Origin of the sequence: Acinetobacter sp. YH12064 (assembly GCF_013419735.1) — a bacterium.
GTDB classification, from domain to species: domain Bacteria; phylum Pseudomonadota; class Gammaproteobacteria; order Pseudomonadales; family Moraxellaceae; genus Acinetobacter; species Acinetobacter amyesii.
Genome location: NZ_VOZP01000012.1, coordinates 115,344 through 162,015, shown reverse-complemented (window position 1 = coordinate 162,015; position 46,672 = coordinate 115,344). Strand labels below are relative to the sequence as shown.

Annotated in this window: 36 protein-coding genes and 2 pseudogenes (1 of these 38 running past the window's edge); 13 read left to right on the top strand and 25 right to left on the bottom strand. The window is 41.2% G+C overall.

Annotation, left to right across the window (positions count from 1 at the left end):
• Positions 1-78: 78 nt before the first annotated feature.
• A pseudogene (gene thyA / locus FTU13_RS12890) lies at positions 79-684 on the bottom strand (thymidylate synthase); the annotation flags it as partial.
• A 560-nt stretch (positions 685-1,244) separates the two neighbouring features.
• Between thyA and FTU13_RS12885 the strand changes: the two are divergent.
• Positions 1,245-1,757 carry a peptidoglycan amidohydrolase family protein gene (locus FTU13_RS12885; protein WP_180093301.1) on the top strand — a complete coding sequence of 171 codons (513 nt, stop codon included), beginning with the start codon at positions 1,245-1,247 and terminating at the stop codon, positions 1,755-1,757.
• 22 nt (positions 1,758-1,779) lie between these two features.
• Here the strand turns inward: FTU13_RS12885 and FTU13_RS12880 are convergent, their stop codons facing one another.
• From FTU13_RS12880 to lgt, 3 genes are all read right to left on the bottom strand, one after another.
• Positions 1,780-2,148 carry a hypothetical protein gene (locus FTU13_RS12880; RefSeq protein ID WP_180093303.1) on the bottom strand — a complete coding sequence of 123 codons (369 nt, stop codon included), beginning with the start codon at positions 2,146-2,148 and terminating at the stop codon, positions 1,780-1,782.
• Positions 2,149-2,541, bottom strand: a complete 393-nt coding sequence (locus FTU13_RS12875) for a hypothetical protein (RefSeq protein WP_180128397.1) — start codon at positions 2,539-2,541, stop codon at positions 2,149-2,151. It abuts the gene before it with no gap.
• Positions 2,542-2,697: 156 nt separating this feature from the next.
• Positions 2,698-3,510 (bottom strand): prolipoprotein diacylglyceryl transferase, encoded by an 813-nt coding sequence (gene lgt, locus FTU13_RS12870; protein ID WP_180128399.1) that lies wholly within the window; start codon positions 3,508-3,510, stop codon positions 2,698-2,700.
• 93 nt (positions 3,511-3,603) lie between these two features.
• Between lgt and FTU13_RS12865 the strand changes: the two genes are divergently transcribed.
• The gene (locus FTU13_RS12865) at positions 3,604-4,383 is read left to right on the top strand and encodes an NRDE family protein (RefSeq protein ID WP_180128401.1); all 780 of its coding nucleotides are present in this window, start codon (positions 3,604-3,606) and stop codon (positions 4,381-4,383) included.
• Positions 4,384-4,425: 42 nt separating this feature from the next.
• Here the strand turns inward: FTU13_RS12865 and FTU13_RS12860 are convergent, their stop codons facing one another.
• The 4 genes from FTU13_RS12860 to tatA all read right to left on the bottom strand — a co-directional run bounded on the left by FTU13_RS12860 (position 4,426) and on the right by tatA (position 8,339).
• Positions 4,426-6,642, bottom strand: coding sequence for a PhoX family phosphatase (locus FTU13_RS12860; protein WP_180128403.1), 2,217 nt, complete (start codon positions 6,640-6,642; stop codon positions 4,426-4,428).
• Between the two features lie 220 nt (positions 6,643-6,862).
• A complete protein-coding gene (gene tatC, locus FTU13_RS12855; protein ID WP_180128405.1) occupies positions 6,863-7,633 on the bottom strand; it encodes a twin-arginine translocase subunit TatC in 771 nt (256 codons plus the stop codon).
• A gap of 79 nt (positions 7,634-7,712) precedes the next feature.
• Complete coding sequence (gene tatB / locus FTU13_RS12850) at positions 7,713-8,105, bottom strand: Sec-independent protein translocase protein TatB (RefSeq protein ID WP_180128407.1); 393 nt, start codon at positions 8,103-8,105, stop codon at positions 7,713-7,715.
• A gap of 12 nt (positions 8,106-8,117) precedes the next feature.
• A complete protein-coding gene (tatA, locus tag FTU13_RS12845; protein ID WP_078189673.1) occupies positions 8,118-8,339 on the bottom strand; it encodes a Sec-independent protein translocase subunit TatA in 222 nt (73 codons plus the stop codon).
• Positions 8,340-8,480: 141 nt separating this feature from the next.
• On the opposite strand from tatA, the gene FTU13_RS12840 reads away from it, so the two are divergent.
• Positions 8,481-9,362 carry a permease gene (locus FTU13_RS12840; RefSeq protein ID WP_180128491.1) on the top strand — a complete coding sequence of 294 codons (882 nt, stop codon included), beginning with the start codon at positions 8,481-8,483 and terminating at the stop codon, positions 9,360-9,362.
• A 36-nt stretch (positions 9,363-9,398) separates the two neighbouring features.
• Here the strand turns inward: FTU13_RS12840 and FTU13_RS12835 are convergent, their stop codons facing one another.
• The 10 genes from FTU13_RS12835 to FTU13_RS12790 form a co-directional block, all read right to left on the bottom strand.
• On the bottom strand, positions 9,399-9,692 hold the full coding sequence (locus FTU13_RS12835) for a hypothetical protein (RefSeq protein ID WP_180128409.1): 294 nt from the start codon (positions 9,690-9,692) through the stop codon (positions 9,399-9,401).
• Between the two features lie 65 nt (positions 9,693-9,757).
• Positions 9,758-10,381, bottom strand: coding sequence for an RdgB/HAM1 family non-canonical purine NTP pyrophosphatase (rdgB, locus tag FTU13_RS12830; protein ID WP_180055642.1), 624 nt, complete (start codon positions 10,379-10,381; stop codon positions 9,758-9,760).
• Positions 10,382-10,484: 103 nt separating this feature from the next.
• Positions 10,485-11,075 (bottom strand): tetratricopeptide repeat protein, encoded by a 591-nt coding sequence (locus FTU13_RS12825; RefSeq protein ID WP_078189669.1) that lies wholly within the window; start codon positions 11,073-11,075, stop codon positions 10,485-10,487.
• Complete coding sequence (gene metW / locus FTU13_RS12820) at positions 11,072-11,665, bottom strand: methionine biosynthesis protein MetW (RefSeq protein WP_067763682.1); 594 nt, start codon at positions 11,663-11,665, stop codon at positions 11,072-11,074. Before metW ends, FTU13_RS12825 begins: the two co-directional genes overlap by 4 nt.
• Entirely contained in the window at positions 11,665-12,825 is a 1,161-nt protein-coding gene (locus FTU13_RS12815; RefSeq protein WP_078192713.1) for a homoserine O-acetyltransferase, read from the bottom strand. The genes metW and FTU13_RS12815 overlap by 1 nt, the downstream gene beginning before the upstream one ends.
• A 104-nt stretch (positions 12,826-12,929) precedes the next feature.
• Positions 12,930-14,627 (bottom strand): 2-isopropylmalate synthase, encoded by a 1,698-nt coding sequence (gene leuA, locus FTU13_RS12810; RefSeq protein ID WP_078192712.1) that lies wholly within the window; start codon positions 14,625-14,627, stop codon positions 12,930-12,932.
• A gap of 263 nt (positions 14,628-14,890) precedes the next feature.
• A complete protein-coding gene (locus FTU13_RS12805) occupies positions 14,891-15,997 on the bottom strand; it encodes an alpha-hydroxy acid oxidase (RefSeq protein ID WP_180128492.1) in 1,107 nt (368 codons plus the stop codon).
• A 33-nt stretch (positions 15,998-16,030) separates the two neighbouring features.
• Entirely contained in the window at positions 16,031-16,714 is a 684-nt protein-coding gene (locus tag FTU13_RS12800; RefSeq protein ID WP_180161118.1) for a Fe2+-dependent dioxygenase, read from the bottom strand.
• 111 nt (positions 16,715-16,825) lie between these two features.
• Positions 16,826-19,078, bottom strand: coding sequence for a TonB-dependent siderophore receptor (locus FTU13_RS12795; RefSeq protein ID WP_180128411.1), 2,253 nt, complete (start codon positions 19,076-19,078; stop codon positions 16,826-16,828).
• Positions 19,079-19,392: 314 nt separating this feature from the next.
• On the bottom strand, positions 19,393-21,567 hold the full coding sequence (locus FTU13_RS12790; RefSeq protein WP_180128413.1) for a TonB-dependent receptor domain-containing protein: 2,175 nt from the start codon (positions 21,565-21,567) through the stop codon (positions 19,393-19,395).
• A 272-nt stretch (positions 21,568-21,839) separates the two neighbouring features.
• Between FTU13_RS12790 and tig the strand changes: the two genes are divergently transcribed.
• From tig to FTU13_RS12770, 4 genes are all read left to right on the top strand, one after another.
• Positions 21,840-23,171, top strand: coding sequence for a trigger factor (gene tig, locus FTU13_RS12785; RefSeq protein WP_180084696.1), 1,332 nt, complete (start codon positions 21,840-21,842; stop codon positions 23,169-23,171).
• Between the two features lie 194 nt (positions 23,172-23,365).
• Positions 23,366-23,971, top strand: coding sequence for an ATP-dependent Clp endopeptidase proteolytic subunit ClpP (gene clpP / locus FTU13_RS12780; protein ID WP_078192707.1), 606 nt, complete (start codon positions 23,366-23,368; stop codon positions 23,969-23,971).
• A 29-nt stretch (positions 23,972-24,000) separates the two neighbouring features.
• Positions 24,001-25,311: an ATP-dependent protease ATP-binding subunit ClpX gene (gene clpX / locus FTU13_RS12775; protein ID WP_111884049.1), complete on the top strand. Its 1,311-nt coding sequence runs from the start codon at positions 24,001-24,003 to the stop codon at positions 25,309-25,311.
• A 163-nt stretch (positions 25,312-25,474) separates the two neighbouring features.
• Complete coding sequence (locus tag FTU13_RS12770) at positions 25,475-26,188, top strand: DUF2846 domain-containing protein (protein ID WP_180026011.1); 714 nt, start codon at positions 25,475-25,477, stop codon at positions 26,186-26,188.
• Positions 26,189-26,318: 130 nt separating this feature from the next.
• Here the strand turns inward: FTU13_RS12770 and FTU13_RS12765 are convergent, their stop codons facing one another.
• Entirely contained in the window at positions 26,319-27,845 is a 1,527-nt protein-coding gene (locus tag FTU13_RS12765; protein WP_078189659.1) for a fumarate hydratase, read from the bottom strand.
• Between the two features lie 656 nt (positions 27,846-28,501).
• Here FTU13_RS12765 and FTU13_RS12760 point away from each other — a divergent pair.
• The 3 genes and pseudogenes from FTU13_RS12760 (at position 28,502) to FTU13_RS12750 (ending at position 32,115) form a co-directional block, all read left to right on the top strand.
• Positions 28,502-28,986 (top strand): annotated as a pseudogene (locus tag FTU13_RS12760) (GNAT family N-acetyltransferase).
• A 233-nt stretch (positions 28,987-29,219) separates the two neighbouring features.
• Positions 29,220-30,440 (top strand): OprD family outer membrane porin, encoded by a 1,221-nt coding sequence (locus FTU13_RS12755; RefSeq protein WP_180034916.1) that lies wholly within the window; start codon positions 29,220-29,222, stop codon positions 30,438-30,440.
• 49 nt (positions 30,441-30,489) lie between these two features.
• A complete protein-coding gene (locus FTU13_RS12750) occupies positions 30,490-32,115 on the top strand; it encodes an alkaline phosphatase (RefSeq protein WP_180128418.1) in 1,626 nt (541 codons plus the stop codon).
• A gap of 147 nt (positions 32,116-32,262) precedes the next feature.
• Here the strand turns inward: FTU13_RS12750 and FTU13_RS12745 are convergent, their stop codons facing one another.
• The 4 genes from FTU13_RS12745 to FTU13_RS12730 form a co-directional block, all read right to left on the bottom strand.
• Positions 32,263-32,937: a phosphatase PAP2 family protein gene (locus FTU13_RS12745; protein ID WP_180128420.1), complete on the bottom strand. Its 675-nt coding sequence runs from the start codon at positions 32,935-32,937 to the stop codon at positions 32,263-32,265.
• Positions 32,938-33,197: 260 nt separating this feature from the next.
• Positions 33,198-35,339, bottom strand: a complete 2,142-nt coding sequence (gene pta, locus FTU13_RS12740; RefSeq protein WP_180128422.1) for a phosphate acetyltransferase — start codon at positions 35,337-35,339, stop codon at positions 33,198-33,200.
• Positions 35,340-35,398: 59 nt separating this feature from the next.
• Positions 35,399-36,616 (bottom strand): acetate/propionate family kinase, encoded by a 1,218-nt coding sequence (locus FTU13_RS12735; RefSeq protein WP_111884043.1) that lies wholly within the window; start codon positions 36,614-36,616, stop codon positions 35,399-35,401.
• Between the two features lie 469 nt (positions 36,617-37,085).
• Positions 37,086-38,351, bottom strand: a complete 1,266-nt coding sequence (locus FTU13_RS12730) for a glutamate-5-semialdehyde dehydrogenase (RefSeq protein WP_111884042.1) — start codon at positions 38,349-38,351, stop codon at positions 37,086-37,088.
• Between the two features lie 303 nt (positions 38,352-38,654).
• Here FTU13_RS12730 and FTU13_RS12725 point away from each other — a divergent pair, with 303 nt between their 5' ends.
• The gene (locus FTU13_RS12725; protein ID WP_180128424.1) at positions 38,655-39,983 is read left to right on the top strand and encodes an alpha/beta fold hydrolase; all 1,329 of its coding nucleotides are present in this window, start codon (positions 38,655-38,657) and stop codon (positions 39,981-39,983) included.
• Between the two features lie 27 nt (positions 39,984-40,010).
• Here FTU13_RS12725 and FTU13_RS12720 read toward each other — a convergent pair whose 3' ends face one another.
• Entirely contained in the window at positions 40,011-40,880 is an 870-nt protein-coding gene (locus FTU13_RS12720) for a class I SAM-dependent methyltransferase (protein ID WP_180128426.1), read from the bottom strand.
• A gap of 128 nt (positions 40,881-41,008) precedes the next feature.
• Positions 41,009-42,031: a beta-N-acetylhexosaminidase gene (gene nagZ / locus FTU13_RS12715; RefSeq protein WP_180128428.1), complete on the bottom strand. Its 1,023-nt coding sequence runs from the start codon at positions 42,029-42,031 to the stop codon at positions 41,009-41,011.
• Positions 42,032-42,231: 200 nt separating this feature from the next.
• Here nagZ and FTU13_RS12710 point away from each other — a divergent pair, with 200 nt between their 5' ends.
• Both FTU13_RS12710 and FTU13_RS12705 read left to right on the top strand, forming a co-directional pair.
• Positions 42,232-44,442: a carboxy terminal-processing peptidase gene (locus FTU13_RS12710; protein WP_180077859.1), complete on the top strand. Its 2,211-nt coding sequence runs from the start codon at positions 42,232-42,234 to the stop codon at positions 44,440-44,442.
• A 437-nt stretch (positions 44,443-44,879) separates the two neighbouring features.
• Positions 44,880-46,672: the 5' portion of an EAL domain-containing protein gene (locus tag FTU13_RS12705; protein ID WP_180128430.1), read on the top strand. Its footprint extends 274 nt past the window's final position; only the first 1,793 of its 2,067 coding nucleotides appear in the window; its start codon is at positions 44,880-44,882; its stop codon lies off the right edge, out of view.

The following is a 46,672-nucleotide window of genomic DNA, read 5'->3' as shown; positions in this document are numbered from 1 at the left end:
TACACAAACTAAGTTATATAACATACTGTGCATAATTCAATCGTTACTATGAACGTAGATCAGTAATGGATTTTAAGCAGTTAAAATTCCATACTGTGAATTATTGTTTAGGGGGGATAAAAGGAAAACGTCAGCACTACGTTGATATAATTGGCAGGATAATTTTCCGTTTTGGACAAAAAATTGGAATAAGGTATGGCATGGTGGCAATGCAACATTACCTGCCTCATTTGGGTTCCAACCCGACACGATTAGACGACGAGAGTTAGGATTAGTTTTGATTTCATTGACCAACCATTTAATTTGGTCAAAACCATCTTGTTCATATAGGCCATCGGCTTTTTTGGTTGCACCGAAATTACGCCATTGATGACCGTAAACAGGACCTAATTCGCCGGCAGGACGACCAAAGCGTGCAGTTTGTTCTGCGGTAGACCATTCATCCCAAATCGACACTTTATTGTCTTGCAAATATTGAACATTGGTATCGCCTTTAAGGAACCACAACAGTTCAATCACGATAGAGCGGAAATGAACTTTCTTGGTGGTGAGTAAAGGGAAACCTTGAGAAAGATCGAAGCGCATTTGATGACCAAATACAGAACGTGTTCCCGTACCCGTACGGTCGCCCTTGTCGCCGCCGTTGTCGAGAATGTGTTGTAAAAGGTCTAAATACTGGCGCATGTCTCTCTCATAATTTGCTAAATTTCTTGTGGCACATATTAGCTTGTTTTGCGTGTGGAAGAAACTGTGATGGGCGCTTGAATATAGTCAGGTTTAAAAAATCCAAAACATACGGTGTTTATTGGGTGATGACCAAATTTTGCAGGCAACAAGAGCTGAGTTGTCTGGGCTGAAGACGCCTATTAATAACAATTACATCAAGTGTTAACGAGACAATATGTCTGTTAAATCAAGCATGAGCTTAGAAGACTTAAGCTCTATTGTTTACATATTAAGCGATGTTACATTCACAGCGTTGAAAAAAATACAGATAAGTTTGATTAAAAAATACACGTGATTTTTCTCATTATGAAGAGGTGATTTTAGGCTATTATTTCTGAATAAGAGTTTGATATAAAAAATAAATATATTTGAATTAAAAATAGACGGTCGTATTTAAATGTGAAGATTTGTTTAAGAAATCTTACATTTTTTACATGAAAAAACATGATTTACGCGGTACTATCACCCTCGTTAAAATTTTTGAATGCCTAAATATAGGCGGGAGTGTGGGTTAAAGAATGGCTTATGATCACAATGTAAACTTGAGTGAAGTGCATGCTCCAGTTCAGGCAAATATCATAATTCGTTCTCAGGCGAGTAAAAATACGGGCAAGTCCAATACCACTCAAAAAGCAGCGACTAAAAATGTGGTATCCCGAAATGGTCAGCGTATCGATATCGATCGTTTGACTGGATTTTTACAAGGCATTACCCGCAAAAGCAGTACTCAGAAATGTGCCCGCAGTGTTCGTTTAGCACTTGAGTCCGCAGGGGCACGTTTTAACGGTCACCCCGTTGCCGCAGCAGATTGGGGCAGCACATTACAAAAAATTGGTTATCAAAAAATTAATTTAGCGTTTGATCGACCTAAGAAAGGCGATATCTATATTATCGACCGCAATCAAAGTAGCCGTTATGGTCATATCGCAGCATATTCAGGTAAGGATTGGGTGTCTGATTATCGTCAAGCGGGTTATGCGGTCTATCGAACTCCAAATGTGAAATATAGCTATTATCGCTTAGCGGATTAACAGCCCGTGGCTGAATAAAAGGTTAGTCTTCAAACCTTTTTGCACGCTGACTGTAGATCGAGACGATAAATAATCCAATTGCAGTAAAGCCCACACATTGCAGCGCTAAAATCCAGCGTTGCTCATTGGGTAGAAAATAAATTAAGCACACTAAACATAAAATTGGCAAACCAGCCAAACCGCATTTTAATGACGGAGACAGTGTTTTTAGTTTGTCTTGTCTGAGCTTATAAAGCAGATCAATCATCATACCAATGGCTAAACTGAAGCCCGCAAAGCGGGGATCTAGTTGTTTTTGTTCAGCGCATAGAAAAATAAGCACACAGGTACTGATACAAATGATGAGCTTGATTTGTCGGTTACAGCGCTCAGAGTACCAAAACGTCAGCATTTAAACCTTACCTTCGGGTGAAGTTTTCTCGTTTTTATTCAGCAGTGAAATCGGGGAGAGCAGGCAGATTGCCAAAGCCATAAAGCCAATGCCTTGAGCACCCGGAATCAAAATTTCACCCTTATTCATGTTGATAAAAACCAGTGCCAACAGCAGTGCAATCGGAATCCACGTCAATAAACGATAGAGTAAACCAGTTGGGTTTTTTGCTGCAAAATGAATCTTGCAATAACGACAAATCAGGAAAATCACGCCTGTACCCATGAACATGAGAATGGCTTGAAGTGTTAAGGGTTCCATCCAATACAGAACACCGGTCAGTACGACCATCGCAATAAAAAACAGGATTTTTTTAAGTACAGAAACGCTGGGGTTAAACCAAAATTCAAGCATGGATCGATAGTTTTAAAATAAGCTGAATAAACTTTAGCACAGATCAGTTGTCTAATTCAGTCACTTCATGTGCAGTAAATGCGTATGAAGGAGTAAATTTCAGCGCATAAAAAAGCGAGGCTTAAACCTCGCTTGCTTAAAGACATTTAGAAAATATTAGTGATTCTTTTGTGGACCCCAGTCATAGATTTTTTTCTGGTAGGCATACCACATCATCCATAGTCCAATCAGAATCATCGGAACTGTCAGGAACTGACCTTTACTCATCCATCCGATGAACAGTTGACCATTGTCCGGCTCACGGAAGAATTCAACGGTGAAGCGTGCGATTCCATATCCGATGAGGAACAGGGCTGAAACGGCATAACGTGGGCGAGGTTTTGAACTAAACCACCACAGCACAATAAACAGAATTAAACCTTCACAGAGGGCTTGATAGAGTTGCGACGGATGGCGCACCAACTGAAGTGGATCGGTCGGGAAGATCATGCCGAAAGCAAAATTAGGGTCGGTCACTGCACGACCATATAGCTCGCCACCAATAAAGTTCCCAATACGACCAAACATTAAGCCTGTTGGAACGCAGGGTGCGATAAAGTCGAGGGTCTGGAACCAAGTCATTTTATATTTCTTGCACCACACTAACATGGCAATCATGACCCCAAGGAAACCGCCATGGAAGCTCATGCCGCCTGTCCAAACTTGGAATAGCCACAATGGGTTGGCAAGGAACTGATCGAAACCATAAAAGAAGACATAGCCAAAGCGTCCACCAATCACGACACCCAATGCACCGTAGAAAATCAGGTCTGAGACCATTTCTGCGTTCCAGCCGTCACGTTGTTTTGCGCGGTAGCTTGCCAAGCCCCATGCAAATAAAAAGGCCAATAAATACATCAGACCATACCAGTGAACTTGTAGTGGCCCCAGTGATATCGCCACAGGGTCGATATTTGGATATGTCAGCATTGCTGTTCCTTGTCATTATGTTTTGCACAGATTTTAGCTGAATGTGCTGAAAAATGTTGTACATTCAATGTGTAAAGATATTGAGAGTTGAATATGTGCATTGTGGCTTTTGCTTGGCAGGTCTTGGATGACATGCCACTCTGCCTGATTTCGAATCGTGATGAGTTTTATCATCGACCGACGGCAGGCCTAAAGCAATGGGTAGATAGTCCGATTATTGCAGGGCAGGACTTACAGTCTGGTGGAACATGGATGGGGATAACCGCTCAAGGGCGTTGGGCGATTGTGACCAATTTTCGTGATGGTCGTGATCAGACTGCATATTCCACTTCACGTGGCGCTTTGATTCAGCAATTTTTAGAATCTGAGCAAACGCCCATTCGGTTTGCGCAAGCACTGGAACAAATCCAATGTAATTATGCCGGCTTTAATTTATTCGTTGGCGATGCCACTCAAGCCGTTTATATGAGTAATCGCGGTGAAGGGCCACAAGTCTTAGCCAAAGGGGTGTATGTCACATCTAATGGTTTAATGACTGAACATTGGGAAAAGACCCGACATTTACGCAAACGTTTCACGCAAGAATTTTTGCCGATGCTACAAAGCCAGCAACCACAGGCGGATATAGACGCCGCTGCGTGGGATATTTTGGAAGATGAACGTAAAATCATTCCAGCATTGTTACCCAATACTGGGATTCAGGCGGAAATGGAACATTTGTTGTCTTCAACCTTTATTCAAAGTCCAGTGTATGGCACCCGCTGTTCAAATTTATTATGTATGCGGGATTCACAGTGGCATTGGCAGGAAAAACAGCAGCAGGGTGAGCAACAAGGACAGATCACCCAGATAGAAGTGCATTTAAAGCCATAAAAAAAAGCCGACGATTCGTCGGCTTATTTTTTTAGAGGTGTCTTATGCGGTTTTTTGTGTTGGCTGAGCTTGTTCTACCGCTTCGCCAGCAATCACACCACCATCTTTACGGGTGATGACAACGGTTGCAGAACGTGGACGTGAGGTCGCTGCTGCATTGGTTTGTGATGCAGGCCAGTGGCTGGTCGGTTCAGCATAGGATGCTGAATCTTCGCCGGGATGTTGCACATTGATAAAAATCGCTTTGTAGTCAGGTGTCATCGTCACACCTGTGATTTCACACTCTTTTGGTCCTGTCAGGAAGCGACGTAAGTTTTCATCATTCAGTTTTGCACCCACAATGGTTTCTTGACCCGATGATGTCGTGGCTTTTGTGCCATCACCGACTTGACCCGGAAGCGCAGCAAGCATCATACAGTTGGTGGTATCGGTATAAGCACCGTCATCGGTTTGAATCCATAACACACCACGTGGGTCGAACCACATCCCATCGGGTGAAGACAAGTCATTGTTGTCATTTAGACCAGATAAGTTAATGTTGCTCGCCATTTTTGCTTCAGCACCAAACAGGTAAATATCCCAAGTAAAGCTGAGTGCTGTGGTTGTATCACCATCTTCACGGAAACGGATAATATGACCGTTGACGTTGCCTTTACCACCTTCAGGGTCGGTGTAGTTACGTGGGTTGGCTGCATCAAGTGCATGCGTCGTACCACGGTTCGAGTTATTGGTGAGGGTCACATAGACTTCACCATTGTCTGGATGTACAGCAACCCATTCAGGACGGTCCATTTTGGTAGCACCGACAGCATCTGCGGCAAGACGTGCGAAGGTCAGAACATCTGCTTGTGAGCTAAACGGATACACGCTGTTGCTTTGGTTTAAACCATTGACGTTATAGCTCAATTCAATCCATTGACCTTTGCCATCATTGTTAAATTTGGCAACGTATAACTTACCGTTGTTCATGTATTTGTCGCCCGCGGCATAGCCACCGTTGACATCTTTTTTATTCCATTTTTGGTCGGATACAAATTTATAGATGTATTCACCGCGTGAATCATCGCCCATGTAAAACGCGAGGTTGTCATCTTCACGTAAGCGACTTGCACGGCAGTCTTCATGTGCAAAGCGACCCAGTGCTGTACGTTTTACGGGGTTTTCACGACGGTCAAATGGATCGATTTCGACAATCCAACCAAAGGTGTTTGGACCATTACGATAATCTTCTGCTGCCTGAGTACCGGTAACATTCGCCGACCAACGGTCATATAAATCTTGAGACTCATTACTTCCAATCGCTGTTTCCCAACCATAGCGTGAGTTTGCACCCGCTTTTAGGCCATAACGGTTGAGTGCCACAATTTCAGCAGGACTACGTTTGGCATCATCTGCTTTCGCACGAGCGAAGTAACCAATGAAGTTTTCTTCTGTCGTCAGGTAAGTTCCCCATGGGGTATAGCCATTACCGCAGTTGTTGTGTGTACCACGGGTTTGCTGGCCATTGGTTGAAAATTTCGTGCAAACTAAGCTTGAGCCTGCAACTGGGCCTTTAAAGTCCATTACGGTCGATGCTGTGATACGACGGTTAAATGGAGAGTTTTGTACCAGTTTAACGGCTTGAGTCTTGCTGTCTTTTTCAATTTGAATGACAGAAACACCGTGTGCATTGACTTCACGGATGACTTCATCTTCAGGGCGACGACCATCTACTTTGGTTGGGCCCTGCGGGTGTAAGAAGGTTGGATTGATGTATTCATGGTTCATCACCAACAAACCTTGGTCAGACTGTTTGGCATCATAACGTCCAGAGGTGATATTTAAACCAAAGAAGCTCATACCGTCATGGCAGTCACCAGAGCGGAATTGGAAGCTCGGGCCAGAAGGAACATTGTTATCATCCCATGCTGGGTATGCAGGGTTAATCGAGTCACCCATCGCATATAGCACATGCGCTTGATAGCCTTCAGGAACGGTCACGATGTCGTCTAAATTCTTTTTCACTGGTGTGAAATTGAACTTGGTCGGTTTTTGATTTGGATCTGTAACTGGTGGTTTGGTATTGCTATTTGAACCTGAGTCATTGTCATCATTACACCCCGTTAATGAAGATGCCAATGCAAGTGCGACTGCACCACTCGCAGTCTTGGTAATCAAGCTACGACGGCTGATGCGTTGTTCTAAAATGTCACGAAAATGAAGGTTATCCGAAGTGTTGTTATCAAGTTCTTGATCTTCGTTATATGGCATGTTTGTCATGAATTTAAATCCTGGCAAAGGTGTGCTGGGTAAAAGTTGATCACATAAAACTATCGATAAAATATGACAATGCTTTGAAGCTAATGTTGCAAACTGATGAAATAGGCGTTTAGATTTCGCTGCATGAAAATTGCAAAACATTAAATGGGCGCATAAAAAAAGAGGCTATCTCAGCCTCTTAGGTGTAAAACTCACCAAAATTGTCGAAACATCAGTTTGTTTAAGTTGCAGATGTACGTCGTTTTTCAATCAGCTTGCCAAAGAACAAACCCAGCTCAAAGAGCATCCACATGGGAATGGCCAGCATGATCATCGAAAGCGCATCGGGTGGCGTGGCAAACATGGCGACAAAAAAACAGCCGACGATAATAAAACGACGCTTCTCCACCAAGGTTTGAGTAGACACCACCCCGATCAAAATCAAAATTAGCGTGATGATGGGAATTTCAAAGGTCAGCCCAAACACCAAAAAAAGCTTTAAGCAGAAACTTAAATAACTATTGATATCCGTCATCGGGGCGACTGTTTCAGGGGAAACACTCATAAAAAAATGTAGGATGGAGGGCAGAGCAACCCAATAGGCAAATGCAATTCCGACATAGAAGAGGACGATACTGCCGAATAATAAGGGCATCGCCAAATGACGCTCTTTTTCATACAGTGCAGGTTTGATGAAGGCCCAAAGTTGATAAATCACGAAAGGCATCGCGAGCATAAGCGCGACAAAGAAATTCAACTTGAACGGCGCCATAAAGGTGGCGGTCACATCCGTTGCGATCATGGATGAGGTCATCGGCAACTGCGCACGCAGTGGCTCTGACATCAATTGATAGCTTTGATTGGCAAAGGGCAATAAACAAAAGAACAGAATCAAAATGAGCCCTGTAATTTTGATCAAATGCCGACGCAAAATCACCAAATGTTTGGTGATCGGCATTTCTTCCAAATCAGGCACAGTGTTCTGTGAATTGTTCAGTGAAAGATCTGTCATACGGCCACCTGATATTCTGCTAATACATCGGTCGAACTTAATGTGGGAACCTGGTCTGTTTTAATCTCGTGCTTTTTTTTCATTTGGGGGTAGCCACGGCAAAGATCGTGCTCTGACCACGTTCGATGTACTGATAACGTGGGGATAAATTTTTATTGTCAGGTAGGACGGCTTCTTGTTGTTTTAGCGCAGTCTGTTCTATGGGGTGTTGCGTTTGTTGCAATTCATTCATCTGAGCCTGCATACGCGCTTCGAGCTGTTGAATACGTTGCATTTCTTTTTGCATTTCTTCACGAAGTTCGGACATGCGAAGTTCACGGTCAATATCTGTTTGCACGTTACTGATCAGTCGTTTAACTTTCCCGTACCATTTACCTGCAAAGCGAATACCTTCAGGCAGTTTTTCTGGGCCGAGTACGATCAGCGCAATAATGCTGAACACCAGTAATTCGCTAATACCAATATTAAGCATTATGACAACTCCTTAGCTTTGAACTGAGGAATTGGTTTTATTTTGAGCTTCATGCTCTAGCGTGCGAGGCTCATTAAGCTGTGTATTTGCTGCGTCTTCATCACGCATCGATTTTTTGAAATCTTTGACCGCGCCGCCGACATCTTTGCCCAAGTTTTTTAGTTTTGATGTACCAAAGAGTAAAATCACCACAATTGCAAAAATCAGTACATGCCAAATCGATAGTCCAGCCATCTTGTTATCCTCTTGTTGGTCTGCACAACATTTCAGCAGTTGTAGATGACAGTGAAGTGACCAAGATGTTGCAGTTTAAAGACAGCAGCGAAGCTTATGTTCAGTGTTACTATGCTTGGATTGAGCAGTGAGGGTGGTGTAGTGGCGTTTCTTCTTCCGATATTGGGTTTTTTAAGTGGCCTCGGATTGGCATCATTATCAGGAACCGCATCGCTCAAATCGATTTTCTCTAGCTTACTTGCACGCTGTTTTATTCCAGCCGTGATCATCTACAACATGGTGTTCTATCAAGCAGGCAGTTTAGCGCTCATGCTCTTTAGCTTTAGTGTTGCCGTGCTGATGTTTTATTTATTTCGCTGGCTGTTAAAAGATAGTTTACGTGCCTTGTGTGTCAGTTATTTGAACTTGGCTTGGCTGGGTTTTCCTTTTGCATTAGCACTGTTCGGTCCTGAAATTAGTGCAGCGATGGTGGCTCTGTATGTTGGTGGCTCTATCTTTGGCAATATGTGGGCCGTGACAGCCGTCAGTTCAGCCCAACTCCCATGGTCGAGCGTGATTCAAAAAGTGGCGATGTCACCGCCTGTATTTGCCTTGATGATTGCAGGTGTCTGTCGAATAGTTGGACTGCAGCATTTAGAAGAACATCAGATCTTAGATTGGCTCTATCAAGCTGCAAAAATTGGAATGAGTTTCACAGGGATGTGCGTCTTAGGGATGTGGCTGCGCCAAACTAAGGTAAAGTGGCATGATCTGATTAACAGTAGTCGTATTTATGCGATGAAACTCACCGTTGGCGCGGTGATCTGTAGTTTGAGTTATGCCTTTCTTCCGATTCCCCAGATCGAGAAATATATTGGGGTGATGTTCATGCTGTTCTGCTTACCCCCTGCCGCCAATATTGTGGCTTTAGAAACGCATTATCAAGGAACAGGAACTTCGGCACGTTATATTGCTTCAGGCACGATTATGAGCTGCATCGTCGTCAGTTTTTATGGGTTAATTTTGCATCTTTTTTCGCTTTAAAATGAAAAGTGAATTATAGATGCCCGCAAAGGGCGACTACTTGAGCTGTTTTCGAATCTGCCAATCACGCACGAGGGCGTATATCATTGCGATACCTATCAGGCCTGGAAATCCAACCTGACCTTGCGACAGATTAAGCATGATCGACAGCACGATCACCACTGCAAAAATAACGTAAGTGGTACGAAAGCCTGAGGTGAGCGGGTAGGTTAGTTGCGCATGGCAATGAGGGCAGCTTAGTTTTTGAAAACCAAGAAATGAGCGTGTTGGGATTTCAGTTGAAGTGTGATGGCAAGCGTTGCATATGATCTGTATCGGTTGAAGTGCCATAATTATTCTATTTTTATTCAGGGATTGGAGTTAATCTTTGGCATTAAGATTAACTCCAATTTAACTTATTTCAAACTTGCTTTAAATAATTTCATCGCCTGACCACGATGGCTGATTTTATTTTTTTCTTCTTTTGATAATTCAGCACTAGAAACGTTTAGTTCAGGCAGCCAAAACAGTGGGTCATAGCCAAAGCCATTTTCACCACGTGCTGCTTCCATCACTTCACCGCGCCAAACCCCTTGAAAAATTTGTGGGAGTGGGTCTTCTGCATGTTGGACCAAAGCCAAGACACATACAAACATCCCTTCGATTGCTTCACCCTCTTTACGGAGTGGTTTGAGGTCAGCAAGCAACTTGGCATTGTTAGCGGCATCATTTCCATGTTCACCTGCATAGCGCGCAGAGTAAATTCCTGGTGCGCCACCGAGTACAGGAACGCAAATGCCAGAATCATCTGCAATGGCTGGCTTGCCTGAAATTTTCGACGCATGACGCGCTTTAATAATGGCATTTTCAACAAAGCTTAGGCCGTCTTCGATGGCATCCTCAATGTTTAATTGACCTTGAGGAATCACTTCAACAGGCAAATTCAGTTCCGCAAACATTTTTTCAAATTCTGCAATTTTGCCTTTGTTATTACTTGCAAGCACCAAAGTGCCTTGAGATAACCAATCAGTTGAAGCCATGTGAATATTCACCATAAAACAAGATTTGAGGCTATTTTAACAAGATGCTGTGGTTGACAGGCAATAAAAAAGCACCCGAAGGTGCTTTTTAAGATTCAAAAACTTATTGCGCTTGAATCCATTTGTCTGCACGGTCACGTGCTTGACGAATTTGGTCTTGGCTTAAGTTGGCTGCCAAAGCAGTTTTCTTACCTTCAGACAAGCTAATCACTTTGTTGTCGAGCATGCCATCACGGGTAGAAAGCTCATACCATTGGTATGCACCCATGTAGTTTTTCTTTTGCTCTTCCATCATGGCTAAGTTAAAGCTTGCGCGGTTATCACCACGGCTGGCTGCTTTTTCGAAATATTGACGAGCAAGCGCTTCATCTTTTTTAGTCCCAATGCCATCTGCAAGCATACGACCTACATTAAGCTGTGCTGCAGATAAACCTTGATCAGCAGCAGCCTTATACCATGCAAAAGCTTGACGTTCATCTTTGGCAACGTCTTTACCTTGTTGATATTTAGTGCCTAAGTAAAACTGAGCACCGGGCTGACCTGCTTTAGCAGCTTTACTTAAGCTGTGAATATCCATAATTGAATATTGAGCAGCTTGGCTAGAAACTGAAGATGATGGAGCAACATAATCCGCATGGGCTTGTATGCTAAAAAGTCCAATCAGTAGCGTCGTGCTTAATAATAATTTTTTCATAGAGCGCTCACTCGATAAATTGCGACTTCACCAAATAGATTTGGGAGACGTTTACTGAGTAAACTGTCTTGTTGATCCCCATTCACGGCAAGTCGGTTAATAATCCGGATGTTATTCTCAGCACACAGCGCTTCAAAATCACGGAAAGTACATAAATGAATATTGGGCGTGTTATACCACATATAGGGTAACGCGTCTGAAACGGGCATCATTCCTTTTAATGCAAGGAAAGAACGAGTCTTCCAATGTGCAAAGTTTGGAAAGGTAATAATAGCCTGTTTCCCCACACGCACCATGTCTCTTAAGAGAACGTCTGGTGCATCTACAGCTTGCAAGGCTTGTGCCATAACCACATAGTCAAAAGACTGGTCGGCAAAGCGACTTAAACCTAAGTTCAAGTCCTGTTGGATGATATTTAACCCGCGACTGACTGCAATTGCAATCTTTTCTTGATCAATTTCTAAGCCATATGCACGAATATTGTGCTTTTTGCTCATATGTGCAAGCAGTTCACCGTCACCACACCCTAAATCGAGTACGCTTGAATCTGGTTTAATCCAACGTTCAGCCAGTTGATGATCAATACGCATTAGTTGGTCTCCTTCGGTGTTTCTTGCAGGTGTTTTACACCGCCTAGGAATGCACGTAAGCTTTTCACATATAACGGAATCGGGAACAAGAAAGAGTCATGGCCTTGTTCAGCATCAATATCCACATAGCTCACAGGCTTATGATTGCTAATTAATGCATCTACAATTTCTTGCGAACGAGCAGGGGCAAAACGCCAGTCCGTTGTAAACGAAACAACTAAAAATTGACACTTGGTTTTAGACATCGCGGTTTTTAATGATTGCTCATATTCACGTGATGGATCGAAATAATCTAAAGCCTTGGTCATGATCAAATAGGTATTGGCATCAAAGTTACGGCTAAATTGCTCACCTTGATAACGCAAATAACTTTCGACTTGGAATTCGACGTCAAAGCCATACATAAATTTACCTGACTTTAAGTCACGGCCAAATTTTTGTTTCATGGCCTCTTCAGAGAGGTAAGTGATATGACCGACCATACGGGCCAAGATCAAACCACGCTTAGGATAACTGTCATTTTCTAAATAGCGACCATCATGGAAATCTGGGTCAGACAAAATCGACTGACGTGCCACTTCGTTAAAGGCAATGTTTTGCGCAGACAGTTTAGGTGTGCTGGCAATAATCACGCACTTTTGTAAACGATCTGGATAGTCCACAGACCATTGTAGAGCTTGCATGCCCCCTAAAGAGCCGCCAATCACCGCATACCACTGCTGAATCTCTAAACGATCAGACAACATGGCTTGGGTTTTGACCCAGTCACGGACAGTCACTAATGGGAAATCAGGACCATAAGGACGATTGTCATTTTCAGGATTTGGAGAGGTCGGTCCAGTAGAACCGCTACAGCCGCCAATATTATTTAGTGCTACGACAAAGAATTTTGACGTATCAATGGCTTTGCCTGGTCCAATACATGCGTCCCACCAGCCCGGCTTACGGTCATCTTCATGATGATAACCTGCAGCATGGTGATGGCCTGACAGTGCATGACAAATCAAAATTGCATTGGATTTGTCCGCATTCAGTTCGCCATAAGTTTCAACCATGAGCTCAAAACGTGGGAGTATGCGATCGCATTCGAGCTCTAACGGCTCTTCAAAAATAAACTTTTGTGGGGTAACTAAGCCCACTGAGTCAGCTGGAAAAGACACAGGAATAATTCGCCTTAAATCTTTAGTATGAATAATAAAAGGATACCACTTGAGGGTATCCTTCTAAAGTCATTTTATTGCTATTTGATATTTATAGCATTGAATTAGACTGCAGCAGCAATCACTTGTTCAGTACTCAAAACACCTTGTTCAATTAAACGGTTAGTGCTGGCAATAATCGCCTCGATAGATGCAGTCACGATGTTGTCATGCACACCTGCGCCGAATGCAGACTTACCTGTACCTTTCACTTGAAGTTCAATTAAAGCTAATGCTTTGGCATGCGCACCAGAACTGATACTACGTTCTTCATAGTTCAAGACATCAATCGGCAACTGCAATGCATTTAAGATAGCAGAAATTGGGCCGTTGCCTTCACCACGTAATTGCTGGATCTCACCGTTCACTTCGATATCGAGTTCAATGACTTGCTTGCCATTTTCATCATGTAAGCGGTAGTTTTTCGCAGCATAATGCGTATCTTTGGCAGCCACATACGTGTCTTTAAACAATGACCAGATCGCTTGTGCAGAAATCTCAGTACCGTCTTCATCTGTTTTTTGCTGTACGATTTGCGAGAATTCAATTTGAATACGGCGAGGCAACACCACGTTGTAATTTGATTCTAACAAGTACGCAATACCGCCTTTACCAGACTGTGAGTTGACACGAATCACGGCATCATAGTCGCGGCCCAAGTCTTTCGGGTCGATTGGCAAATAAGGCATATCCCACATTTCTTCGTTCTTTTGGAACTCGAAACCTTTTTTAATGGCATCTTGGTGTGAGCCAGAGAACGCGGTGAAGACCAAATCACCAGCATACGGATGACGAGGGTGTACCGGCAAGCCTGTGCATTCTTCAATGATTGAAATGATTTCGTTAATGTTTGAGAAATCTAAGTTTGGCGCAACACCTTGGGTATACATGTTCAATGCAATCGCTGCAACGTCCACGTTACCTGTACGTTCACCGTTACCAAACACACAACCTTCGACGCGGTCAGCACCAGCCATAATGGCCAACTCAGAAGCGGCAATACCACAGCCACGGTCGTTATGACAGTGCACAGAAATAATCACACCGTCACGGCGTTGAATGTTACGGTGCATCCATTCCACTTGGTCTGCATAGACGTTCGGACCTGAAACTTCAACCGTTGCAGGCAAGTTTAAAATCACTTTGTTCTCTGGAGATGCTTCCCAAATTTCAGTGACCGCATCACAGACATCTTTAGCAACTTCTAATTCTGTTGCAGTAAAACACTCTGGACTGTATTGGAATACAAATTCAGTTTCAGGCTGTTTTGCAGCGTATTCTTTGACTTTCGTTGCGGCATTAATCGCTAATTGTTTTGCACCAGCAACATCAACATTCAACACTTTATTGCGGAATGTTGGCGAGTTTGAGTTGTAGATATGCACGATGGCACGTTTTGCACCTTGTAAAGATTCAAATGTACGTTGAATCAAATGATCACGTGCTTGAACCAAAACTTCGATGTACACATCATCGGGAATATGCCCGCCTTCGATCAACAAACGGGTGAAATCAAAGTCGATTTGTGATGCAGAAGGGAAGCCGATTTCAATGTGTTTGAAACCAATTTTCACAAGCATTTGGAACATTTTGAACTTTTGTTCAATGTTCATTGGCTCGAAGATCGCTTGGTTACCGTCACGAAGGTCGGTACTCATCCAGATCGGCGCTTTATTGATTTCGTTATTTGGCCATTGACGGTCTGGTAAGTCTACACGTTGGTACATGCGACGGTATTTTTTGCTTGGATCTGCCAACATCATGTGAAAACTCCTTATAGCACCGTGGATAAATGTCGTGGATAAACGGCAAGGTACTACTTATATAGATTGTGTCTATTCTAACAATTTACAAGTTTAATTTCGGAGTCTTTAGTCGAAAGTCGAAATAAATCTGTAAAGATTCACATGACTTAGCTTTACCGTAAGCTCGTAAATGTATAACTAAATATTAGTCCATATATTCCGGAAATAATTTCCTATTTTTGCGTCAAGATGCCATTACTGGAAAATATTTTTCTATAAAATTAGCTTTTTTGAAAAATATAATCTTTGTTGATCTCATCGACGGTGGCTGTTCCCATCAATGCCATCGTAATCTCAAATTCTTCTTTCAGTATTTTGAGTACATGGGCAACACCTAAAGCGCCCGCTGTAGCTAAACCATAAATGCAGGGACGGCCGACTAATACGGCAGATGCACCCAAGGCTATCGCTTTAAACACATCTGAACCACGACGAATACCACCATCATATAAAACTGGAAAATCCTTAGGCACAACTTTTTTAATCAGTTCTAAGGCGGTGAGAGGGGAAATGCAACCGTCCAGTACGCGCCCACCATGATTCGACACAATAATGCCTTGTACACCGTGTTGCAGGGCAAGTTCAGCATCACGTGGACTGACAATGCCCTTTAAAATAATCGGTAATGAGGTGTTTTGACTGAGCCAAAGGATATCGGCCCATGTCGGTGCGATTTTCATCAGACCGTTAAATACGGGATGGTCGCCATCGTTGAGCTCAGGCAATGGGATATGTGCAGGGGTATGCGGATGTTGCATGCCTTCAGGCAAATGGAAAAACACTCGACGTTCACGGTCACGAATCCCTGTATGCGGGGAATCAATGGTTACTACAATCGCTGTGTAAGCATGTTCTTCTGCCATCTTGACCAGTGATAATGACTTTTCGCGCTCACCTTGCCAATACAATTGGAACCATTTGTAAGGATTGTCCTGCTTTAACTCACGCATATCTGTATTGGTAAACGTACTGAGGATCATATTGCTGCCAAGGACTTCGGCGGCGAGGGCTGTTGCAGCTTCGGCATCAGGATGAAATTGTTGTTGATGACCTATCGGGGCTACAAAAATAGGATGTGGGAAACGTTGCCCTAAGATTTCGATTTGGGTATGACCTTGGGTTAGATCTTTCAGCATACGTGGTAGCAGTTGTATCTGTTCAAACTGAGACAAATTGCCACGGACACTGTGTTCATCCATCGAGCCGCCTTGCAAGTACTGCCACACCATTTGAGAAAGGTGCAGCTCAGCCTGTTTTTCGTAATCTGCAATGGTTTGCAAATGAGCTGGAATCTGAGTGAGTGGCGCTAAAATGTTATGATCAGTCATTGTCAGTTTGTCCATGTCTATTGACCTTGAGCTTTAAATTTCGGCCCATTTGCGGATAAGGTTGTGATACAGACTAGTCAACTTGACGACTTCACTATGTGCATCACCCAATTGCATACGCAAATTTTGAATGCTTTGATCGAGATTAAATAACATGTGACGCTCAGCATCTTCACGGATCATACTTTGCAACCAAAAAAATGAAGCAATACGACAGCCTGCAGTCACAGGAGTAACTTCATGCACACTGGTAGATGGATACAAAATCAAATCTCCGGCAGGGAGTTTCACTTCGTGATAGCCATAGGTGTCTTCAACCACAAGTTCACCACCTTCATATTCTTCAGGTTCACTTAGAAAAATCGTGCAGGACAAATCGGTACGAATTTTTTGATTGCTGTCGGGCATCCAACGAATGGCATTGTCGACATGGAAACCAAACGTTTCACCATTTTCATAGCGGTTAAAATAGGGCGGCAAAATATTGAGGGGGAGAGCCGCTGATGTAAAAAGCGCGTGTTGTGACAATTCATGCAGAATAATGTCACCTAAATGCTGTGTTAATGAATGGTCTATATCTAGCTGTTGGTTGTTTTTTACATTTTTAGACAGTGAGCCCGTAGTTTTTTGACCATTAATCCATTCTACTTTTTGCATTTCTGTGCGGAAGTAGTTGACCTGTTCTTTACTCAATACATTTGGGATATGGTGAATCACGGCCTAACCCTTTGGAACTGTAATATTAATGTTTTGATCATATACAAAAATAGCCTCGAAGCGAGGCTATTTGAGTCAATACCATAAATTATTTATGGTATTTATTTCTTCTTAGTATTTAAAGTTAACAGATAGAACTGCACTGCGGCCTTCTGCTTCAGTGGCATAGTGAGATGCGTAGGCTTTAGTGAAATAACGTTTGTCAGAAAGGTTATTTACATTCAACTGTAAATCCACATTTTTGTTAACGGTATAACGCGCCATAGCATCGTAGCGTACATAAGATGGAGCCCATTTGATGTTTGCAACATCACCATAAACTTTGTCTGAATATACTGCACCACCACCCAAAGTTAATTGCGGCAATATCTTATAGGTAGTCCATAATGTTGCTGCTTGTTTAGGTACATTAGGCATTTGGTTGCCATTATAAATGGCATTATCTGTACAAGTTGCTGTTGAACCTGAACCACGGCATGATTTACCATTTTTTGTTAATTCACTATTAAGATAAGTATAACCTGCCGAAATATCCCATTTATCGGTAATTTGACCATTTAATCCTAATTCAACACCATCAACTTTACTTTCACCTACATTCGCATAAGTTGTTGGGTCAAGTTGTACACGAGTATTTTGTTTTTCAGTACGGAAGATCGCTGCTGTTAAATTCAAACGATCATTTAACAAGTCCCATTTAGTACCCAACTCGTAAGTTTGTGCTTCTTCAGGATCGATCATTTGGTTATTAGCATTTATGGTTTCGCTGTTATCTCCCCAACCAGCATTTAAGCCAACAGGACTGGCAGAGGTAGCATAACTTGCATAAATTGAACCATTTTCAACAGGTTTAAAGGTTATACCTGATTGATATGTAAAGAAGTCTGAATCATTGTTAGCTGTATATGCAGCAGCTGAAGATGTAGCACGAAAGTTTTGTGCAGCTTCAAACTTGTCCCAGCGCACACCAAGATCAAGTAACCATTGTGGTGTGATTTCAATACTATCTAATAAATATACAGAAGTGCTTTCAACCGTGGCATCAAAGTCTTGGCGGGCTTCTAGACGATCTAAAAATGGTTTTTGAGTTGGATTGTTTAGAGAAGTACACCAATTGCTTGAAAGGTCTTTACAGTCGCTGTAAAACCCCGTTGAGGAAACTTTGCCATCTTTACTGTTAATGATGTTATAACCACCTTTGTCAGTTTCTTGCTTGCTATATTCAGCACCGACATTAAAACTGTGATTAATGGCACCTGTAGCGAATTTACCTGTCAATGCTAATTGATTTGTAAAGGTATCGCTATCTGTGATGGCAGAGTTTTGACGATGCCATACTTTGCCATTGGCTACATTGCCTTTGGAGTCATCAGGGTTTGTCCAAACATAATCATTTTTAGATTTGCTGTACATTGCAGTGTTTGTGAGGGTTAAGTTGTCAGTTAAATCATGTTCTAACTTGATTGTTCCTGCTTGGTTTTCTTGTTTTTGGAAGTCACGATCTTTCCAACCATAATAAACGCCTTGTTTTACTTCCGCAGGTTTACCCTGTGGTTTACTTAAACCAGCATCCCAATATGGAACACCTGAATCTGGAGTGTCATCCGATTTTAAATAGTAATAACTTAAAGTTGCACGAGTAGGGGTGTCTAAGCCAAAAGTAATACTAGGGGCAATACCTGCACGTTTGTATTCAGCACCGTCAGCTTGACCTGCTTTCTCATTCATGTGTCCCATAACGGCAACACGTGCAGCAATCCCATTGCCAAAATCTTTATTGCCATCTAGTGTTACACGTGCATAAGCATCTGTACCGCCAGCAACAGTACCTTCTAAGTGGTCGCCTTTTTTAGCCACTTTAGAAATCATGTTGATGCTACCGCCAACAGTACCTGCACCACCCATAGCAGAAGCAGAACCTTTGGTGACTTCAACTTGTTCTATGGCAAACATTTCACGGTTTTGGGAGGTTGAATTACGAATACCATCTAAATACATTGAGCTTTCAGAGCTGTAGCCACGGATAAATGGACGGTCGCCATTTGGGTTGCCGCCTTCACCAGCACCGAGGGTAATACCAGGTACTGTACGTAAAGCATCACTTAAAGTTGTGACTTGCGTGTCTTCAATCAGTTGCTTAGAAATCACTGATACAGATTTTGGTGTATCAAGAAGGGGAGCAACAAATTTAGCATTCGCAGATTTATCAACTTTTAAGCTTGGTGCCTTTTCAGCAACAACTTCTTGGTTAATCGTTGGAAGTTGAGTAACTTGCTCTTGCGCGACTGCATTAACAGCAATGACAGAAAGAGAAGAAGCAATTGCTGAAGAAACAATTTTCTTACGTGTTTTAATGAAGGCCATTTCGAACCCGATTTGGAATAGTGAATTTGTATGCGAATAATAATGATTCTTATTTGTTCTTACATCTTTGTGTAATTGTAAATCACGATAAATAATCATATTGTGATAGTAGTATTTAATGTAATGATATAACAAGTATTAATTAAGACTATGTTTTATTTAAATATTGATAAAATATATTGTTTTTTTATGTTTAATTGAGATTATAAATATAGACATGATTGTGAATTAAATAAGCATAAATCGTAATTGTTAATGCAAAAAAAACCTGCCGAAACAGGTTTTTTAGTTTTGTCTTTTATAAGTACTAAAAGTTAGAAATCATAAGAAATGGATAACCAGTAGTTACGACCAGCTAAGTAAGTTCCAGCCATTGAAGAACCAATGGTCATATAGTCATAGTAAGATGTCTCTACACCTTGGCTATTGATATAAGTTCCATTGCTTGTGAAGTCTTTATCTAATAAGTTATTTATAGAACCATTAATACGAATATTGTCGTTAAGGCTATAACTTGTACCGAGGTTAAATAAATTATACCCCTTCAACTTATTGCCAGTTGCAGCATAAATGATGCCAGCATCACCAGCAGTTTGGACTGTACTATAACGTTTACGATCAGATTTATACTCATGCTGTAACCAAACATCGAGTGAAGGATTAATATGCCAAGTAGATGTCATATTAAAAGCATTTTTGGGTACGTTATTTAGGTACGAGCCTTTATTTTCACCTTTTGTGATCTCACTTTCCATATAGGTATATGCAGCTTTAATATCCCATTCAGGGATAATGCTGTATTTCAAGCTAACTTCAACGCCCTTAGTTTCTGCTTCATTGGCATTAATACTTTGTGAAAAACTATCTTGAGTAATATGGGAACCATAGCTGACACAACCTGCTTGGTTTGGATTTGTTTCAGAGTAACAGTTCCAAAGGTCAGCTCCATCAGTTATCAGATCTTCAATTTTATTAAAGAATGCCGTTGTGGTTAAGTCAAAGCTACCTTTGTTATAATTAAAGCCTAATTCATAGTTGGTGGATTCTTCAGGTTTAAGATTAGGAGAGCCGACACCAAAAGTTGCACCTTGACCACTAACACTAATCACGCCATTGTGTAATGCTTTTGCAGAAGGTGCTTTGTAACCCGTACTTACACCACCTTTCAGTGTTAGATTTTCATTAGTATTCCAAACTAAATATGCTCGTGGGCTGAAGTGACCACCAAAACCTGAATGATCTTCATAACGTCCACCTAAAGTTAAAGCAACTGAATCTAAAAGGCGCCATTCATCTTCAGCGTAGAAAGATAATGAGTCTTTTTTGAATTTTGAGCCTATTCCCGCAATATCGTCGGCAATTTCTGCTTCTTTATATTCGGCACCTACTGTGATTTTATGATCTGCAATAGGCATGACGATATGTGTATCAGCAACAAAGTCAGTGTTTTCTAATGTACGATCTGTGCCTGCAAATGCATTTAATGGGAATGTGTTTCGTGGAATAGTACGGCCTACGGTTTCAGTAGTTGTATGGCTTACGTAAGATGACCATTTACCAAAATCATAGTTACCCTCATGTCCAGCAGAAATTTGATCACGGTTAAATTCTAGTTCGTCTTTATAACCATTAGCACGGCTCGGTGTGTCTTGAGTGCCCAGTCGATTATCATCATTTTTATAGTTTTGACTTGAATGGAAGCCATCTAACCAGAAACTATTTTTATCATCTAAGTTAAAGGATAATTTACCACCAAAATCAAAATTATCTGCTTCACTTGGGCGTGGGTCACGGCCAGATGTACCTGGAATACGTTCAGATTTTTGACGGTCTAAATAAGAACCGCGTAGCTGCATCCCTAATCGTTCGCTTATAAGAGGGCCATTTAAAACAAAACTGGTTTTTGCTGAGTCGGCTTCCCCATTATGTTCCATGAGGTTACCACTCACAGTAACATTACCAGTCCATGTATCAGACACTTTTTTAGTAATAATGTTGATTACACCACCCATTGCTTCTGAGCCATAGCGAGTAGCCATAGGACCACGAATGACCTCAATACGCTCAATTGCAGCAAGGGGTGGTAAGTAACCATTTGATGATTCACCGAAACCATTTGGAGTTACGTCAGAAGATGTTGTTTGGCGACGTCCATCAATTAAAACCAAACTATAGTCATTACCTAGACCACGCATTTTTACGTTTAAGCCGGATGTTTTACCAATACCGTCACGAATATCAATGCCCGGAATGTCAGCTAGTAAATCTGCAATGCTAGAAGCATTTTTCTTTTCTATGTCTGCTTTTGTAACAACACTGATTGAAGCAGGAGCATTCTTGATCTTTTGTTCAAAGCCCGCTGCAGAAACAACAATGGTTTCCATCTGTTGAGCTTGAGATTCAGTCGTTTCAGCATGTGCGAAACTCGTAGTAGTTACAATTGCCCCAAATAAAGCAGCGGAAAGAGGGTTGAGATTAAATTTACTCATAAAAGAATACCAAATATGGACAAGATAAATATATGAAAATAAATTAAAAAAATATCATTAAGAATAATAGTGAGAAAGTTTCTCATTTTCAATGGTGAATTAAAAAATAATCAATATTTCTTCGAAAAAAGCTGAAAAATTCTAAAAATAAGAAGGGCATCCATGCCTGAATTTATAGTGTTATAATCCATTTTTGTATATCTTTAATTGTTGTCATATAATGTGGCACTTTTTTTTAAAACTGTTTTAACTAACAAATTATCGAGGAAGCCATGCAAGTAACTTCTGAAGCGGTTTCGGGCGTTGCCCGTCGTTTAAATGTATCTGTACCGACGAGCCGTATTAACGAGCAGTTTGAAGCTCGCTTGAAACGCACTGCCAAAACTGTGAAGATCAACGGCTTCCGTCCAGGTAAAGTACCTGTAAACGTTGTTCGTCGTGAATACGGTGCTGGTATCTATCAAGAAGTTGTAAACGACATCATTCGTGACACAGTATTCGAAGCGATCCAACAAGAAAAAATCAATGCTGTTGGTATGCCAAACATTGAAAAAACTGAAATGAAAGATGATGCTTTAGTTTATGAAGCAACTGTAGAAGTTTATCCAGAAGTTGAAGTTAAGTTCGAAGGCCTAGAAGTTGAACGTAAAGCAACTTCAGTTGACGACAAAGACGTTGAGAAGATGATTGAAAATCTTCAAAAACAACGTGCTTCATGGGTTGAAACTAAAGGCATGGCTAAAAAAGACATGCAAGTAACTTTCGACTTTGAAGGTACTGTTGATGGCGAGAAGTTTGAAGGCGGCGCTGCTGAAGACTTTAAACTCGTTCTTGGTTCTGGTCGTATGATCCCTGGCTTCGAAGACGGTATCGTTGGTATGAAGAAAGGCGAAGAGAAAGTTATCGATGTAACTTTCCCTGAAGACTACCAAGCTGAAAACCTTGCTGGTAAAGCTGCTCAATTCAAAATCACTGTTAAGCTTGTTGAAAAACAAAAACTTCCAGAAGTTGATGCTGAATTCTTAAAAATCTTCGGTCTAACTGAAGAAGAAGGCGTTGAAAAACTGAAAGCTGACGTGCGTAAAAACATGGAACGTGAAGTGAAAAACGGTCTTCGTAACCAAGTGAAAGGTGCAACTTTTGATGCCCTTGTAGCTGCAAACGAAGTAGAACTTCCAGAAGCAATGGTTGCTCAAGAAATTGACCGTCAACGTCAACAAATGATCCAACAATTCACTCAACAGTTTGGTGCTCAAGGCGCTAAAGCGTTTGATTCAAGCATGCTTCCAGATGACCTATTCAAAGAGCAAGCTGAAAAATCAGTTAAACTTGGTGTATTAGTCAGCAAAGTATTAGCTGATGCTAAAATTGAAGTTGATGCTGCACGTGTTGATGCTTACATCGAAGACATGGCTTCTTCTTACGAAGATCCTAAAGAAGTAATCGAATACTTCAACAACGATAAACAGCAACGTGCTCAAATCGAAGCTGTTATACTAGAAGACCAAGTTGTAGATCACATCTTAGCTTCTGCTAAAGTAACTGATACAACTGTGAGCTATGAAGACTTATTGAAAGAGCAACAAGCTCGTCAACAAGGCTAATTTCTAGCTTTCAAAAAAAGGCGCATTAAGCGCCTTTTTTTATCGAAATTTGCCCCCAAATAAGTTGTCCTGATTTCACAATGCTTATGAAAAAAATATCTGTTATTTAATTGGGAATCTTTTGCAATTTCGACAAATATCCCTCATATTGTGAATTATGGGTTGAGTCAGAAAAATTTAGGAATAAATAACGTATGTATGTTCCAACAATTGAAAACGCACTAGTGCCAATGGTGGTAGAACAGTCATCTCGTGGCGAGCGTTCTTTTGATATTTATTCACGCCTTTTGCGTGAACGTGTGATTTTTTTAACCGGTGAAGTTGAAGACAACATGGCAAATTTGATTGTTGCCCAAATGTTGTTCTTAGAAGCAGAAAACCCAGATAAAGATATTCATTTATATATCAACTCACCAGGCGGTTCGGTTACTGCAGGTATGGCGATTTACGATACCATGCAATTTATTAAACCTGATGTTGTGACTTACTGCATGGGGCAAGCAGCATCGATGGGTGCATTCCTGCTTAATGCCGGTGCTAAAGGCAAACGTTACTGTCTTGAAAATGCCCGTGTCATGATTCACCAACCACTCGGTGGTTTCCGTGGTCAGGCATCTGACATTGAAATTCATGCACGTGAAATTCTATTCATCAAAGAACGTTTAAATCGTTTAATGGCAGAGCATAGTGGTCAAGACTACGAAACTGTTGCTCGAGATACTGACCGTGACAATTTTATGACAGCGCAAGCTGCGAAAGAATACGGTCTTGTGGACGAAGTTTTATCTAAACGCCCATAAGTTTTAAAGAATTAATTATTGGAGTGAATATGTCCGAACATCCTCAAGGACAAAAGCATTGTTCATTTTGCGGTAAAACGCAGTCTGAAGTCGGGAAACTGATTGCAGGTGAGGACGCGTACATCTGTAATGAGTGTGTGGACGTATGTCTTGACCTAGTTCAGACCAGTCAGCAAGTTGAATCAAATGACTGGGCAACTCGTCCTTTACCAAAACCGCATGAAATCCGTGCTGCGCTTGACCAATATGTGATTGGTCAAGATGTTGCGAAAAAGACCCTCTCTGTTGCGGTATACAACCACTATAAACGCCTAAAAGTTGGCACCAGTGGTAAAAAACCAGAAGACGGTGTAGAGATTTCGAAAAGTAACATCATGTTGGTTGGACCAACAGGTTCAGGTAAAACACTGCTTGCTCAGACACTTGCGCGTCTTTTAGATGTGCCATTTGCGATGGCAGATGCAACGACTTTAACTGAAGCCGGTTATGTGGGTGAAGACGTTGAGAACATTGTTCAAAAACTCCTTCAAAAAGCCGATTACGATGTAGAAAAAGCGCAAAAGGGCATTATCTATATCGATGAAATCGACAAAATTACCCGTAAGTCTGAAAACCCATCTATTACTCGTGATGTATCGGGTGAAGGTGTTCAGCAAGCGTTATTGAAAATGATCGAAGGTACGGTTGCGTCGATTCCGCCTCAAGGTGGTCGTAAGCATCCGCAGCAAGAATTTATTCAAATTGATACTTCAAATATCCTGTTTATCTGTGGTGGCGCATTCTCTGGTCTAGAGAAAATCGTACAGCAGCGTCAAGAAAAAGGTGGTATCGGCTTTACAGCTGAAGTGCGTAAGAAAGATGAAACTAAAAAATTATCTGACTTATTCCGCCAAGTTGAAGCGACAGATTTGGTTAAATTTGGTCTGATTCCTGAATTTATTGGTCGTTTACCTGTGATTGCCACCTTGGAAGAACTCGACGAAGAAGCATTGATGCAGATTCTGACAGAACCAAAAAATGCATTGACACGTCAGTACCAATATTTATTTGAAATGGAAAATGTTGACCTTGTATTTGAAGACTCAGCATTACGTGCCGTGGCTAAAAAAGCCCTTGACCGTAATACGGGTGCGCGTGGTCTACGTTCGATTTTAGAAAATTCATTGCTTGAAACGATGTATGACCTACCAAGTCGTTCAGATGTGGGTACGGTTGTCATCAATGAAGCGGTGATTAATGGTGAAGCGGAACCTGAATTTAAATCAGAACGTCAACCAAAGAAAACTGAAGAAGCTGCACCGAAGTCAGATTTAAAAGTTGTGAACTCTAAATCTGCTTAAGCGCTATTCGTCTGAAACGTGTGTAAATCCAAGATTTGCACACGTTTTTTATTTCCAAAAATAAAGGCAGAATGTTAATCTCAGCAGGATGGCGTGGATGCCTGAATGTAAAAAACTGAAAACAAAAGTGTAAAAATAAAAAAAGACGCAGTGAGGGATAATCATGCGTGGAGTTGCAATTCTACTTTTAAGCAGTGTAGCGCTGCTGGGTTGTCATGGAAAATCAGCCATTGAGCAAACGTCATTGGCTTCAACATTAAAGCCCGTGGATCCTGAAAGTAAACCGGGTCATATTGAGCAATATCGATTGGGTATGTTTACCATTGGTGGTTGGGTCAATCAGAAACAAGGTCGACATTTTCAAGAAGTGAAAGCTCAACATGATCAAGCAGCGATTGTGTATTTATATCGTCCAGACAGTAAATGGAATCGTCAAGAAATTGTGGCCAGCAGCTTATTTCTGAACAGTGAGCGTATTCCAAGTTTATTGAATAATCATTATTACTGGGTGGAGTTACCGGCAGGGAATTACCGCTTATCGTCCAGTCGCCCTTTGGGGGTGAATCATTTTCAAAAACCTAAATATTTAGACTTTGATGTTGAAGCAGGTCAAACTTACTTCATTAAATATGATGAAGAGAATTTATCCAGTAAAAGAACGGTTTCAGGGCCATTGCTGCTCATGCCTGAAAAAATTGGTCGAAATGAAATCGCATTTACAGAGTTGAAATCCAACAGTTTTAACTTTGTGGCAGAAGATCAAAACACTGGAAAAGTGCGGAAAAGTGCGCAGAAGTTGAAAGCACCTCATTATGATCCTGCGGAAGATGTGCAGTTGACCAAGCCTTTTAAACTGTGGAATCCATTAACTTGGTAATGTAATTAGCTCGTGTTTTTGAGTGTGTGAAAATATTAAATAGCGAATGTCATTGGACAAACAGCCTAAATATTGACATTAAAAAAAGCACCCGATGGGGTGCTTTTTTTAGATCTTGAATGTGGCGAAATTAGTTCGCAGCAGCATCAACTACTGGGATTTTACCAATTTTTGCTTGCCAGATTTTTGGTGCAGTCGCGTGTACAGAAGTACCATTTACGTCAACAGCTACAGATACTGGCATGTCTTTTACAACAAATTTGTAGATCGCTTCCATACCTAAGTCAGCGAAAGCAACCACTTCAGCTTCACGAATCGCTTTTGATACTAAGTAAGCAGCACCACCAACAGCCATTAGGTAAGTTGCTTTGTTGTCTTTGATTGCTTCAACAGCAGCAGGGCCACGATCCGCTTTACCAATCATACCGAACATGCCAGTTGCTTCAAGCACTTGACGTGTGAACTTATCCATACGTGTTGCAGTTGTTGGGCCAGCAGGACCAACGACTTCGTCTCCGACTGGATCAACAGGGCCAACGTAGTAAATAAATTTACCTTTTAGGTCAACTGGAAGTTCTTCACCTTTGTTTAACATGTCAACCATACGTTTGTGCGCAGCGTCACGACCTGTATAGATTGTACCGTTAAGAAGTAGTGTGTCACCTGGTTGCCAAGAGTTCATTTCTTCTTGAGTGATGTTATCTAAGTCAACACGTTTAGACGTTGATGAATCCCAAGTCACTGCAGGGTAGTCTTCAAGGCTAGGCGCTTGAATATGCGCTACACCTGAACCGTCTAATTGGAAATGCGCATGACGAGTTGCAGCACAGTTTGGAATCATACCTACTGGTTTACCCGCAGCGTGACATGGGTAGTCTTTGATTTTGATATCAAGAACAGTGGTTAAACCGCCAAGACCTTGAGCACCAATACCTAAAGCATTTACTTTTTCGAAGATTTCGATACGAAGTTCTTCGATTTGGTTTTGTGGGCCACGACGAAGTAATTCGTCCATGTTGATTTCTTCCATCAATGCTTCTTTTGCAAGCATCATGGCTTTTTCAGCAGTACCACCAATACCGATACCGAGCATACCAGGAGGACACCAACCTGCACCCATTGTTGGAACAGTTTTAAGTACCCAATCTACGATAGAGTCAGAAGGGTTAAGCATTGCAAGCTTAGATTTGTTTTCTGAACCACCACCTTTAGCAGCAACAGTAATATCAACTTTATTACCCGGAACGAGTTTGTAGTGAATTACAGCAGGGGTGTTGTCTTTGGTATTTTTACGACCAAAAGCAGGATCAGCTAATACTGATGCACGAAGAATGTTTGAGTTTTCAAGATAACCTTGACGTACACCTTCGTTGATTGCATCGTCTAGGCTCATGGTTAAATCGAATTTAACGTCTAAGCCCACTTCAAGAAATACGTTCACAATACCCGTATCTTGACAGATAGGACGATGGCCTTCTGCACACATACGAGAGTTAATTAAAATTTGTGCAATCGCGTCTTTTGCGGCTTTGTTTTCTTCACGGTCATACGCACGGCTCATCGCTTGGATGAAGTCCTGTGGGTGATAGTAAGAAATGAACTGAAGCGCATCTTTTACCGATGTGATCAAGTCATCTTGCTTGATAATAGTTGTCATACAAATATCTCTTGAGCGGGCTGATAGCTAGCGGGCTAAATTATAAGACAAAAACACAGTTGTGTGGGTATTTCGCTTAATCTTTGGCCGAAAGTTTAATAGGGTTTAACAGTGCCATGTCTCGCTGTCATAAATGGCCTGAAAATGACGTTTTCACTGTCATATTTCATGAAATATTTGTCACAAAACTAGAGAGGGAGATATGTTTTTATTTTTAAATTGTTGAAAATAAAAGATATTTATTATTTTTGAATATTTCATATTTGTCATATAACTGTCATAAAACTTTTACATAATGACGTCATCAAAGTTAGAGTGTGAAATATATGGTTACTCCAGTGTTGTCAGTTATTGGTTTTTCTCTGTTTATCGCAGCAACTTGGTTCTACGGTCAACAAGAAGATCAAGCCTAAAGCTTTATCTTCTTTTTTTTGCTTTAAATTTTATAAAAAATAATATTCTTCTTCAAATCTTCAAATCTTCAAATCTTCAAATCTTCAAATCTTCAAATCTAATCATGAGTAATAGCTAATTTTTAGTCTTTGCGTCAGTGTGTGTGATAATCATCGATGATCTTTGTTGCTTTCAAATTTTTTACAAGACTTCAATTCTAAACGTTATGATTTTAAGCAAATAGATGACAGATAAAATAAAAAATGGGTACTGTTACTATTCGTCCAACTATTGAATCAGATTGGGAGATACTGAAAAATTTACGGCTAGAAGCATTACAAGACAGTCCCGATGCATTTACAGCAACTTATGAAAAAACCAAAACTCATAGTGAGTCTGAATGGCGTGATAGAGCTGCGCAAAAAACACCATGTCAGTTTCTATTGGCATTTGACGGAATAAGAGCAGTCGGCATGGCTGGAGGTATTATTGATAAACAGCATGAATTTAATGTAGTTGCAATGTGGTTGTATGAGAATTATCGAGGAAAGAGTGTTGCTGATCTTTTAATATCTAGTCTAAAAAATATGCAGCAAACCAAGGTTATACAAAAATTGTACTTCGTGTTGAATTAAGTAATTTACGAGCTACTCAATTTTATTCTAAACAAGGTTTTATAAAAGTTCTTGAGCAATCTTCTTTAAAATCAGGCTTAGAGCTTAGTAGTCAAAAAATGGAGTGCTTGTAGTCCTTTTAATGGTCAACTTTTTTCGTATTTAAGTGCTTAAAAACAAAAAAAACTTTAATTTTTATATTATCAAATATTTATATTTAACTTTTGTTTTATTTTTCATGTAATTGTCATGGGATTGCAAGTGTATTGTCATACAGAGTCTTTAGGTTATTGCAGTATTTCTCAAGGACCAAAGAGGTTAGACGTTGAATTACAAAGCACTCATCTGCTGTATGGTTTTCACCCCCATGCTGACAATGCAGGCAGCACAAGCAGAATTTATTAAAGATAGTAAAGCAGAAATAGATTTTAAAAATTATTATTTTGATCAAGATCAAGAGCCTAACGATAAAGATTCGACAGTTTGGGGACAAGGTATTGAATTGAGTTATCAATCTGGCTTTACCGAAGGTCAAGTCGGTTTTGGTTTAGATGCTACTGCGGCAGCAGGTATACGTTTAGACGGCAGTAAAGATAAAGCCAAAAATTCGTTGATGTTTCCTTTAGAGGGTGATGGTAGTCCAACAAATTATTGGACACGTGCATATCCCACTTTAAAAGCGCGCTATCAGAAAACTGATGTAAAAGTCGGGGAGTTACGCCCTAATTTACCCATTTTAAGTCGAAGCTTTGCTCGCTTGCTCGAATCTGCCTATTTAGGTGGTCAAGTCACTTCTAAAGATGTAAAGGGATTGACTTTAACGGGTGGTTACGTCACTAAAGCAATTCCACGTGCATCACGAGATGCGTCAAAGCTTTCTATTAAAGGCGCAACAGAAACCAGTGATGGGTTTATGTTTGGCGGTGCGGACTGGAAGCCCAATAAAAATTTAACGCTACAGTACTATGCCGGTGAGCTGGATGATTTTTATGTACAGCAATTTATCGGCGTGAAACACAAATTTCCATTCAGTGAAAACCAGAGTTTTAATACGGACTTACGTTTATTTGATACTCAAGCGACTGGAGCTAATGAGCGTGGTGAAAAAGGCTATGGTGCCAAAGTAGATAATCAGACAGCCAGTGTAGACTTCAAATACAAATTTAAAAATCATCAGCTGCAATTTGGCGCGCAAAAAATTGGTGATGATGGCGATTTTCTGCATATGAATCAGGGCAGTTTAGATAATGGTGCGGATGGTACGTTCATTTATTTGCCAACAAATCGTTTGTTGCAGAACTTTACTAATGCAGGCGAAAAGTCCACATGGTATGGCTATCGATATGACTTCAATAATCAATACTTAAAAGGCTTAAATGTATCGTTCCTGAAAGTACAAGGACGTGACTTTGGTAAATGTGGTTGTGCAACTGAGTCCGAAATTGACTATACCTTGCGTTATAAAGTGCCGGAAGGCAAATTCAAAAATTTAGGTTTTACCGCTCAATACGGAAAATTCAAAAAAAGTACAGGAACCAAGCAGGAACAAAGCCGTATCTACTTGACCTATACCATGCCAATTTTCTAATCCAAAACTGATCAGATTAATTTATTAATAAGTTTATAGAGAAATAAAAATGAATCATATTAATTCGAATCGTCGTCAATTCTTAAAGGGTTTGATGGGAGTCGGGTCTTTAGCGTTATTTTCTGGACTGAGTCCAGTAAGCACGTGGGCAAATGCCAAATTTCCGATTAGCCCATTTCAATTAGGTGTTGCCTCAGGTGAACCTTGGCCAGATGGTTTTGTGATTTGGACCCGAGTTGCACCATATCCACTTTCAGTGGATGGTGGGATGCCGAAAGAAGCAGTTGAAGTAGATTGGGATATTGCTACAGATATTGAATTTAAGAAAATTGTGCAAACTGGGAAGGCGCAGGCACATCCTGACTTACATCACACAGTACATGTAGAGATAAGTGGTTTAGCACCGATGACACGCTATTATTATCGATTTAGATTGGCCGGTTATGAAAGTTCTGTAGGTACAGCAAAATCGGCGCCAGCAGCACATCAAATGCCAGAACGAGTTCGAGTCGCTGTAGTGGGCTGTCAGCATTATGAAACAGGTTATTACACGGCTTATGACTACTTGAGCAAAGAAAAAGAGATAGATTTAGTTTTCCACTATGGTGACTATATTTATGAAGGACCAGAGGGTAAAGGCGGGGGACGTGCAATTGGAGATCTAAGAGTTTCAATTCCTGCACGTCAACATATTGGTCCTGAAATTCAAACTTTACTGCAATATCGTATTCGTTATGCGCAGTACCGTGCGGATCCTGATTTACAAGCTGCACATGCCTCTGCACCTTTTGCAATGACCTTTGATGATCATGAAGTGGATAACAACTGGGCTGCAGATATTGAAGAAAAAGGCGAGAAGAAAGACATATTTTTACTGCGCCGCGCAGCAGCGTTTCAAGCGTGGTACGAATATATGCCTGTACGCTTAAAACAGAAGCCGAATGGTCCAGATATCCTTGCTTACCGTACTTTAGATTATGGCAAAATGCTACGGATGAATATTTTAGATACACGCCAATACCGTTCTCCAATTTTATGCACCAAAGCTCAGTTAGAAGATGGGTTTGATAAAGTAGATTACTGCCGTACTGAGAATAGCCGAAATGAGCAGGTTCTTGGTAAAGCACAAGAGCAATGGTTGGCGAAGCAAATGCGCCATGATAAGCGTTGGAATGTCTTGGCACAGCAAATTCAGGTTATGCCTTGGGTACGTTATAACAAATCAGGCAAAGCTTATTTTGGGAAAGATACGTGGAATGGCTATCCATACGCACGCGAGCGCTTGATTGAATCTATCAAAAAAAATGCACCTCATGGTAATACGGTAATTTTATCAGGAGATTTGCATCAATATTTTGCAGCGAATATTCCAAGTGATTTGAATGATTTTAAGAGTCCATCGATTGCGACCGAATTTTTAACTACATCGATAACCTCTACCGGCAATGGTCAACCAATCCGTCCAGGGCAGGAAGATGTGCTGAAGTTAAATCCACACATCAAATTTATCAATGATCAACGCGGTTATCAGACTTTAGACTTTTTTAAAGACTATATGCGTACAGACTTAAAGGTTCTAGACTTTGTTGAAAAACCAGGTGGAAAAATGACGACCGTCGCCAGTTTTGAAGTGGCTTATGGCAAGCCAGAACTGAAGCAGATTAAATCAAAATAAAAAGGGATTACTACTCCTGCTAAATTAAATAAAGCGCTTAGATGGTTCTAAGCGCTTTATTTTTATATTGGACATGCACATCTATTAAAAACCACTGCCCATGCATGTGATCTACTATCTATGCAATGGGACAAGATGCTGATTTTTTTAATCAGATTTTGTATGTGTGGCAGAAATAAGATGGTTAATTTCAGTTTTGGCTTTGATCATATCGGCTTGGAACTGTGGATCTGCCTGCAAGCGTGAAAATTGTGCTGCACCCATAATACGGCCAGCATCGACATCACTTTGCCAATGCATATTGCACACGACTCGGCTTTGACCAAATTCAATGCCACGTTTGAAAATTTCATTTTGGCGTTCTGGGCGAAGCTGCGCCAGAACCAATGCATAAGTCCAACCAATTGTGGTGTGGCCAGATGGATATGAAACAAATTGGTTCTTTTTATTTTCCTCATCAGGCGTACAGGTGCTGACATTAAAATAGCCATATGGACGTTCACGGCTATATTTCTTTTTTGCAGTTTGAGTAGAGTATCTACTATCAAGTTTAATCTTTCTTAAAATTTCAAATAAAATAGGTGTATTTTTCTCATTAATTTCTACGCCAAATGCATGTGAAAAAGGTCGCCCTAAGTGTGCATTTGAAACATCAGCATCAATTTGTGCTTGCTGCCAGCGAGCCGTATTTTTCAAATATTGAGATTGTTTAAAAATACTTTGATCACGAATAAAATCTCCACTATAGGCTTGTGGAGGAGTAGATAATATTTCAAGACTATTTGGAGCTAAGTCAGGTGTTAGATATGAATCTGCGGCCATGGAGTGTGCGCTTAAGCAAACCCATATTAATGTAGAGATGGCACATGGAGTATAAAATTTTAAGTTTGTCATGATATAGCTAAGTTTTGAATAATTAAAAAAGCGCTCATACCATAAGCAATAATATTGACTCTAAGATGACAAGAATTAATAAGATGAAAATTATCGCAATATAAATAAGATTGAAATGCGGGAAAACCGGAATGAATAAAAAAACCACCCAGTCTTTCGAAAGGGTGGTTAAGAACTCAAAACTAAAATTAAGCTTCTTGCTGTTCAGATTGAATTGCCGTTAATGCAATGGTAAACACGATGTCATCGACCAAAGCGCCACGAGACAAGTCATTTACAGGCTTGTTTAAACCTTGCAGCATAGGGCCAACACTGACTACATTTGCAGAACGTTGAACTGCTTTATAGGTTGTATTACCTGTATTTAAGTCCGGGAAAATAAACACATTGGCACGACCAGCCACTTTGGAGTCAGGTGCTTTAGAGCGTCCCACACTTTCCACCGAAGCAGCATCGTATTGAAGCGGGCCATCAATAAGTAAGTCTGGGCGGCGTTCTTTGGCAATACGTGTTGCTTCAGCCACTTTTTCGACATCTGCACCTGTACCAGAAGTACCTGTTGAATACGAAATCATTGCGATACGTGGGTCAATACCAAAAGCTTTCGCTGAATCTGCAGATTGAATCGCAATCTCTGCAAGCTGTTCTGCATTTGGATCTGGATTAATGGCACAGTCACCATATACATAGACTTCATCAGGCAACAGCATAAAGAACACAGAAGAAACCAATGAATAATCAGGTGCAGTCTTAATCAATTGGAATGCAGGACGTACAGTATTCGCCGTAGTATGTACTGCGCCTGAGACTAAGCCATCCACCTGATCGAGTGCAAGCATCATGGTACCTAAAACCACAGTATCTTGTAGCTGTTCACGTGCTTGTAGATCATTGAGTTTACCTTTACGCAGCTCAACCATTTTAGGCACATAGTTTTCACGAATCAGATCTGGATCAATAATTTCTAAATCATGTGGCAATTCAATGTTACGTGCTTTTGCAACTTCAATCACGGCTTCAGGTTTTGCCAATAAAATACAGTGTGCAATGCCACGTGATTGACAAATGGCAGCCGCCTGAATGGTGCGTGGTTCATCACCTTCAGGTAGAACAATTCGTTTTTTCGCAGCAATCGATTTTTGTACCAATTCATGACGGAATGCAGAAGGGGACAAACGGGGTTGATACGAACCATTCAATACTTCAGTAATCCACTCAGCATTGATGTGGCTTGAAACAAAGCGGGTCACTTGTTCTGCACGTTCTACGTCATCGACAGGAATTTCATTGCCTAAATTTGAAAGTTGTTGTGCCGTTTCAAAAGTGCTTAAAGGCGTATGTAAAATCGGTAAGCCTTGCTTAATCGCAGTTTGGCAGAAATCCAAAACTTGTGGGTTCGGTTGATGGTGTTCAGTCAAAACCAAACCGGCAAGTGGAATACCATTGCTACTTGCAAGGCTAGAAGCCAACAACACATCAATACGGTCAGAGGCGCTGATAATCAGTTCACCTGCCACAAATTTGTGAAGTTCATGTTCAATATTAGAGGCAACTAAGCTGCTATGTAGTACGCGTCGATGAGCAGCATCGCCTTGGTTAATCCATTCCGCTTGAATATGTGTCGCCAAGTCAGACATGCGCGGTACGCTGAGCGTATTACTAAATGGAACGAGGCCAATGACAGGTAGCTGTGTAGAACCAATTTGCGGATTACTTTGTTGTAATTCGAGTACAAATTTATTGGTATCACTGATTAAACGCAGATTTGGATCAAGCGTGACAGGAATTTGCGCAGATTCTTCTGGCAAACCACGTGTGCGCATAAACAAAACGCCCGCAGTACGTTCAGATGCTGCACCACCGAATTGGCGTAGAGAACTGTCAATTTTCTCAGCAGTTTTCGTGGCATTTTGAATATCTGCTGTGCTGACAATAATCACTTTAGCATCGAGTGCTTTTGCTAAAGTTGCGTTGAGTTCTGAGGCAAAGTTATCTCGGCTGTTTGGAACCAAGCCTTCAACAATAATCAGATCATGCTTTTTTGCAATTTCACGGTGCAAACGAACTGCTTCTTCGAGCAATTCATCACTTTCATCATGACTCAGTTGTTTCACGATGGTGGCATGATGAATGGGTTCTACCGTTTCATTATTAAATAAATGACGATAAAGAGCCGTTGTACGGTCTACGGTATCTGCGACATTTTCCTGTGAAAATGGTTTCAGAAAACCTGCTTTGACCCCTTGGCATTCCAAAGCATAAATTAAACCTAAGCATGCAGATGTTAAACCTACACCTTCCCCAGTTGGCACGAGTAAAATTGTTTTCATACGGTGTCTAAATTAAAGCTAAAAATTAATATTGAAGGCGAAGGGGCTGATGCGATTGCTTATGCAATCGCAGCTTCAGCATCAGACTTTTTTGTAGCAGACGCTGTCACCTCGTCTACAACATGCTCAGTTTCTTTGGCAATACGGCCTTCTTCATCGGTTGGAACAACCCAAATTTGTGGGCCAGTACCGTGGTCAATACGACCTTCAGTACCGCGTTTTAAGTTGTCATTTAATTCTTTACTAAGGTTGAAACCAAAGTGCGGTAAGTATGAAACTGTTTTTTCACGAATGTAGGCAGAATTTTCACCAATACCACCGGTAAAGAATAAACCGTCAATACGTGGTAGACCACAGCTGAGACCTGCCAAAGATTTTGCTAAACGGTAGCAGAATACTTCAATGGCAAGTGCTGCATCTTCGTTGCCTTGTTCCGATGCTTCGATCAACGTACGCATGTCATTTGAAAGATCAGACAAACCGAGTAGGCCTGATTGGCTGTTCAGCATCTTGTCGATTTTGTAGATATCCCAACCTAAGTTGCTCGCAAGGAAGCTGTGAATACTTGGGTCAACATCACCACTACGTGTGCCCATGACCACACCTTCAAGTGGAGTCAGACCCATTGACGTATCTACAGATTGACCATTCCAAATCGCACAAGTCGAGCTACCATTGCCTAAGTGAGCAGTTAACCAGCCACCTTGTTTAAAGCTGCCTGCCAACATTGAGCCACGCTCAGATACGTAGGCATGGCTAGTACCATGGAATCCATAACGACGTACGTTATGTTGTGTGTACAAGAATTTTGGTAATGCATAACGGTATGCATGAGACGGCATGGTTTGGTGGAATGCTGTATCAAATACGGCTACTTGCGGAAGTTCAGGGAACAAGCGCATGGTTGCTTCGATCCCTACCAAGTGAGCCGGGTTATGCAATGGAGCAAGCGGTGTAGCTTCACGAATACGTTCAATAATTTCTGGTGTTAATAGCTCAGCTTTGGTTAATGTACCGCCGTGAACAACACGGTGACCAATCGCTTGAGGATTATGGTGAGCCAAACGCTCTAAAATAGTTTCGAGGGCTTTTTCATGGTCAGCATGTGGAATAGACAGCTCAAGCGCATCACCACCTGTAGTGACTCCTTTAATACGTGCATCAGCAGAACCTAGGTTCTCGGCTAGACCAAAAATACGATCTTCACGGCGCTCAGAAACTAACGCATATTTGATAGAAGAAGATCCGCAGTTAATTACTAATACTGATGTAGACACGTTTAAATACCCGAATTCTAATTGAAATACTTATCCATAATATTGATCTGATTGCAGTTGTATTGATTGATGCAATTTAGATCTGTGATGATGTTTTATCATGGGTTTTTTTATCGTCCTAGATAGACTTTAGGAGATTAGACTTAAGCACTATCGACCCTGAGCACAATAATAATTAAAATTTATCAGTTCATAGTTTTCATTTATTAATAAAATAGTCCTCAAAATTTATACGATTTAAGGGATATACATAGAACATAACATGCGGTTGCTGCGCTGTAATCCTTAAATTGTTGCAAAAAAGCAGGTAATTTGAACTTCTCTTATTTTTATGAAGCATTTAATTGTCAAAATATCTATTTTCGATTCTATATCCTGTGTGTTTGCAGGCTTATATTTCAATATGTGAACCCTGGGTCAAGCTGTGCCTTTAATCAGAAAAGCACAGCTTTCGTTGTCTTATTGGGTGTTATTGGCGAATTTGACCATCACCAAACACAATCCATTTTTGAGAAGTCAGACCTTCAAGACCGACTGGACCACGTGCATGGATTTTATCGGTTGAAATACCAATCTCAGCACCAAGACCATATTCAAACCCATCTGCAAAGCGCGTTGAGGCATTAATCATCACTGAACTTGAATCTACACGCGCCAAAAACTGACGAGCCAAACTGAAGTTTTCGGTAATGATTGAGTCGGTATGGTGTGAGCCATATTTATTGATGTGCTCAATTGCTTCATCTAAGCCTGTAACGACTTTCACTGCCAAAATCGGGCCCAAGTATTCGGTGTACCAATCTTCCTCAGTTGCAGGAACAATCGACTCACCCAAAATGCGCTGCGTTTCAGCACAGCCACGCAGTTCAACTTTTTTCTCAGCATAGAGTTCAGCAATGCGTGGTAAAAACTCTTCAGCGACATTTTCATCGACAAGCAAGGTTTCCATGGCATTACATACGCCATAACGGTGTGTTTTGGCATTAAGCGCAATAGGTAATGCTTTTTGCAAATCAGCCTGAGCTTCCACAAAAACATGGCAGTTACCATCAAGATGTTTGATAACAGGCACACGTGCTTCATTGGTAATACGTTCAATTAAGCTTTTGCCACCACGAGGTACGATCACATCGACATATTCAGGCATAGTAATTAATTGGCCAACCGCAGCACGGTCTGGGGTATTTATCACTTGAACGGCATGCTCAGGTACACCTGCGGCAGTTAAGCCATGTTGAATCGCTGCCGCAATTGCTTGGTTAGATTCCAAAGCTTCAGAACCACCACGTAAAATAATCGCGTTACCTGATTTAAGCGCTAAAGATGCGGCTTCAAGGGTGACATTTGGGCGAGATTCGTAAATCATGCCAACAACACCTAGCGGTACGCGCATTTTGCCCAGCTGAATACCTGTCGGACGAAAGGCCATATCGGTGATTTCGCCAATCGGGTCAGTCAGTGCGATTACATCTTTTAGACCTTGAAGCATGCCTTTAAAGCGTGTGGGGGTAAGTTCTAAGCGATCAAGTAGAGCACTATCCAAGTTGTTGTTATGCGCTTTGGTCATATCCACTTGGTTAGCTGCCAAAATTGCAGTTTCACTGTTTTGTAAAGCAGTATAAATTGCTGATAAAGCATTATTTTTAGTCTGGGTAGAAGCCCCTGCGAGCACACGTGATGCTGTGCGTGCTTGCTGTCCTACCGTTTGCATGTATTGTTCAATAGACTCTTGCATAGCGGTTTGATCACTTAGAAATTTCAACTCGATATTAACAGCCTGTGACTGAACAATGAAGCACTTAAGTGCATATTCGACTGTACTTGCTGACCAGAATTAACATTTTGAAATTGTTTTTAGAACAAAAGTAGATAAGCGGCGGGGATATCAGTTGCTTGTAAAATGAACCTCTGTATAGAATGAAACAATAGCGACATTGAAGTCGTACAAATAACGATTAAAGAGCAGGACGCTAAGTCGAGCAGAGTCTCTAAATGAATTCCTGACAATAAAAATAAGGCAGGAATGGAGGAAAGGAATATGAATTCCATTATCCAAATGGATCCCACCGTACAGGAAAGTACGCATTACAGTTTTTTCGATCTATATGACAAGCAAAGCTTTAAACAGCCTGCCAGAACGACATGGATTGATGGCTGGAAGGTCGAATATATGGCCATTGCACAACCTGAAACCATTCATCGCACCCCGATTGTTATTATTGGTGGTGCATTTCAAAACTTTAATTCCTACAAATATTGTGTCGAACAACTATTTGCGGCAGGACCTATTATTTTAATTGATTTACCCTCTATGGGCTCAAATCAGCAAATTACCAATGTCGATACTTCGGTGTCGGCAGGGACTTTAGAGTTGGGTGATCTGGCACAGATGTTAGGCGTTTGGTTGGATATCGTCGGGCTAGAAAAAGTATCCGTGATGGGGATGTCACTAGGTTCAGTGGTGGCTGCAGGACTGGCGGATCAACGTCCTGAATTGATTGACCGCATGATATTGATGGGCGTAATGCAAAAAACGCGCAAGAGCTGGCGCATGTTGCTTGAAGAATCCTTGCACTTGATGAAAGAACAGCGCATGGATGAATTTGGCCAAGCGGTGATTTTATATTTGGTCAATCATGCCAAACTTGATGTGACGCGGATGTCACCGACAGCGAAGCGTTTGTTCTTTAGACAAATGGCTGAATTCACCAATACCGAACAAGAGCGTTATGACATTAACTGTAATCGTTTGCTGCGTTTGCAAGACGTGCCGATTCCACAGTGTGATGTATTGGTGTCATGCGGGCAGTACGACAGTTTTACTTTGCCACATGAAAATGCGGGCTTTGCCTTGCAATGTCCGAATATGCAATTTGCCATGATTGCCAATGCGGATCATTTACCGCAGTTGCAACGTCGTAAGGAAACCATGAATTTGTTTGCAACTTATCTACGCGGTGAGTCTATTCAGCAGTTGGATGGGATCATTCCAATGAGCCGAGAGCAAATGCAAAATATTGAACGCCGTGGCGAAGCGCGTGTAAGTGTACAACAGCCATTCACGCATTTATCTCATCGCCATTCAGACCTCGTGGTTGACACTCAAATTATAGATTTAAATTATTTTGGGGTGTTGTTGAATGTACAGGCTGAAATGTTGGACTCCATGCACGCATATCCTCGGGATTTGGCATTACATCTAGAAGATGAAGAAGGTGAGTTTAAAATTGAATGTCTCATCTTTGACGTTGTAGATACGCAGGTTCGCGCTTTGTTTAAGCATGGTAGTTTTGAGTTGGCAGAGCGTTTATTGCGTTTTGTACAACGCCAAAAAGAAGATGTGTTGATATTAGAAGCTGTAAGTTAAAACATGAACATATAAAAAAACAGCGCTTTAGCGCTGTTTTTTTGTTTTGGCATGAACCATCCAAACCAAATCTCCACAGTGCTGCTCTGCATCGTGAAAAGGAATCACTTGTTCTTGCTGCTGTTGTGGAAAGTATAAGGCCGGCTGAACGACGTCTACTTCTTCAAATCCTGTATGACTGAAGAACTGCTGTAATTCAGCAGGGGATTGAAAATGAAAAGTAAAAGCGCTGCGAGACATGACTTTGAGTAATTTACTACTGGCCCAAATAAAACGTGCTAAACGGTTCTTAACGGGTTCTGGATAGATGTCGGTCAGATAATGCAATTCCTGAAACGAGGCGCCATATTCGGTGATCCCTTGCAATAATTTATTCAGTAGGATTTGATCAAAATAATTAATCAGACCTTCGCTAATCACCACCAAAGGGCGTTCAGGGTCAAAACTCTGAAAAATACGTTCAAAATCTTGAGTGAAAATGTCGCCAGTTAAGACCTCAGGGGCATGCGGGTCAATCTGTTTGAGTGCCTGTGTTTTGATTTTTGCCATATCTGGCAAGTCGAGTTCACGATAGTCAATTTCAGGATGCTTGGTACGAAAATTCCAACCGCGCGGGGAGAGGCCACAGGCAATTTCGAGTACTTGTAGCTGAGGGTGTTGGGCAATGAGTTGATCTAAATGTTGATCGATCATGGCATGGCGCTGTTTAAGCGTCGAACGCATGCTACCGCCCACATTCTTTTCTGCCCAGCTTTCTAAAGGATGGACTAAACGTGCTAAAAATTTGCCTTTACGCGTAGCAAAAACGGGATGTGAAATCCCCATGCTGTACCAAATATAGCCGGTGTAATGTGCAGTAAAGGAAATGTGTCGATGTTCCGATAAACTTTGTGTCATGTCGTCCTGACCTAATGTTGTTTTTATTGGCAATTTTTGTATAGCGCCGAAGCACTTATTTTGACTTCATCATAAATCAAAAAGGAGCACCTTGTCGTGCTCCTTTTTATGATTTTAAAGGTTGTGGATTAGCAGTATTGATTTTTAAAATCCACAATATGGTTACGCACGTTTTGCCAGTCCGCCCCGAGTTCAAGGCTTTGTCCAATCTCAATTTGTGGAATTTTGCCGCGCATACGTTCAAGACGTTCTTGATTTGGAAGAGCCAAGTTTTGAATCCCATCAAGTGCAATGCATGCAGATTCACGGTTATTACACACGAGGCCCATATCACAACCTGCATTTAATGCTGCTTGGATACGAGCATCTGCGCCGCCAGCGACACAAGCGGCTTGCATGCTTAAATCATCGGAGAATAAAACGCCATCAAATTGGAGCTCTTGACGTAAGACTTTCTGTATCCAATACGGTGAAAATCCAGCAGGATTAGGATCAATATTTTCATAAATCACATGCGCAGGCATTAAGGCATCAAGCTGTGGTTGCAGTTGAATAAAGCTTTGCATGTCTTTTTGATAGATTTCTTCATAACTACGATGGTCAATGGCAGCAGCAACATGTGAGTCTGCTTTCACCGAGCCATGGCCTGGGAAATGCTTACCTGTAGATGCCATCCCCGCACGTTTCATACCTTTTAAGAAAGCACTTGCCAGTGGAATGATGTCTTGCATATTTTTGGCAAAACCACGGTCACCAATCACATCACTAACATCATTTAAATCCAGCACTGGTGCAAAACTAAAATCGATGCCGACCGCAAGGACTTCAGCTGCCATCAACCAGCCACATTGTTCAGCCAGTTCAACAGCTTTTTCAGGTTCAGTTAAGTAAAGTTCTCCAAACTTACCCATAGCTGGTAGGAGTGTGAAGCCTTGCTTTAAGCGTTGTACACGACCACCTTCCTGATCGACCGCAATTAAAATATCAGGACGAATTTGACGCATATGGTCGGTTAGGGCACGAACTTGTTCAGGAGATTCAATGTTACGACCAAATAAAATCATGCCGCCAACTTGTGGTGCCTGTAATAGTTCAATATCTTCTTGGGTAAGTTCTGTGCCAGCAATGTCGAGCATTAATGCGCCAATCATATTCGGTGTCCGTGTTGGAATTTTTAAGGAAAAACAATACCTGAATTCTGCAATGATTTGCTACACTTTGTCAGCAGAGAATATGATAAAACTACACGACATAAACATATTAAGTTGTTTAAGATTTTGAATCTATTCAATTCAGGTCGAAAACCAACACGGTAATATTGGTCTTAATACCAAGGAAGTACAAATTATTTATGAAACTTCAAACATTAGCTTGTGCCGTTGCGATTGCGACAGGTGGATTCTTTTTCACTCATGTGGTGAATGACGCAATTGCTGCCAATAATACAGAAGCAGTGAGCGCGGGTACCATTCAGCCCACACAAGAGCAAGCCTTGGTCTCACGTCAGCTTGCAACATTGGTAGACCGTCAACACTATTTAAATCAGCGTTTAGATGCCAATACATCTAACCGTATTTTAGATTTTTATATTGATAGTTTAGATGCTGAACATACGTTGTTCTTGGCATCAGATATTGAAAATTATAAAAAACGTTATGGCTCAACTTTTGGTGCAAATCTCAAAGCGGGCAATTTAACAGGGCCGTATGCGATTCATGCGCAATATCGTGAGCGCTTAAAACAGTTCTACACCTATATGTTGGAAGAGCTGAAAAAGCCACAGAATTTAAATCAACCGAATAACTACATCGAAACCGATCGTGAAAAAGCGCCATTCTTTAAATCGACAGAAGAACAGCGTGCGCATTGGAATAAAATGTTGGTCTCTCAGCTGATCAACTTAACCATCAGCAAAGAAGAAGAGAAAGCCAAACAAAAAGCGTTGAAAGATGACCCAACACTGGCAAATGGTCAAGACTTAACAGGTCCTGAAGACTTAACACCTGAACAGACTTTAACCAAGCGTTATACACGTCAGTTAGAGCGGATTAGTCGTTTAAAAAGCGATGATGTGCTCGACAAAACTCTGAATGCCATGATGCTGACGTATGATCCGCACAGTAACTATTTCCCACCTGTAGATGCGATGGAATTGAACCGTCAAACCACGCTGCAATTGGAAGGGATTGGGGTATCGATTCGTCCTGAACGTGGCAACGAAGACTACACTAAAATTGAAACGATTGTAGAAGGTGGTCCAGCCAGCAAATCAGGACAAGTCAAGTCAGGTGATCGCATTGTTGGTGTTGCCCAAGATGGCGACAAAATGGTGGATGTGATCGGTTGGCCGAGCAATGAAATTGTCGGACTGATTCGTGGTAAACGTGGCACCAAAGTGACTCTACGTTTATTGGGTGCTGGTGCGTCCATGAATCAAGCGCGAAATGTCACAATTGTACGTGATGTGATTCAAGAAGAAGATGCAGGCGTGCGTTCACGTACCGTTGAAATTGAGCGTGATGGCAAAAAACATAAGTTCGGTGTAATTGAAATTCCATCGTTTTACTTGAACTATCGTGCACGTCGTGCAGGTACAGACTACCGTTCTGTGTCAGAAGATACCAATAAAGCCTTAAAAACTTTAGATGCTCAAAATGTTGAAGGTATCATCATTGACTTGCGTAACAACCCTGGTGGCTCACTTGAAGAAGTGGCACGTATGCTTGGTCAAGTGATTAAATCAGGTCCAGTGGTGCAAATCCGTGATGGCAATGGCAATGTCAGCGTGTTTGAAGATGATGATGGGGGCGCGCAAACTTATGCAGGTCCATTGGCAGTATTGATTAACTTGGCTTCGGCGTCTGCGAGTGAAATTTATTCTGCTGCGATTCAAGACTATGAACGTGGTGTGGTGATTGGTAGCACCACAACGGGTAAAGGAACAGCGCAGGTACAACTTGACTCTTTAGCCTATGGTCAAGCAACCTTAACGCAACGTAAATTTTACCGCGTGACTGGCGGCAGTACCCAAAATAAAGGGGTCGTGCCTGATATTAAGTTGGTTGATATTTACAATGAAGAGTTTGGTGAACGTAAAGCGAAAAATGCTTTACAGTGGGATACCATTCCTACAGCACCGTTTAAACGTGAAGGCTCGATCCAAGCCTATGTTCCCGATTTGATTAAGTCATCTCAGCAACGTGTCAGCATTGATCCGCAATTTAAATATTTAGAGCAACGTACTGCGATTGCGAAAAAGACAGAAGAGCAAAAGCGTGTGGTGCTTGACTTAGCGAAGCGTAAAGCCGAGCTGTTGGCACTAGAGCAAAAGTCTTTGGATGCTGAAAATCAGCGTCGTAAAGTGGTGGGTCAAAAACCTTATGCCAACTGGGAAAGCTACCAAGCGTCTATGGATGCATTGGTGGAGGCACGTGCAAAAATGAAGGCAAACCAACGTCCAGCACTGCCTGAAGAAGAAGTCTTTGTGACGGAAGCAGCAAACGTGCTAATGGACTATGCCAAATTACAAGGCAAAACGCATACAACAACAGCCAAAAAGTAAGTAATTCATCCATAAATAACATTGAGATGATTGCTTGAGTTCTTGACAGAAAAGATGAATTTATCCATTGAGAAATAGCGAGCTACGGCTCGCTATTTTTTTTGTGAGTAGGGCGGTGTTCGATTTAAATCTAGAAAGCAATCTATAAATGATTCTAACTTATTCATTTTATTATGATTAAAAACTGTTCTAAAATAATAAACACCTGATGCAATTTTTATCAAAAGTTTAAGTTTTAGTGAACTTCATCAAGCTTTATTTTTTTAAATTAATCAGTTGCTTAAAATCTTGAAAGAAAGACTTGACCATTACCGTAGACTAATAGATTCTAAGAGAAAATAAGTAAGTAATTGAAAATGTAACAAGTTAAAGGGAAGAGATAGATTGGGTAATTCGGTTAAAGAAAGTGCCACGATAACCTAAGCGGAACGCTTGATATGACCCATATTCATTATGATTACAATCTGGTCGTTGGTTCAATCGTAGTTGCATTATTAAGTTGTTACTTAGCTGTTTCACTCGAACAAATGTTGTTCCGTGGAACACGACCAAGATATGAAAATGTCATATTATTATTCAGCGGTGCAATTTTAGGTGCTGCGATTTGGTGCATGCATTTTGTAGGCATGATGGCCAGCCATTTGCCTTCAAATCATAGTTTTGATACCAGTCTTACTCTGACATCCTATTTTATTGCCTTTGTCGCGTCCACTTTTGCCGTGTGGTTAACCACACGACTGACGCTACCATTTCCTCGTTTAATTTTAGGCTCAGTTTTAATGGGGCTAGGCATTTCCGGAATGCATTACACGGGGATGCTGAGTTTAGACGTTCAGGGTTATGAGCAACGATACGAACCTTTAATTGTTATCTGTTCAATTTTAGTTGCGATCTGTGGCTCGTGTTTGGCATTTTGGCTGACATTTAAAAATAAGTATTCGTCTAAACGTAACATCATGAATGCCTTTGTTGCGGTCATGCTGACTTTTAGCATTGTCGCTATGCATTATATTGGTATGGCAGCTGTTGATTTTGTACCGCTAAACTCGATGGATGTATTGGTTGCGGCTCAAATTAACCATAATTTATTGCTATTTATTGTCTTATTTGTCACCAGTTTATTGTTGATGGCGGCCTTTAGCGTTGCAGTACTTGAGCAACGTTTAGAACATCGCAGTTTGCAATTGATGCGCGCAAATCGAGAACTGGCTAATCAAGCGGTACAGGACAATTTGACCCGTTTACCTAATCGACTATTTTTGGCTGAATATGCACATTTTCTATTTACAGAGCATCGCTTAAGACAAGATAAAATTGCTTTTATTTATATTGATATCGACCGTTTTAAAGCGGTCAATGATGTGTTTGGACACCATGTGGGTGATCAACTACTGATTCAAATTGCTACGCGTATTCACCGTTTAATTAATGATAAAGCCAAATTGCTACGAATCGGTGGGGACGAGTTTCTGATTGTGCTTGAGTCGGCAAGCAATGACTCTGCCACAGCAATGTCTGAAAAAATATTGGAATTGATGCAAGAAAGCTTTTTGATTGCAGGCAAGGAAATCAATATTTCAGGCAGTATTGGTATTGCGATGTACCCTGAACATGGTGCGAACTTGCAAGATCTGCTGATTAATGCAGACACTGCAATGCTGAGTTCGAAGTATCAGGGGCGTAATACCTATTCATTTTTTAATTATACCGCTGACCAATTTGAAGAAAAAAGTCAGACGAAACTAATCAATGATTTGTATAAAGCGGTAGAAGAACAACAGTTTATCTTATTTTATCAGCCAAAATTTAATGCCGCTGATCGTGAAATTTGTGGGGTAGAGGCCTTAATTCGTTGGAATCATCCAACTCTAGGTATGTTGACGCCAAATAAATTCATCAATGGCGCGGAAAAAACTGGACTGATTATTGCCATGGGCTATTGGGCGCTTGAAGAAGCCTGTAAGCAAATTCAGCACTGGGAAAAGCTGAATATGCCGCTGTATCCAATTGCAGTCAATTTATCGGCCATTCAGTTTGAGCATAAACATTTATTTAGTACCTTAGAGTCGCTTTTTGCAAGGTATGAAATTAACCCATCAAATTTAATTATTGAAATTACCGAGTCAACAGCGATGCATCATATCGATGCCAGTATCTTGACTTTTGAACATTTGAGAAAGATGGGAATTAAAGTTGCGATTGATGACTTTGGTACGGGTCATTCAAGTTT

Bases quoted from the DNA above. Each gene is read 5' to 3' on its own strand.
- FTU13_RS12885 (WP_180093301.1), top strand. From the start codon at position 1,245: ATGGCTTATGATCACAATGTAAACTTGAGTGAAGTGCATGCTCCAGTT.
- FTU13_RS12880 (WP_180093303.1), bottom strand. From the start codon at position 2,148: ATGCTGACGTTTTGGTACTCTGAGCGCTGTAACCGACAAATCAAGCTC.
- FTU13_RS12875 (WP_180128397.1), bottom strand. From the start codon at position 2,541: ATGCTTGAATTTTGGTTTAACCCCAGCGTTTCTGTACTTAAAAAAATC.
- lgt (WP_180128399.1), bottom strand. From the start codon at position 3,510: ATGCTGACATATCCAAATATCGACCCTGTGGCGATATCACTGGGGCCA.
- FTU13_RS12865 (WP_180128401.1), top strand. From the start codon at position 3,604: ATGTGCATTGTGGCTTTTGCTTGGCAGGTCTTGGATGACATGCCACTC.
- FTU13_RS12860 (WP_180128403.1), bottom strand. From the start codon at position 6,642: ATGACAAACATGCCATATAACGAAGATCAAGAACTTGATAACAACACT.
- tatC (WP_180128405.1), bottom strand. From the start codon at position 7,633: ATGACAGATCTTTCACTGAACAATTCACAGAACACTGTGCCTGATTTG.
- tatB (WP_180128407.1), bottom strand. From the start codon at position 8,105: ATGCTTAATATTGGTATTAGCGAATTACTGGTGTTCAGCATTATTGCG.
- tatA (WP_078189673.1), bottom strand. From the start codon at position 8,339: ATGGCTGGACTATCGATTTGGCATGTACTGATTTTTGCAATTGTGGTG.
- FTU13_RS12835 (WP_180128409.1), bottom strand. From the start codon at position 9,692: ATGGCACTTCAACCGATACAGATCATATGCAACGCTTGCCATCACACT.
- rdgB (WP_180055642.1), bottom strand. From the start codon at position 10,381: ATGGCTTCAACTGATTGGTTATCTCAAGGCACTTTGGTGCTTGCAAGT.
- FTU13_RS12825 (WP_078189669.1), bottom strand. From the start codon at position 11,075: ATGAAAAAATTATTATTAAGCACGACGCTACTGATTGGACTTTTTAGC.
- metW (WP_067763682.1), bottom strand. From the start codon at position 11,665: ATGCGTATTGATCATCAACTGGCTGAACGTTGGATTAAACCAGATTCA.
- leuA (WP_078192712.1), bottom strand. From the start codon at position 14,627: ATGATGTTGGCAGATCCAAGCAAAAAATACCGTCGCATGTACCAACGT.
- FTU13_RS12805 (WP_180128492.1), bottom strand. From the start codon at position 15,997: ATGACTGATCATAACATTTTAGCGCCACTCACTCAGATTCCAGCTCAT.
- FTU13_RS12795 (WP_180128411.1), bottom strand. From the start codon at position 19,078: ATGGCCTTCATTAAAACACGTAAGAAAATTGTTTCTTCAGCAATTGCT.
- FTU13_RS12790 (WP_180128413.1), bottom strand. From the start codon at position 21,567: ATGAGTAAATTTAATCTCAACCCTCTTTCCGCTGCTTTATTTGGGGCA.
- tig (WP_180084696.1), top strand. From the start codon at position 21,840: ATGCAAGTAACTTCTGAAGCGGTTTCGGGCGTTGCCCGTCGTTTAAAT.
- clpP (WP_078192707.1), top strand. From the start codon at position 23,366: ATGTATGTTCCAACAATTGAAAACGCACTAGTGCCAATGGTGGTAGAA.
- clpX (WP_111884049.1), top strand. From the start codon at position 24,001: ATGTCCGAACATCCTCAAGGACAAAAGCATTGTTCATTTTGCGGTAAA.
- FTU13_RS12770 (WP_180026011.1), top strand. From the start codon at position 25,475: ATGCGTGGAGTTGCAATTCTACTTTTAAGCAGTGTAGCGCTGCTGGGT.
- FTU13_RS12765 (WP_078189659.1), bottom strand. From the start codon at position 27,845: ATGACAACTATTATCAAGCAAGATGACTTGATCACATCGGTAAAAGAT.
- FTU13_RS12755 (WP_180034916.1), top strand. From the start codon at position 29,220: ATGCTGACAATGCAGGCAGCACAAGCAGAATTTATTAAAGATAGTAAA.
- FTU13_RS12750 (WP_180128418.1), top strand. From the start codon at position 30,490: ATGAATCATATTAATTCGAATCGTCGTCAATTCTTAAAGGGTTTGATG.
- FTU13_RS12745 (WP_180128420.1), bottom strand. From the start codon at position 32,937: ATGGCCGCAGATTCATATCTAACACCTGACTTAGCTCCAAATAGTCTT.
- pta (WP_180128422.1), bottom strand. From the start codon at position 35,339: ATGAAAACAATTTTACTCGTGCCAACTGGGGAAGGTGTAGGTTTAACA.
- FTU13_RS12730 (WP_111884042.1), bottom strand. From the start codon at position 38,351: ATGCAAGAGTCTATTGAACAATACATGCAAACGGTAGGACAGCAAGCA.
- FTU13_RS12725 (WP_180128424.1), top strand. From the start codon at position 38,655: ATGAATTCCATTATCCAAATGGATCCCACCGTACAGGAAAGTACGCAT.
- FTU13_RS12720 (WP_180128426.1), bottom strand. From the start codon at position 40,880: ATGACACAAAGTTTATCGGAACATCGACACATTTCCTTTACTGCACAT.
- nagZ (WP_180128428.1), bottom strand. From the start codon at position 42,031: ATGATTGGCGCATTAATGCTCGACATTGCTGGCACAGAACTTACCCAA.
- FTU13_RS12710 (WP_180077859.1), top strand. From the start codon at position 42,232: ATGAAACTTCAAACATTAGCTTGTGCCGTTGCGATTGCGACAGGTGGA.